The sequence below is a fragment of the Halomonas korlensis genome (genome assembly GCF_900116705.1).
In the GTDB taxonomy this organism is placed as follows: Bacteria; Pseudomonadota; Gammaproteobacteria; order Pseudomonadales; family Halomonadaceae; genus Halomonas; species Halomonas korlensis.
The window spans coordinates 114,070-170,366 of record NZ_FPBP01000005.1 but is presented as its reverse complement, the minus strand read 5'-3'; the positions used below and the strand labels follow the sequence as shown (position 1 = coordinate 170,366).

Here is a 56,297-nt window from a genome sequence, read left to right as displayed (position 1 = left end):
TGACGCGACAGCGCGTTGACGCCGTCGCCTGTTGGCGACATTTGCCGCGTTGCCATGGCTGACTCACACTCACGCTGTGGGGAGAGACCCGGGAGGCCGCCAATTGCTTGACCATCATCACTTGCTCGACGAACTGGAACGTCGCGTCGAGGCTGCACGGCTAGCCGTCAGCGAGCGACGCCAGGAATGTGCCAGGCTGCGCGCACGGCTCTACGAGCTGGAAGCCACGCGTCTGGAACTGCTCGAGGAAAACCGTGAGCTCGACGAGCAGAACAGCGAACTGGAAGCCCACAATCGCCATCTGCTCGAGAAGCTGGCGGCGGGCGAATCCCACGGCGGCTTTCCCCCTCCCACCCGGCGCGCCCAGGGGCTCGCTGCCCTGATCGGCCATCGTCCGCGACAGAACGTCTCGGCGCCCACGCCCCAGAACGCTCCCACATCTTCCTCGGCACAAGGCGAGCAGACCCCTGGCGTCTCGCCGGCAGCGCCACGGCGTGCGCCTGCGGTAGACGAAAAGCCAAAGCCAAAGGCAGAGGAACCAAGGGCAGAGGAACCAAAGGCAGAGAAAAAAGTAGAGCAAAAGACCACTGTCGAAGCGGTGGTTGTCGATGAAGCTCCCCCCTCACCTCAGGCGCTGCTGGCCCAGTGGTATCAGCGCTATCCCGCCGCCTTCTTCAAGGGCCATACTCGGCCGCTCAAGGTAGGCATTCATCACGACCTCACCGCGCGTGAGCCCTGGCCGGAGAAGCTGGTGCGCCGTGCCCTGGCGGGCTACGTCAACCTGCCGCGCTATCTCAAGGCGGTGCGCGAGGGCGGCGAGCGCATCGATCTTGACGGCCAACCCGCCGGCACCGTCGACGCCCAGGCCGCCGACCACGCCAGGCAAAAGCTCGAGCGCCTGCAGGCTGGTCGTGCCGAACATTCGCGCCAAGACCGGTTTCGCGGTGACCCCGCCCGGCAAGGCAAGGCGGGAAAGGGCGCCGGGAACGACAGGCGGCCACCGCGCGAGGCTCAGCAGCACCGTGAGCCAGCCCGCGACAAGCCCGCGGCCAAGCAAGCGCCTGAGCCTCACGCCACCCTGGAAGACAAGCTCAGCGCCCTGTTGGCCAAGCACAATCGCCAGGGCTGACGCTTTTCTTCCATCGTTTGGCTGATCTCTTTAAGACGCACCCACCAAGACGAATCCGTGCAGGCTTGCCACGACCCTAACCACGCGGCATGATATTCGCGCTCATTGCTGCCCGGCGCTGTTTCGCCAGGATGCATCGGTCGCCGCTCGCGGCCCAAGGGGGAGCCAGGAAGACGAGGCCTACCACCCAGGCAAGAGAAAGTTCCCTGAGGAAGGTGCGGGCTGAATGAAAACAGTGTTTTTTCTTCTTGCGCTGACTCGTATCCGCGGTTAAAGTTCCTCTTGCGAGCATTGGACTATAACAAGGCTTAACCGAGGTCCGGCTCGCGCGCTGCCACCTCCCGCGAGGGAGCCGACAGGGCACGAACCGGCAACAACATCGGCAAGCCAACCTGTACGGATGCCTCAGGCTCCGGCAGACAACGATCGAAACAGCAAGTTAGTCAAAGGACTCATCGAAATGAAAAAGACACTCTTAGCGACTGCTATCGCCGGTACCATGGCCGCCACTGGCGCCCAGGCCGCCACCGTTTATGACCAGGACGGCACCACGCTTGACGTCTATGGCCGTATCGCCATGGGTATTGCCGGTGGTGGCTCCGAGTTTAACGATGCCGGCCAGGAAATCGATAACGGCCCCGAGTTCGTCGACGTCTACTCGCGTCTGGGCCTGAACATGAGCCAGGAAATCACCTCCGACCTGTCCGCCTTCGGTCGCCTCGAGTGGCGCTTCCGCGGCGACGAGGCCGGCAACAATGGCGCTAACGACTTCGATGCTTTCAGCGAGACTCGCCAGTCGTATCTCGGCCTGCAGAGCAACAACTGGGGTACCGTCCAGGCCGGTAACTTCGACTCCTTCTACCTGCAGTCCGTGACCGCGCCGTTCGACGTCTATATCGACCGTGGCCTGGAATTCGGTACTCACAGGACTCAATCACGCGGCGACTCCATCGGCTATTTCACGCCTGACATGCAAGGCTTCCAAGTCTTCCTGCAGGCCAAGCACTACAGCAATCGCGGCGACATTGAAGGTGTTGATCAGCGGGACGACGAAGTCGTCGCCCAGGGCGGCGCGAAGTACGAAGTGGGCGGGCTGCGTCTGGCCGCTGGCTTCGTCGATGACAAGGCTATCCTGGATGAGGATGGCGACAGAATCACTAACCCCAATGCGAATGGCAACGACGAGATGCGCTACGGCACCACTGCCGCCTACGCATTCACCGATGACTTCTCCGCCCGCCTGGGTTATGAAGCCCGCGACGATAATGGCGAGTACGGTGGCGGCTTCGAAAAAGTTGGCCTGGGCATGTCCTACGCTATCAACCAGTGGGCCTTCAACGCCGATATTTACCATATCGACGAGGATGACGCTGAGGATGAGCGTTTGTCCTGGGCTGCCGGCGGCTACTATAACGTCTCCAGCAACTTCAACCTCTTCGCCGAGGTGCAGCAGGCTGACCAGCCGGATGCTCAGATTGGTAGCGGTGGTGTCGAGGTTGATGACGGCGACGATGTCTACTACGTGACCGGTGCTCGCTACTTCTTCTAAGCCTCACGCTTGAAGCAGTAACGCACTCGCCACAACGAAGCCGGCCCCCAGGGGCCGGCTTTTTTTTGCTGCCTGCTTCCAGGTGCGCGACTGGAGATCGTCTATTCGAGCCATAAGTCGCCTAGACCAGGTGTATTAATTTAGGCATTCTGAAAGGCTTATATTAATAAACCATACGACGGTCAGCTTTTGCATTTTCCACGTGTGAAACGTTCGCTGCGGTTGCTGACGTCCCTGCAGAGCCGCTTGATGCTCGGCCTGGCGATCACCTGGGTGGTGGTGGCGTTGCTGTTGCTCGGTGCGGCGGGATGGATCGGTCGTTCGTTGATCAGTGAGGTCAATTTCACGCATCTGAGCTATGAATCGCGGGTCATCGCCGAAGAGCTCAGTACTCAGGTGGATCAGCGCTTGGGAGCGCTACAGCGGCTCGAGGCCATGCTCGGCGAGCAAGGCCATGCGCGCCTGCGTGAAGAGCTCAGGCATAACACGGCGTTGCTCGAATGGTTCGATGGCCTGGTGGTGGCGGATGCCCAGGGCGTGGTTCAGGCCGATTGGCCCGAAATGGACGGGCGGGTGGGGCTTGAAACCAAGGACACCGAGTACTTCCGCTTCTTGCGGGCGGTACAAAGGCCCTATGTCAGCGAGCCCTTTACCGGGCGCGCCAGTGACAAGCCCCTGGTGTTGTTTACCGTGCCGCGTTGGCGTGACGGTGAGTTCAATGGCTTTGTCGGTGGTTTCGTCGATATCCGCTCGGGTGAGTTGTTCGCACGCTTGCAGCGCTTGCGGCTGGGAGACGGTGGGTACGCCGCAGTGGCCACGGCGTCGGGCACGATCCTCTATCATCCCCAGGCTGACCAGATATTGCAGCCGGTGCCCTCGCTCGAGGCCCATCCTCTCCTGCATCGTGCGCTCGATGGCTGGGAGGGGAAAACCGTCACACCGATGATCGGTGGCGGAGAAGCCTATCAATCCTTCAATCAGATCTGGCCGGCCGACTGGATCGTCGGCGTCGCCCTGCCCGAGAAACAGGTGCTCGAGCCAATGGCCCTGTTGATCCAGTGGCTGTGGTGGGGCGGGGCGGCATTTGCGTTACTGACGCTACCCGTCATGTGGGGACTGGTGCGGCGAACGCTGTCGCCGCTGCACCGCCTGGCAAGACAGATCCATGAGGTAGGCGAGGGGCGGCGCAGCCGTATCGCGTTGGCCACGCACATGCATGAACTCATCAACCTGGCCGACACCTTCAATCGGGTCGAGGCGGAGCGCAGCGAAGCGCATTTGCGGCTATCCGACAGGCAGGCGTTTCTCGATGCCGTGCTGGCCTCCTCGCCGCTGGGAATGTTCGTCACCGATATGGCGGGCCGCTTCAGTTACATGAACCCGGCCCTGAAGGAGCTGACCGGCCATGATTTCACCACGCGTGGCGAGGTCGTCTGGCTGGCGCATATCCATACGGGCGACCGGGATTCGGCGATGGATCTCTGGCGACATAGCCTTGCCAGCGGCGATCCCTTCCTCCAGCAGTTCCGCTTCTTGCACGCCAACGGTGACACCTTGTGGCTGGAGGTTCACGCCAGCCTGGTGTCGATCCAGGGCCGCAATATCGGCTTCGTGGGTACGGTGAAGGACATTACCGAGCGCTATCATGAGGATGCCTTGCGCCGCTGGGAGGCCGAGCACGACCCGCTGACCGGACTGCTGAACCGTCGTGGTTTCGAGCGTCGCCTCGAGGAGGCCCTGGCGGAATGGCACAAGACGGGCACGCCATCAGCGCTGATACTGTTCGACCTCGATCATTTCAAACCCGTGAACGATGAGGGTGGCCATGCGCTGGGGGATGAAATGCTGCGCCGCATCGCCCAGGTGTTGGCGTGGGAGGTGCGACGCAGCGATTACGTGGCGCGTCAGGGCGGCGATGAGTTTGCGGTGCTGCTACCGAGCTGCACCCTCGAGCAAGCGAAACGCGTCGCCGATACCGTGCGCTGCTCGGTGCGTGAAGTCTACGTGGTCCACCAGGGCCAGGAATTTCGTGTTTCGTTGAGCATTGGTGTCACCGCCTTTCGTGGCAGCGACCACGATACCGCGGCCGTGATAGCGCGAGCCGATGCCGCCAGTTACCACGCCAAGGAGGCCGGCCGGGATCGGGTCATGGTCGCCACCGACTGAGACGCGTCGTGTCATCGCGTGCTTGGTCGGTGATGATCGTTCCAGCCGGCAACGACGAAATGCGGGTTCAGATAGTCACTGGGGTTTGCATAGCTCAGCGGCTGGCCCTCCAGCGTTTCCACCCGACCGCCGGCTTGTTCGACCACGGCCTGAGCGGCCCCGGTATCCCACAGGCAAGTGGGGCCGAGGCGGGGGTAGACATCCGCCGCGCCTTCGGCGACAAGGCAGAGCTTGAGTGAGCTGCCCATCGGCACCATGTCGTGCGAGCCCAATGTCTTCAGCCAGTCGGACAAGTCAGGGCTGGGATGGGAGCGGCTGCCTACCACGCGGTAGGACGCACCGGCTCGCGGCTTGCCACCCACGTGGATGGGTTGACGCTCGCCGCTGCCTTCCACCTTGAAGGCGCCTACTCCCTCGGCGGCCAGATAGGCCACATCCAGTGCCGGGGCGACGACCACGCCGAGCACCGGCCTGCCGTTCTCGATCAGCGCGATGTTCACCGTGAACTCGCCGTTACGCTTGATGAACTCCTTGGTGCCGTCCAGCGGGTCGACCAGCCAGTAACGGCCGTCGGCGTCTACCCCGGCAAAGCCCTCGGTGTTCTCCTCGGAGAGCACGGGGATGTTGCCCGGCAGGGCTTCGAGCCCGCTGACGATGACGTCGTGGGCGGCCTTGTCCGCTTCGGTCAGCGGGCTCTTGTCTGCCTTCTCCTCCACCGTGAAATCGCGAGCATAAACGGCCATGATGGCCTCGCCCGCGTCTCGGGCGATTCGCTCGATATCGCTCAACAGCTGTGCAAGTGACGATGTTGCAAGGGACATAACTACCTCGAAAGCCATAACTATCTCGAAAGGAAAGGGCCGGCTCAATGATGAGAAGACAGGACGCCGCCGGATGGCAGCGTCCGTGTCAGTGGTCAGGTCGGGCGTCAGGCAATCACGTGCCGCTCACGCAGCAACCCGATGATCGCGTCGGCCGCCTCGTCGCTGCTCATCTCGGTGGTCCTGAGGTGCAGGTCGGGTGACTCGGGTGCCTCGTAGGCGGAGTCGATGCCGGTGAAGTTCTTCAGCTCGCCGCGGCGGGCCTTGCGATAGAGCCCCTTGGGATCACGCTCTTCTGCCACGTCCAGCGGGGTATCGACGAAGATCTCGATGAACTCGCCATCCTCCATCAGATCGCGGGCCAGCTGGCGTTCGCTACGGAAGGGTGAGATGAAGGCGGTGAGCACGATCAGGCCGGCGTCCACCATTATCTTGGCCATTTCGCCGACGCGGCGGATATTCTCGACGCGGTCGGCGTCGGTGAAGCCCAGGTCACGGTTGAGGCCGTGGCGTACGTTGTCACCGTCCAGCAGGTAGGTGTGCTGGCCGGCCGCATGCAGCTTCTTTTCCACCAGATTGGCGATGGTGGACTTGCCGGCACCAGAGAGGCCGGTGAACCACAGCACCGCAGGTTGCTGCCCCTTGGAGAGCGCACGCGCCTGCTTGTCGATATCCACGTGCTGCATATGGATGTTCTGGCTGCGGCGCAGGGCGAAGTGCAGCATCCCGGCTCCAACGGTGTTGTTGGTCATCCGGTCGATCAGAATGAAGCCACCGGTGTCCTGGCACTCCTGGTAGGGGTCGAAGGCTACAGCCCGGTCCAGGCTCAGGGTGCATATCCCGATGGCGTTGAGATCCAATTGCTTGGCCGCCGTATGTTCCAGGGTGTTGACGTTGACCTGGTACTTGACGTCGGTGACGGTGGCCGAGACGGTCTGGGTGCCCAGCTTCATCAGGTAAGGGCGACCCGGCAGCAGCGGCTGCTCGTGCATCCATACCAGGGAAGTCTCGAACTGGTCGGCGGTCTGGGACGGCCGCTCAACGCCGGAGATCACGTCACCGCGAGAAATATCGATCTCGTCGTCCAGCAGTAAGGTAATGGACTGGCCCGCCACGGCCATTTCAAGATCACCGTCGTAGGTGTAGATCCGCGCGACCCTGCTGGACTTGCCGGAAGGCTGCACGCGAATCGCATCTCCCGGCTTCACCGTGCCGCTGGACACCATGCCGGTGAAGCCTCGGAAATCCAGGTTGGGGCGGTTGACCCACTGCACCGGCATACGGAACGGGTTGCGTTGCAGGCGTTCGTCGTCGACTTCCACCGTTTCCAGGTAGGCCATCAGGGTAGGGCCGTGATACCAGGGCATATGGTGGCCATGCTCGATGACATTATCGCCCTTGAGCGCCGACATCGGGATGAAGGTGATCTCCTCCAGCCCGAGCTGCTTGGCAAATACCTTGTACTCCTCGACGATCTCCTCGAAGCGCTGTTTCGAGTAGTCGACCAGGTCCATCTTGTTGATCGCCACGACCAGGTGGCGCATGCCGATCAGCGACATCAGGAAGCTGTGGCGGCGGGTCTGGGTGAGGATGCCATAGCGGGCATCGACCATCAGGATCGCCGCATCCGTGGTGGAAGCGCCGGTCACCATGTTGCGGGTGTATTGTTCGTGCCCCGGGGTATCGGCAACGATGAACTTGCGCTTGTTGGTAGAGAAGAAGCGGTAGGCCACATCGATGGTGATGCCCTGCTCACGCTCGGCGGCCAGGCCATCGACGAGCAGCGCGAAGTCCATCTCGTTGCCCTGGGTGCCGTACTTCTTCGAGTCGGCCTCGATGGCGGCCAGCTGATCCTCGAACAGCAGCTTGGATTCAAATAACAGCCGGCCGATCAGCGTGCTCTTGCCGTCGTCGACGCTGCCGCAGGTGATGAAGCGCAGCAGGCCCTTGTGCTCGTGGGACTTGAGATACTGCTCAATGTCCTCGGCGATCATGTCAGATGAATGAGACATCAGAAGTATCCTTCCTGCTTTTTCTTTTCCATGGAGGCGGCGCTGTCGTGGTCGATGACGCGGCCCTGGCGTTCGGAGGTCTTGGTCAGCAGCATTTCCTGAATGATCGCAGGAAGCGTGTCGGCCTCGGATTCAATCGCACCGGTGAGCGGGTAGCAGCCCAGGGTGCGAAAGCGCACCTTGCGCATCATCGGCACCTCGCCGGGCTCCAGCGGCATGCGCTCGTCGTCGACCATGATCAGTGCGCCATCACGCTCCACCACCGGGCGCTCGGCGGCGTAGTACAGCGGCACGATGGGAATGCTCTGCAGGTAGATGTATTGCCAGATATCCAGCTCGGTCCAGTTGGAAAGCGGAAAGACGCGGATCGACTCGCCCTTGTGCTTGCGCGTGTTGTAGAGCTTCCACAACTCAGGGCGCTGGTTCTTGGGGTCCCAGCGGTGCTGGGCAGACCGGAAGGAGAACACGCGCTCCTTGGCGCGGGATTTCTCCTCGTCGCGTCGCGCCCCGCCGAAGGCGGCATCGAAGCCATACTTGTCCAGCGCCTGCTTGAGGCCTTCGGTCTTCATGACATCGGTGTGGATCGCCGAGCCGTGGGTAAAAGGATTGATGTCCTTCTCGATACCCTCCGGATTGATATGCACCAGCAGGTCCATGCCGACGTCCTTGGCCATCTGGTCGCGGAACTCGTACATGGCGCGAAACTTCCAGCGCGTGTCGACGTGGAGCAGCGGGAAGGGCGGCGGGGAAGGTGCGAAGGCCTTGCGCGCCAGATGCAGCATTACGGCGCTGTCCTTGCCCACGGAATACAGCATCACCGGATTCTCGGTCTCGGCGACCACCTCGCGCATGATCTGAATGCTTTCGGCCTCGAGCCGTTGCAGATGGGTCAATGATGTCATCGATGGGTTTCCATTTTTGATAGGTTAGCTCGGTGGGTCGCTGATGCTTGTTTTGACCCGCAGCTTGAGCCCTCAACTCGAAGCCCGAATCGCGCAGCTCATAGCGCATCGGCTGGCACGCTGAGCAGATGAAAGTGGGGATGCTCGCTCAGCCATGCCTGCACCTCGCTGCTGGCCCGAAAGAACGCCCCGTGAAAGACCAGGGCGACGGGACCCGCAGTCGCGAGTCGCTCGAATAGCGTCAGGTAATAACCCGCGTTGGGTGGCTCCGTGAAACAACGGGTCAACAACGCGCCGCGTTTCCCATGCAAATAGAGTTGATAGCGGCATGGGGCATCATCGTGGGCCTGAGGCGCTACTCGAACGCCGCCTTGCCAGTGGGTCCCGTTGGCCTGCTTGATCTGTTCGAGCACCGGCAAGACTTGCTGCCGATACCAGCGGCCCGCCGCGGAGCGCTTGCGTTCCAGGCCTTCCAGCCTCACGGGCGCTGGTTTGAGACCCTGGGCCGCCAGCCAGTGCTCGATGGCCCGTGTCGAGACCTTTTGCCCTGTCGCTACCGCAAGCCTTTCGACAAGCTCGCGGCTGCTCCAGCCCGGCTGTGGAGAGGGCGGCCAATCGGCCAGGCACTGCCGGAGCACGCGCTGTTCGGCCTCGCCCAGCCTCGGCGTCTGGCCGGTCCGACGACCCCGCTGACGGACATCAACCGATTCCCAGCCGCCTTCGCGAAATGCCTTCCAGGCCGCCGATACGGTAGGCGCCGACAACCCGGTGCGTTGACTGGTCTCGGCGACCGTATGGCCGTCCAGGCGCAAGCGAACCGCTTCATGGCGGCGCTTGTTGAGATTGTCAGGCATTAAATGTTTAGTCGGCAATTTTTCTGCAACCTGCTGACTTGGCGTAATTTATAGTTGAAAGGTAAAACATTTTATGTGGTAGATCGACTTCAGCATAAAAGGTTGCGTAGAATCTCACAACCCTGATTCGACCCTGCAAGGATAATCCACCATGATGACCTGGGCGGTGCTGCTTTCCATCGTCGGCCTGCTGGCCCTGCTGATCAGCGGGCGCGTGCGCCCGGCCATCGCCTTCGTCAGCCTGGCCGGGGCCTACCTGCTGTTCGGCCTGGTGGATACCGCGACGCTACTGCGCCAGTACACCAATCCGGCGCTGGCCACCCTTATCCTGTTGCTGCTGGTCTCGCTGGCGCTGGAACGTACCCCCTTGTTGGACTGGCTTTCCCAGCGCCTGCTGCGAGGCCGGCCAAGCAGTGCCACCGCCCGCCTCATGGGTACCAGTGCCGTGTTGTCGGCCTTTCTCAACAATACCGCGGTGGTCGCCGCCTTCCTGGGCGCCATATCTCGGCAGACACGTATTGCCCCCTCGCGGCTGCTGATCCCGCTGTCCTACGCCTCCATCCTCGGCGGCGTGACGACCTTGGTGGGAACCTCCACCAATCTGGTAGTGAATTCCTTCGCCCTGAGCAGCGCCGGCTTTGAACTGGGTATGTTCCAGTTCAGTCTGGTCGGGATACCGGTGGCCCTGCTGACCTTCGGCGTATTGCTCTGGCGGGCCCAGTCGCTGCCGCACCATATGCCCGAGGCAACTGCCGACAAGCTTTCCTATTTCCTGGCCGCCGACCTGCAGCCGGGTTCCGAGCTGATCGGCCGCAGCATCGAGGCCAACGGCCTGCGTAGCCTGGAGGGGCTTTACCTGCTGGAAATCGAGCGGGGAGGCCGGCTGATCAGCCCCGTGGGGCCGGAGGAGATTCTGCACGAAGGGGACACACTGGTGTTCACCGGCGAGGTGCGCAAGGTCCAGGCGCTGCAGCGTTTTCCGGGGCTCAAGCTGTTCGGCCACCAGGCCGACGCCCTACTGGCCACCAATCTGGTGGAAGTGGTGATCTCCCACGAATCTGAACTGGCCGGGCAGACCTTGCAGGAGGTGGATTTTCGCAGCATGTTCAATGCCGGCGTAGTAGGCATCCGTCGCGGTGGCAAGCGCCTGGAAGGCCAGCTTGGGCAGATTCCCCTGCGTACGGGAGACTGCCTGCTGATGGCCGTGGGCAGCGATTTTCGCCAGCACCGCAACCTCGATCGCAACTTCCACCTGCTCAGTGGCAGCCTCACACGCCCCCAGCTCAGCCGTAGAGAGAGTTGGCTGACATTGGCCGGCTTTGTCAGCGTGATCGGCCTGGCCGCCGCCGAGTGGTTGCCGTTGTTTCATGGCCTGCTGCTGTTGATGGGCGGGCTGTTGCTCGGTCGTGTGCTCAGCCCGGCCGAGCTGCGCCGCCGTTTCCCCTTCGAGCTATGGGTCATCATTGGCTCGGCATTGGCACTGGCCCAGGGGCTTGAGAACTCAGGCGCCGCCGATCTGCTCGCCCAGGGCATGCAGCATCTGTTCAGCGGCCATGGCGTCTATGCCGCCTTCATCGGCTGCTATCTTCTCACGCTGCTGCTCACCGAAACGGTAACCAACAACGCCGCCGCGGCGCTGGCCTTCCCCGTGGCCTGGACCACCGCGCAGGCCTTTGGCGTCGACCCCATGCCCTTCATCATGGCCGTGGCCTACGGCGCCAGCGCCTGCTTTCTCATTCCCTACGGCTACCAGACCCACCTGATGGTCTATTCTCCTGGTCGCTACAGCATGGGCGACTTCCTCAGGGTCGGCCTGCCGGTCAGCCTCACCTACTCCGCCGCCGTACTGTTGATCACGCCCCTCGTGTTTCCTTTCTGATGCCTATCCCCTCTGGGGAGGCTCACGAACAGGCCTGAATACGGTGTGGAAAACGGGGTTGATTAATTTCGTCACGATGAAACTGAATAGCCTCGCGTTAAATTAGCCAATATTCCTGGAAGCTTGAGTCGATTTGAGGTCATCGTTTCATAAAAATTACTAAATAAAGCTATTCTTATGGTGGATTTCGCTCAGCCCCTTGCTTATGACTTCCGTTGGGCTAACCTCAATAGTCAGCGTGATAAGTTGATAACGTTCGGGAGGAAGTATGCGTGAGCCACGCTGCGTTTCTGTCGTCTTCGCCGTATCGCTGTTTACGTTGGCAGGGTGTACCGGGATGGATGAGGTGCGCTCAAATGTCGATGTGCCTGGTGAGCAAGCGAGTATAAAAGCTCAGGCCCTGGAAGCAGGCGCAAGTGTCATGCAGACGGATGCCCCGCCATCGCAGCTGCAAGTATATCTCGTTGGTTTTCATCCGCTAAAAAAGCAACCTTTACATCAGTTTGAGGCCCACCATTTTTGCGATCAAATCAATGACGATTTTTTGCAATGTGCCCTCTACGATGCGAACTCTGATGATGCAAAGCTAAACGGCATTGAATATATCATCTCAGAGGAGCTCTTCGAGCGTCTGCCGGAAGAAGAGAAACAATATTGGCATCCTCATAACGGAGAAATTCTCTCCGGTCAGTTGGTGGCTCCCAACCTGCCTGCGGCCGCCGAACATGAACTCATGAAAACCAAGATCAATAGTTATGGCAAGACATGGCATACCTGGGATACCACGCAAGGTGAGGGCAATGAAGTTTCTCTTCCGCTTGGAGAGCCTTCTCTGGCCTGGTCGTTTAATCGTGACGGTGAGGCAAATCCCGGTTTAATAGAAGAGCGCGACCAGCGTATGGAAATCGATACGACCGAGCGGCGCCGAGCGCGCCAGGATCTTGTGCCACTGGCCAATCCCCAGTCTGGCGTCGATGCCTTGCAGGGCGAGTTTCCAGGGCCCACGCAGCCAATCCCAGGGGTCGAGGCCAAGCCGTCCGAGTAGAAGCAAAACGGTTCGAATAAAAGGAAGTTAGTCTTGAAAGCTCAGGAGAGTCTTATGTTTCCCTCTACCGTGACGCGTGTAGAACGAAATACATCCGAGCGGGTGAATAATGCGATTCAGGCCAGAATGAAGCGAAGCATCGCATATTATGCGGAAAATCCAGACGAGATAGCAGAGCGCCTCGATGAACTGGATCATGAATGGGATATCGAGCGCACACTCGAGGCGAATGCCGCCACTATCAGCCTCGCCGGGATTGGCCTGGGTGCCCTGGTTGATAAGCGTTGGCTCGTGCTGCCCTTTGCGGTGTCGGGGTTTCTGCTTCAGCATGCGCTTCAAAGGTGGTGCCCTCCAGTCGTTTTATTCCGCCATAGAGGTGTCCGTACAGCCTCAGAGATCAATCATGAGCGTTATGCGCTCAAGGCGTTGCGAGGAGATTTTGACAACATCGAAATGGCGGGCGAGATTGGCGCTAGGGAAAGGGTAGAAAACGTACTGTTGCACGTTAAGACATGATTAATTTTTGAGTTTTAAAGATTATATTTTATAAATTTAGCGCTTTGTCTCAAGAGCAACGATCCCAGGGAGGGAGACCCATGGCCGATTATAGAGATACTGGGTCAAGCCAGGATGTCGCAGACATCCTGACGACCGATCATCAGGAGATGATGGAACTGGTTGGCCAGATCGAGCGTGAATCGGATCCAGGCCAGCGCAGGGACTTGGCTGATACCCTGATCGCGGAGGTGATGCGTCATGCCGTCGCCGAGGAGATGTTCGTTTACCCTGCGATAGAAAAACATGTGCCCAACGGAGCCAGTGAGGTCGAACACGACAAGCAGGAGCACGACGAGATCGTGGCGGTGATGAAGCAGCTGGAAAACACCAATGCCGCTGTTCCGTTGTTTATGGAGCGTATCGGGCGGTTGGGGGCGCTGTTGCGCCACCATGCAAACGACGAGGAATCCGAGCAGTTTCCGAAACTGCGCACCCACATTTCTGGCGATGAGCTCGTCAATATGGGTGAAAAGGTGCAGAAGGCCAAGAAACTGGCACCGACCCGTCCTCACCCCAGCGCGCCACACTCTGAACTGTTCCACAAGAGCATCGGGCCGGGTGTGGGAATGGTCGACCGACTCCGGGATAAGCTCACGGGGCGACAAACCGGCTAAGCGGGCAAGGAAGGCAGCGAAGGAAACCAACGGTGCTGGGTAGCGTTCGTGCCAAACCGACCAGCGGTAACGCGCAAGCCGACCTGAAAGCACACCATTTAACATGGAAGAATGGTGCTGAATCGCTGCATGAGCGAAGTGTAACGCAACAGGGAGTGCTAGAGATGATGTCTCGAGAGTTTCTCAAACGGATAGGAGTCGTTGGCGTAATACTCGGCCTGGCGGCTTCCCCCTTGGCGTTTGCCGATGATAGTGCCAAAAAGGAAGGCAAGGAGGGTAACTACAGCAAAGCCGATAAAACTACCATGGAAGACAGTAACGCTACCGGCGGTGCCGGTGAAGAAGCCCAGCAGGGTGATAGCGACTGGAAAGAGCAACAGGGCCAAGAGGGTAGCGCGCCAGAAGGCGAAAATGACAACGGTGCGGCTGTGACCAGCGACCCGAACGTAGCAGGAGGTGCCGGCATCGAAGGGAAACAGGGGACCCAGTCGGGAGATGAGCCCGAACCAGAGGAGGAAGCCGGAACCCAGACGCAATAGCAATGGGCTGTCTCTTTGATGAAGGCCGTGTCGTTCGTGACACATCACGGGCACCTTAGGGTGCCCGTACTAATGCTCTTTTGATCTGCCGCTTGGCCATGCCCTTGCTACGCTTGCGTCTGCGTTCACGTCTCGTTTGAACTGGCTGGAAAGGAGCAGTCACACTACGGTGTTGGGACAGCATGACCCATTCTGGACTTTCGGATTAAAACGCTGAAGAAGTGTTTCAGCGCCTCTGCCTATGTCCCCCAGGCTACCAGCATGACCGCCGCTCCATAAGCGGCGACACCCGCCGCCACCGGCCAGCCCAGGGTGCGCGTGCGCCGCCAGACGACCAGGGTGGCCAGCAAGCCGACGAGCGTGGCAATCCAGGAGATGGCGTCGGTCCTTGTAGGCACCAGCGATACCCCGAACACGGCAGTGATCATCAGCGGGCCGAGCAGACCCAGCCACTGGGGCATGGCCTCAAGGTCGTCGTCGCCGAGCCGCTTGAGATGGCGTTGCATCCATAGCAGAGGCAACAGGCGCATCAGCAAGGTACCCAGCGCCGAGGCGATCACGGCCAGCCAGAGAGCGCTACTCATGGCGCTCTCCTGGTGCGGTGGGGTCGAACTTCACGACCTGAAAGCACAGCGCGCCGCAGGCGGCGGCGAGAGGAATTGCCAGATTGGTCAGGCCCAGGACCGTCAACAGCAAGGCGATGAGGGTGGTCAGGCCCAGGGCCAAGCTCCAGCGACGGGAAGTGAAGCGGGGTGCTATCAGTACCAGGAAGAGCGCGGGCAGGGCAAAGGGCAGTATCTCGCCCATCAGGGCCCAGCGAGTGATCAGCTCGCCGCCGGCCACCGCGCCGAACGCCGTGCCGGCGATCCAGCTCGCCCAGGCCAGCAGGGCTACCCCGACGAACCAGCCAAGGCGCTGGGAGGCCGGCAGCTGGGGAAGTCGGGCATGAGCCAGGGCAAAAACCTGATCGGTGAGGCCGTGCATCAACCAGGGCCAGCCGCGGCTCGGGGGTAGCCAGGGGGCCAGGTTGGGCGCGTAGACCACATGGCGCAGATTGATCAGCAGCGTCATGACCACTACCAGCCATAGCGGGGCGCCGGCGGCGACCATGCCGACGAACAGGAACTGTGAGGCGCCCGCATAGATCAGCGTCGAGATCAGCACGGCTTCCCAGGCGGAGAAGCCGGCCTGGGTGGCAACCAGACCGAAGGAGATGGCCACCGGCACATAGCCACCGAGCAGCGGGAGGGCCTCGTGCGCGCCGGTCAGCCAGGGGCGGGTCGGCGAGGCGGCGGTTTGCAGGCTCATGGGATGGGCTCCTGGTAGACGACGCTGAGCAGCAGCGTGGCCCAGGTGTCCCCGGTGCGATAGAGATGGGGACGATCGGCAGCGAAAGTAAGAGAGTCGCCGGCTGTGAGGCGTCGGGTAACGCCTTCCGGTCCTGCCTCCAAGGTGCCGCTGATCAGGATGAGCGATTCTCGGGCGCCGGGAGTGTGGGGCTCGGCGAGGCGCGTGGTATGAGGCGCACAGCGCATCCAGTAGGCGTCGACCTGGGGACGATCCTTGCCCTGGTCGAGCAGGCGCACCTCCACGCCGTCCTCGCCCAGGGGCCCTGCGATGGGGGCGACCAGTGTGCCAAAGGGCACCTTCAGCTGCACCGCCAGGCGCCAGATGGTATCCAGGGTGGGGTTGCCGTTGCCCTGCTCGAGGCGCGACAGGTTCGACTTGGCAATGCCGGCGGCGGCGGCCAGCTGTGACAGCGACCAACCTTGCGCCTGACGCAGGCCCTGCAAGTGCTGGCCCAGGGTGCTGAGTGAGAGCTTATCCATATTGGTGCTTCCGGATCGTTCCTTTTATAGAACGTTCTATAAAAGGAACGGTCATCTGTCAACCGCTTCAGCGGTCAGACAAGAGCTGAATGACATGACCGCCTCCAGAAAGCCGCTCATGGTATCGCGCTCCTTCGGGCGCATGACCGCCAACCCCGGCCAGCCGGTCACGCCGGCAGTTGCCACTGACTATGGATATGCATCCCGTCGAGCCGCTGGCGTGATGAGACGCGATGGCCGGCGGATCGACAGAGGCTGAGCGAGACGTTACCTAACCAGTGGAAATTAGGCTTTGGCGGCGATCTACCGCTGACGCCGGGCGCGCTGCACCATGCGGTAGCGCGAGCGGATCTCGTCGCGCTCCATGTAGCAACCCTGTAGCCAGCGATGGCCGCTTGAGCCCTCGAAGGCGTCGCGGGCGTGGAGCAGGCGACGGTTATCGAAGATCACCAGGTCGCCGGGCCGATAGGTGAAGCGAATGGCGAACTCGGGCTCGCGCAGCATCCGTTGCAGGGTCATCAGCGCATCAAAGGCCGGCTCGACCTCCTCAAAGTCGGCCTGCAGCGGGCCACGCAGGAAATCGGCGATACGCACCTCGAGCAGTTCGCCGCGCTCGTCGAGGCGGATCATCGGCGCGTACCAGACGTAGTCGGTGGCCTTGGCAGTATTGGCGTAGCACCAGCGCACCCGGGGCAGGGTGGCGAAGGCCTCGGGGTTACGCGTGCGCAGCGCCTCGGCCACGGCGAAACCGTCGAGCATCACCGCTTCGCCGCCTTCCACGCTGTTCTCCAGGCAATGCAGCATCTGCAGGCCCGGCTGATATTCGCGGGTCGGCAGGTCAACGTGGGGCGGCAAGGCGATGGAAGTATAGGCGTTGGAGTCCGGATCGGGCTTGGCCTTGACGTCGAACAGCTGGCCGAAGTTGGTAGGGCGCACCGGCCCGATGCGCCGGGCGATGGCCTCCAGCGAGTCGGGCTCGGTAGGCAGGCCGCGTAGGCGCACCAGTCCCTTGCCCAGTACGCTTTCCAGCGCTGGGGCGAGGATCGCCTCCTCGGCCTCGCTGGCCGGCTCGGTGTCGAGCAGACCGCTGGCGTCGAGGCTGTCCGGGCCTTGCCCGGAGCCGCCCTGCCAGGCGGCCACCGGCACCGGCGGCGCCTCGGGATCCTCGGCATTGTCGTAGTCGTGGGCGCGCAGCCAGCCGGGGTGGAAGCGCAGGCGTCGGTCCTCCGGCACGAAGTCCACGCATAATGCGCCGCTATCATCGATCTCGGCGTCGCCGATCTCCGGCCAGCCGGGCAGGGTGGAGAGATCCAGGATGCGCTCGCGGGTCGCCGGGTTGACGGTGGTCGCGTCGGCGGCGTTCTCGCGCAGCCAGATGCCGTGGTAGCGGCTCTCGCGTCCGTCACTCCAGCGCACGGTTACCAGGCGCGGCGTGAAGGATACTGTCTCGAGGTCGGCCTCGATGGGCCAGGCGTCGTAGTCAGGCGTCAGGGGCAGGTCAACGTTCATGAGAGTCTCCTTGTTGTTCTGGCAATGGCTTGGCGGCGGCTTGGTGTCGCGCCTCGAGGGTTTCCCGGAACAGCGAGAGCAGCACGCCAGCGGTCATCACCAGGATGACCACGCTCAGCGGCAGGGCGGCGACGATCAGCGCCGTCTGCAGCGCCGTGAGCCCGCCGGCCACCAGCAGCACCGCGGCCACCAGACCGATCACCACGCCCCAGAAGACTCGGAAGCGCTTGGGTGGCTCGTTGTCGCCCAGCGACAGGATGGTGGTCAGCACAAGCGTGCCTGAGTCCGAGGAAGTGACGAACCAGCTCATCAGCAGGAAGACCATCATCGCCGAGAGCACCCAGCCGAAGGTGCCGGTGCCGACGATGCCGTCGGCGGTGGCGAACAGCGCCGCTGGCAGTTTCCATGCGTTGACCAACTCGATGATGCCGGCGCTACCTGGCCCGCCCGCGGCGTTGAGCTCCTGATACATGGCATTGCCGCCGAAGATGATCAACCACATGAAGATGATCAGCGTCGGTACCAGCAGCACACCGAGCACGAACTCGCGCAGGGTACGACCCTTGGAAATACGCGCGATAAAGAGCCCGACGAAGGGCGCCCAGGCCAGCCACCAGCCCCAGTAGAAGATTGTCCAGCCTTTTTGCCACTCCACGCTGCCCGGCTCATCGGCGAACCATAGCCCCATGGGGATGAAGTTGATGGTGTAGTCGAGCAGGGTCTCGCCGAAGGCGGTGATCAGCCACAGGGTGGGGCCGCCGATCAGGAAGACACCGACCACGAGTAACGAGACCCAGATGTTGAGCTCGGAGATCACCTTGATGCCGCGACGTACCCCAGTGACCGCCGAGATGATCGACACCGTCGAGATCAGGGCGATCAGCACCAGTTGGGTATTCAGGCCGGAGCCGATACCTACCAGGCGCTCCAGTCCCACGGCCATCTGGCTGACGCCGAGGCCCAGGGAGGTGGCCACGCCGAACACGCAGCCCAGCACCCCGAGGATATCGAAGAGATGGCCCAGCGGGCCGAAGATGCGTTCGCCGATGAAGGGATACAGGGCCGACCTGAGTGCCAGCGGTAGCCCCTTGCGGTAAGCGAAGTAGGCCAACGACATGCCGACGATGACGTAGATTGCCCAGCCGTGCAGCCCCCAGTGGAAGACCGTGACGCGTAGCGCATCGATGGCGCGCTCGTAGCCGATGGCGGCGGCCCCGGCCATGTCGGCATGAGGATTGTTGGGATAGCCGAAGGCGCCGGTGTCGTCGAGGTAGAAAATCGGCTCGGCGACGCCGAAGAACAGGATGCCGATACCAATGCCGGCGGAGAACAGCATCGAGAACCAGGCGAAGTTGCTGAACTCGGGGCGGCTGTCGTCGGCCCCCAGGCGTATGCTGCCGTAGCGGCTGAGCACGATGAAGGTACAGACCGCGAGCAGCAGCATCACCGTTATCAGGTAGTAGCCGCTGAAGGCGCCTTCGATCCAGGCACGGGCAGCGCCGAATACGCTGCCAGCGGCATCGGGGTCAAGCCCGGTGAAGAGCACGAAGGCCAGTACCAAGGCGGCGGAGGTGAGGGTCATGCCCTTGTGCATGCCCTGGAAGACGCCTCCCTGGGAGAGTTCGGTCACCATATAGTCGGTGCCGAGCCCGGCCTGTGGCGATGCATCGCTCTGTTGAAACGGGGGACGAGTGGGGGGAGTTGGCGTAGCGATAAGCGATATCCTCTTGGGCCGGGCCTCGGGCCGGCGATCCCGTTGGGCTGCCCCTATGGTGGGCAGCTGACTCTCTTGTTGCTCTTGAGTTGGCGATTTACTCAGCGGCGTATGCCAATGGTGCGCCCGGCGAGTGCCGGCCAGGCGTCCGGCGCGGCCTGGGGCAACGTGGCGATGACGGCCTCCACCTCGGCGGGGAAGGGCGCCGGACGGCCACTCTCCTGGCCCATGCCCATCAGCATCTGCTCGCTGGTGGCGAGCAGGTTGCCCGCCTCGTCAAGCAGCGTAAAGAAGACATGCAGGCGCTTGGCATCGCGGTCCAGCAGGGTCGGGGAAACCCTGAGCGGCTGGCCCTCGTGGGCCTCGCGGCGGTAGCAGAGGTGGGTCTCGAGGGTGTAGAGCGTATAGCCGTGGCGGGCGCGGCCGGCAGTGTCCAGGCCGATATGCACCATCAGCGCCTCCACGCCCAGCGAGAACACCCGGGCATACTCGGCGTCGTTCATGTGGCCGTTGTAGTCGACCCACTCGGGGGCGACGTGACTCTCCAGGATCACCATCAGATGCGTCCCTCCAGGCCCTCGGCCTCGGGCCAGTACTTCTGTACTAGGTCGAGCAGCTCGACTAGAAAGTCGTCGCGGCGGCGGTCGAGTTCGGCCACCGGGCGGCCGGCGGCCTGGTGCTCGCAGCCCTCGACGACCCTGTCGATCAGGGTGTCGGTAAGCTCGGGGGCCTCGAGCTTGGTCCAGGGTAGCTTCAGCGCCGGGCCGAACTGCTCGAGCATGTGGCGCATGCCCTGCTCGCCGCCGGCCAGGTGGAAGGTGAGGAAGGTGCCCATCAGCGACCAGCGCAGGCCGCAGCCGTAGACCACCGCGGCATCGATCTCCTCGGTGGTGGCTACGCCGTCGTTGACCAGGTGCAGCGCCTCGCGCCACAGCGCCTCCATCAGGCGATCGGCGATATGCCCCTCGATCTCGCGGCGCACCACCAGCGGGCGCATCGCCAGCGCCTGGTAGAGCGCCTGGGCGCGCTCGATCTGGTGAGGTTCGGTGGCCTCGCCGCCGACCAGTTCGACCAGCGGCAGCAGGTAGACCGGGTTGAAGGGGTGGGCGACGATCACCCGGCCAGGAACCCAGATGCAGTCGCGCTGCAGGTCACTGGGCTTGAAGCCCGAGGTGGATGAGCCGACGATCGTGCTGGGGGCGGCCGCGGCGTCGATGGCGGCGAGGATCTCGCGCTTGAGCTCAAGGCGCTCCGGCACGTTCTCCTGGATCAGATCGGCGCCCGCCACGGCCTCCTCGAGACGGTCCACGAAGGTCAGCCGCTCGGGGCTCGCGCCCTCCGCCAGGCCCAGCTTCTCGAGCGAGGCCCAGGCGTTGTCGATGAATGCACGGGTGCGGGCCGGGGCCTCGGGGGCGGGGTCGAAGGCCACCACGTCCCAGCCCCGGGCCAGCGCGCGGGCGATCCAGCCATTGCCGATCACCCCGGTGCCGATCACGGACAGCTGCTGGCTCATGCCTCACCTCCCATGACCTTGGCGGTGTTCGGGTCGCGCAGCGCCAGGTGGGCGCGGGTCTCCGCCGGCGTCATCACCCGAGCGCCGAGGTTCTCGATCAGGCCGGTGGCGTGCTCCACGAGCTGGGCGTTGGTAGCGAGCACGCCCTTCTTTAGATAAAGGTTGTCCTCCAGGCCGACCCTGGCGTGGCCGCCGAGCAGCACCGCCTGGGCGACCATGGGCATCTGCTGGCGGCCGATGCCGAAGGCCGCCCACTGGGCGTTTTCCGGCAGCTTGTGGCGCATGGCCAGCATGGTTTCCGTGTCGGCCTCGGCGCCCCACGGGATGCCCAGACAGAGCTGATAAAGCGGGTCGCCATCGATCAAGCCCTCCTGTTGCAGCTGGCGGGCGAACCAGACGTGGCCCAGGTCGAAGCACTCCAGCTCCGGCTTAACGCCGGCGGCACGGACCAGGCGGGCGTGCTCGCGCAGCCAGTCGGCCGGGTTCACGTAGACCATGTCGCCGAAGTTGAGGCTGCCACAGTCCAGGGTGCACAGCTCCGGCAAGAGTTCGCCCACCGGCGCGTGGCGCTCGCTCGGGGTCTGGATGTCGGTGCCCGGGCCGCCGCGGGTGGGGTCCTCGGCGTCGGGGATCCAGTCGCCGCCACCGCCGGCGGTAATGTTCATGACGATGTCGGTATCCGCCTCCCGCACCCGCTCCATCACCTCGCGGAAGTGGTTGAGGGAGTGGCTGACGGCGCCTGTCTCGGGGTCGCGCACGTGGATATGCGCCACGCTGGCGCCCGCCTTGGCGGCCGCGATGCAGTCACCGGCGATCTGTTGCGGGGTCACGGGGACATGAGGGTTCTTGGCGGTGGTGTCGCCGGCGCCGGTGACGGCGCAGGTCAGGATGACATGGCGGTTCATGTTCGGGCTCCTGTGGCTCAACGAGGATGTGGCTACAGTGTGGAGACATTCCGGCCTGGATATTCGATATAACACGACGAAAAATCCACATTTTGCGACATTCGTGGCGATGTAGGTCGCAGTTGCACCACACATTGCTCTTATCCAGACGTCGGACGGAGGCAAGGACTGGCTTCAACTCATAAAGCTCGACGCCGTCGCGCAGAAGCGCAGACCGGCACTTCACATAGGCGCTGTGCACAGTGTGCAGCGAGAAGCACGATCGCCACAGCGGCTAAGCCGAGCGAAATAAATTTCATAGATGTAATGTTTTCGATAAATTTTCTGTGACAGGTAGTAGTGACAGGGCGTCACTGGCTTCGTCTAACGAAAGGAATCCACCATGACCCACGCGACCATTCTTCAGCAGGGCACCATCCACTGCTTTCCCGCCGGGCTTCGCGATGAGCGGGGCAAGCTGGTCAATGCTGAGGTGTCCGCCGTGCTCTATGACGGCAAGCGGCTCATCCTGGCCAGCGACAAGCCGATTCCCGGCGATCAGCGCTCGGCGGTCTTTGCCTTGCCGATGACCTCGCAAGGTCCCGACGACAGCCAGCTCGAGTACTTCACGACACCGCTGATCAAACAGGCCGTCAAGTACGAGGACTTCGCCCTCACCACGGATGCACGCCATATTCTGGCGACCACGGGCTTCGATCGGATCGACGATGTCAGCCATGACCTCAATGCCTACAACCACCTGCTGATCTGGCCATTGGGGGAATCCGACAAGGTTCAGGTCGTCGACCCCGATCCCAGGGACGGTGTGGAAGGCTCTCTGGAGCTGCGCCACAAGCTCGATCACGCCATCGGCTTGCCGTACTACAAGATCGAAGGTCTGGCGGCGATTCCTGGCGAGCGCGGCGATGGCCTGCTGCTGTTTGGTATCCGGGAACAAGGCCAGTCCCACGATGACTTCTCCTATGTCAGCCGGCTGGTGGGGGCGCATTACGAGATCAGTGATCAAGGCAACCTGGTCCTGGTCGACGAGCTGCGCGATATCTACGCCTTCGACCCGGGCGATCACGACAGCGTGCGCTTCGAATGTGGTCTCTCGAGCCTGGAATACGACCCCTATCACGCACGACTCTATCTGCTGACCAGCTTCGAAACGGTGCAGGAGGGCGCCCCCCGTATCGGCGGTTACCTCTGGGTGATCCGCCTCGAGGATCTGCACGCCGGGAAGCGCCCCACGCTGGTCACCTCACCCGAGGGCGCCGCGCTGGAATTCGAACACAAGGCCGAGGGCCTCGCGGTGCTCGACCATGAGCGGCTTTTCGTCGCCTATGACAACGACCGCCATTTGGGGCTGGGCAGCGTTGACGAACGCGACGAACGACACGCCTGTGAGGCGCCCTATAGTTTGCTTCACGTTTCCTGAGGCCGGCTGGCAGGCTATATCATGTCGTGAGCTTGGCGAAAGGCACGCTGTGTCCCTGAGTCAGCGTTTCGCGCAAACATCGACGTTGCAGTCGTCCTTCCTGACTGCTCCGACAATGACTATGACGAAGACACGGCATCTGACGGGCCGGCTATCGCGTCATGGTTAACCATAGAGGAAACGCCGTGATCTTACCGATTCTCGCCATCATCCTGGGTTTTGTCTTGCTCCTGTGGAGCGCCGACCGCTTCGTCGACGGCGCCGCGGGGGTGGCCGTCCACCTCGGACTGCCATCGCTGGTAATTGGCATGGTGATCGTCGGCTTCGGCACCTCGGCCCCGGAAATCGTCGTATCCATCATGGCGGCCCTGGATGGCAACCCCGATCTGGCACTCGGCAACGCCTTGGGGTCCAACATCTACAACGTTGGCCTGATTCTGGGGGTGACTGCGCTTATCGTGCCGATCGCGGTGCGTTCGACGATCGTCCGCCGTGAACTTCCGCTGCTCTTCCTGTTTGGCCTGGTCGCCGGCGCGCTGTTCTGGAACGGCGTACTTAGCCGCTTCGAGTCGCTGCTGCTGCTGTCGGGCTTCTTCGGCCTGATGGGGTGGACGATCTGGACGGCGCTGCGTGGCAAGGATGATCCGCTGGCCACGGAAACCGAACAGGAGCTCGCCTCGCATGCCATGACGCTGCGCCGGGCCATCCTCTGGCTCGCCGTTGGCCTGGTGCTGCTGCTGGTGAGCTCACGGATGCTGGTCTGGGGCGCTGTCTCGGTGGCGAGTGCCCTGGGCGTGAGCGATCTTATCATTGGCCTGACCATCGTGGCCCTCGGCACCTCGCTGCCCGAGCTGGCGTCATCGATTGCCGCGGTACGCAAGGGGGAACACGACATCGCCATCGGCAACGTCGTGGGTTCCTGCATGTTCAACCTGCTGGCGGTGGTGGGCATTGCCGGCGTCATTGCGCCGATGGAGGCGCTTTCAGCGGATATCATGCTGCGTGACTGGCCGGTGATGATGGCCATGATCGTGGCACTGTCTGTCATGGGCTACGGATTCCGCGGCGGCGAGGGGCGTATCAATCGTGTCGAAGCCAGCCTGCTGCTGGTCGCGTTGGTGGCCTACAACGGTTGGCTGCTTAACGCCGTGCTGACGGCCTGATCGAACCGGTCCAGGAGCCAAGGATAGTTGGCAGGGGTTGGTGCGTGAACATGTTCGGCTGTGCATCCGAACGGCATGAAGCGATGCTTGACCTCGACAGGCACGTTAGCGCCGCTGGCTATCAGTAGCGGCCGGCTGCCTTATCTTGTGCTGATACGTCCGTCTTTGGATTTCTGACTGCTAATCTGAATAGTCGGCGTGTCGAGATCGATCAGGAACACATCTTTGTGCTGCGTTCTCTGCTGACTTGGACGGGGATGCCTATGTATGTGCCGGGAAGATCTTAGAGCGCTTGTAGGGTGTTTCCCACGGAGCGTGTTTGTGTTGATTTTGTCTTGAAGTATCCTGCGTGGTTCAGAAGCGCTACTTAATCGGGTGAAAAACCTGTAAATACTCGGTTCGGATCAGTGGGAGCTGATAATAAAATCAGTGATGAGTGCCGAAATAAGGCGTGAAATCTTGAAACATGGAAGAAATATATTATCCAGCTTGACTTGACGCTCATCTGCAAGTAAATCAGGGAAGCACGGCTTCTGAGCCTGGATAGGAAACGCTCGTTACTGCTTTGCCTTCTCCACCGGCTTTGGTCTTGGACACGTAGTCCGTAGTCCATCAATATGCTCATGAAGTCCTGGTGGTATTTTCTGCCACATCGGGTCGAGAACGAAATCAATTCCTTCCCTTCGAGCGATCTTCGCTGCCGGAACAAAGTCAGCATCCCCGGCGATAAGCACTACCTGATCGACTTGCTTTTTTAGGGTCAGCGATGTCACATCCACACCAATTCGCATATCGACGCCCTTCTGCCGAGTGTCGACTTGGACATCGCTCTCTTGCAGGTCATCTAAAGCCATTTTTCCCTTGAGAAGTTGACGAATGACCTGAGGTTTGATGGTCCACTGAGCATCATCCGACAGATGCCCAAGACGAAGGGCAAGTTTTCTTTTGCTGAGGAGCACGGAATGCAGCTCTTCACGAAAGCGGGCCTCTGTTGTCTGAGAGAAATCGATCGCCTTCTTGGTGATGGGGTTATGCATCTTCTTGGCGAGGGGAGGGCAATCGTAGAAGAAAATTCTGTAAAGCTCGCGACGGTGGATGCCCTGGCGTGATCGTTTACCGTTGCCATCATTCAGGTGCATGACCGCCCAACGGTGAAGGCATTCCGCGGCCCGTTGCCCATCGTAGGCGTTGTCAGGCTCGATCCGGCGGAAGCGCTTGATGAAGTAGCCGCCATCTACGAGTATCGCTGTCGGCACGTGCATATCTCCATAAACGAAAACGCCCCAGGGCTCGGCTCATCCCGGGATGTGGGGGATGGCTTACTGCCAGGGGCGTGGATGCCCGAATCATAGGATCGGGGGCGAATGGTGTCAAGATCGCTTTAGCCGCTAACCCTAGCAGTAGCGACTCCATAATGACTCTGGCGGCCACCACGCATTATTGGGCAATGCGGGGCCTGACCGAAAGTCAGTAGGAAACTTAGCGCTGCCTACCGTAGCGATCTCTGTCGAAGTGGCTGTGGAGAGCTGATGACCCACACGTGAGCCAGCAGCGCAAGAGGGCTACTCGAGATCTTCAACGATATCGAGGTCACCTTGGCCGGCTTCCTCCTGGTCAACTTTCTTCTGGAGGAATGGCCGGCGTTCCTGCCACTCGCGGAGTGTTCGACCTGCTTCGCTTACCTTGCGGCGTTCGAGTTCGTAGAACTCTCGGTTCTTGCTGCTCATAGGCATCACCTAATCGCTGTGCAGCAAGCACGCAGTAGGAGGTGAGGAAGTGCTGTGCCGGCTTCCGCAGGTAGCTTCGGGATATGACTGTCGCACCCGAGCGACTGTTTACAGCTTTGGCCTTCGGCACTACAGTGATCCTCGTAGGTAGATATCCAGTCTGAACCAAAAGGCAGGTGCATTGGCGCGGCAACGCCGCATCGACCATGGTTCGGGTTACCTCTCCCACCGGCTCGCTGCTGGTGGAGTTTGAAGGGCTTCTCAGTTCACACGTGACCTGAGGAGCCTTTCTGCTTTCAACGTGAGCCCGCATGGTCTTGTCTGGTTGTCCAGTCAGTGCGGATCGCGCCTGCATACCATATATAGTCCCCTTGCCCGCTTCAAGCACAAGATGCGCGAAAAAAATCCTTCAACGCGACAAGACCGGCCGGCCTGAATCCAGCGGAGAACAACGTTGAATGACAGGTCTACAGAAAGGTTCAGGCGTCAGGGTAAGGGCCATGGCTTCACTACTCGTCAGCAATGATTATTGTTTCGGTGAAGACTTCTTGGTTGGTTTTTACCTGCGCCTGAAGGATGTGTGCATCACCCCTGATCGACCCACCCGATATGCATCACTTGCAATGAGGATGGCAGGGCGGCCGTGCTGCGGGGGGTGCTCCTGGGAAGCTTGTCGAAGTTGACCTGTTCAGCAGTGCTGGGCGTTGTTTATGACCCAAGGCCGGGCATGGGTAGTGCTACTAAAACTAGGGGGCGAGCTAGGGGGCGAAAGAGCGAGTCAGGGTCAAAAGAGGATATTAAATCAACGCAAAGCCTTGATTTAACTGGTGCCCCCTTCAGGATTCGAACCTGAGACCTTCCCCTTAGGAGGGGGACGCTCTATCCAGCTGAGCTAAGGGGGCATAATGCGGCGCATTATAGGGAAAGTCGTCTTCGAGATAAACTGCCCAGGCAAGGACATCCGGTTATCCCCCGCTCTTCGGGGCCTGCTAGGCTGAAGCCGGTAATGAGCACAAGAGGGCCGGCATGGAGCTTCGCGACTACCAGGCACACGATGGGCTGGGGCTGGCGGCGTTGATTCGCCGTGGCGAGGTGAGTCGCGAAGAGGTATTCACCGCCGCCTGCGGGGCCATCGAGGCGCTGAACCCGACCCTTGGCGCGGTGGTGCGTACGCGTTTCGAGCAGGCCGAGCGGGAAGGGCGCGAGGTCGATGCGGCGGCGCCGTTCGCCGGAGTGCCGACCCTGACCAAGGATCTGCTGATGGGCATTGCCGGTGAGCCCCTGGCCTTCGGCAGTGCCGCCCTTCGCGACTGGTGCGCTCCCGAGGACTCGACCCTGGTGACACGGTTGCGGCAGGCCGGTCTCTGCATCCTCGGTCAGACCGCCACACCGGAGCTCGGCCTGATGGGCATCACCGAGCCGCAAGCCTTTCCCCATCCCGTGAATCCCTGGCAACCCGAACGTTCCCCGGGTGGCTCCAGCGGTGGCGCGGCGGCGGCCGTGGCAGCGGGCCTGGTGCCGTTTGCCATGGCCGGTGATGGGGGTGGCTCGATCCGCATTCCGGCCAGCCACTGCGGCCTGTTCGGGCTCAAACCATCCCGGGGGCGGGTGCCGCTCGGGCCGACGTTCGGCGAAGTATGGCAGGGCGCGGTGGTGGAGCATGCCGTGACCCGCAGCGTGCGCGACAGCGCGGCCTTGCTGGAGGCGGTCAATGGCATGGACGCGGCAAGCCCCTGGCCCCTGCCGCGAGAGCGAGGATACGTCGATGCCATCGAGCGTCCGCCACAAAGGCTGAAGATTGCGGTATCTCTGGGCGAACCCCTCGGTGCGGCGCTGGGCACGCGGCTCGACCCGCAGGTTCGCCTGGCGGTCGAGCAGGCGGCGTCCAGGCTCGAGCGCCTGGGTCATGACGTGGAATGGGCGGAGCCGCAGGTAAATGGGGCAGCGCTGGCCGACAGTTATCTGATGCTCTACCTTGGCCATCTTGCGGCCGACCTGGCCTGGATCAGCGAGCAGACCGGGGTGCCGGTGGGTCGGCTCGATGTCGAGCCGAGCACCCGCGCCATCGGGCGACTGGGCCGTCACCTGCCAGCCATGGATTATGAGCTGGCCAAGCGCCACTGGCACCGCGTCGCCTGCGACATGGCCCGTTTCCATCGGCGTTTCGACTGCTTGCTGCTGCCGGTGGCGGCCACGCCGCCCCCGCTGCGGGGTAGCCTCTATCCCAGCACGACCCAGCAGCGCCTGATGTCGTTGCTGGCGATCCCCGGGGCCTCGCAACTGGCGCTGAAGGCGGGACTGCTCAGGCGGCTGGCGGCGGAGGGTCTTCGCATGACGCCTTTCACTCAACTGGCGAACCTGACCGGCCAGCCCGCGATGTCGCTGCCGCTTCATGTCACGCCGGACGGCTTGCCGGTGGGGGTGCAGATCATCGGCCCGATGGGCGATGAGAAACGCCTGCTGGCGCTGGCGGCGCAACTGGAGGCCGACAGCGACTGGACAGCCTGGCTGCCACGCGCATTGGCGAGAAGCGATAAGCCCAGTGACGATGAGTCAAGCGACAAAGCCGGGTAGAATGCGCGCCAAACCCGCTTTCGGTGGCCGGCATGTTCGCAAAGGATTCTTCCCTCTCGCCAGCAGGCGATCGACACTTCGACGGCATGGTCGACAAGTTTGCCGATAGCCTTTACGGCAGTAGTCGCGGCGAGTTGCGACTGGCGCTGCTCGACCGCCTGCTGCCGGAAATGCTTACGCTCGAACGGCAGTCGGTGCTTGATGTTGGGGGCGGCCTGGGGCAACTGGCGGCGTGGTTCCATGATCGTGGGCATGCGGTAACCCTGGCGGAGCCTTCGGGCGAGATGCTCGCCAGAGCCGGCGAGCAGTTGGGGGAGCGCTCGGTCTCTCTGTTGCAGGCGCCGCTCCAGGCGCTACCGCAGGAGACGCCCGGCCCCTGGCCGCTGATCGCTTGTCACGCGGTGCTGGAATGGTTGGCGGACCCACGCGCCGCGCTCGTTACGCTGGCTAGCCTGCTGGCGCCGGGGGGGCAGCTTTCCTTGATGATCTTCAATCGCGATGCCCTGCGGTTGTCCAACGTGGTCAAGGGCAACCTCGAGAAGGCCCTGGCCGACCGGCTGGAGGGCACCGGTCAGCGCAAGCGTCTGACGCCGATTTCTCCGCTGACGCATGCGCAGGTCGCGTCATGGAGTGCCGAATGCGCTCTGGAAATCCGCGAAGTGGCGGGGATACGGGTCTTCTCCGACTACCTGCGCCGGCCGCCCGAAAGCGACGCTGACCGCGAACGGTTGCTGGAACTGGAGCAGCGTTACTGTCGGGCCGACCCGCATTGGCGGCTGGGGCGCTACCTGCTCTATACCCTCGTACGAACCGACGGCAGTGATACTGCCGTGGAGTCAACTTCATGATTGCGCAAACACCGGTCTGTCAGTTGCTCGAGCGCCAAGAAGCGGATTACCGCTATTGGTGGTGGGTAGGGCCGCCGCAGGATAGCTGGCTGGAAGCGACACAAGGCACGGCGATCAGCGCCGACGTCGCCCTGCTGGCCCATTGGCAGTCCCGCGGACTCTCGGCCCGTCCGCCCTTTGCCGAGGCGGCCTTTGCCGAGCCGCTCGAGGCCGGCGCCCCCGCCGGTGCGGTGCTGTTCTGGCCCAAGAGCCACGCGCTGGGCGAATGGTGGCTGCTGTGGCTATGTGCCATCCTGCCGCCGGGCACGCCGCTACAGCTGGTCGGGGAGAATCAGGGCGGCATCAAGCGGGTGCTCAAGGTGCTCGCCGCCCTTGGGCTGGGATGTCGCAAGCGCGATAGCGCCAGGCGCTGCGCCCTCTACGCGTCACACACGGCGCGGGTCGGGCTTGACCCCGACGCCGCCTGGACGCGCTTCGAGGCCGAAGGCCTTGAGTTGGCCAGCCATCCGGGCGTTTTTGGCCACGGCAAGTTCGACGATGGCACACGTTTATTGATCGAACAGTTGCCGGCGCTGCTGCCTGACGATGGCAGCGCCAACCGACGGCAGGGCGCATTCGAGGCACTGGACATGGGCTGCGGCGATGGCATTCTCGCCGCCTGGCTGGCGCGACGCGGGGCGACGGTTACGGCCGTGGATGTCAGCGCGTTTGCCGTCGAGGCAGCGCGGCGCACGCTTGCGGCCAATGGCCTTGAAGGAAAGGTGGTGGCCAGTGATGTCTATTCGGCGCTGGAAGGGCGGTGCTTCGACGCGATCATCAGCAATCCTCCCTTTCACCAGCAGCGCGACATCGACTATGGGCCGGCGGCACGGCTGATCGGCGAGGCGCCCGAGCATCTGCGGTCGGGCGGTCAGCTGGTCGTGGTGGCCAACGCCTTTCTTCCCTACCCGGCCCTGCTCGAGCGCGCCTTTGGCGGTTTCGAGATCCTCGCCGACGATCGGCGTTTTCGCGTCTATCGGGCGGTCAAGGACGGACGGGCGGTGAAGGACTGAGTCAGGCCGTTGGATCGCGATAGGCGATGGCAGTGATCACGTAAGTGGTCTCGCCGCCGGGAGCCGCGACGGTCGCCTCGTCGTCCAAGGGCTTTCCGAGCAGGGCCTTCGCCAGCGGGGTGTCGACACTGACCCAGTGCTTGGTGGTGTCGGTCTCGTCGTGGCCGACGATGCGGATAAAAAGCGCCTCGCCGTGCTCGTCTTCCAGGGTGACGTAGGCACCGAAATACACCCGCCCGGTATCCGCGGGTAGCCGGTCGACCACCTGCAGCTCGTCGAGGCGCCGGGTCAGGTAGCCGATGCGCGCGATGACCCGGCCCAGCTCCTTCTTGTTGTAGGTGTAGTCGGCATTCTCGCTGCGATCGCCCTGGGCGGCGGCTTCGCCGACCTTGGCGGAGATCGCCGGTCGCTTGACGCGCGCCAGATGGTCGAGAATGCCGCGCAGCCGTTCGGCGCCTTCCGCGGTGATCAGGTTGCTCTTGGGTTCCTGGCGCGGGTCCTTGGCCGGATCGCGCCAGCGGGTCATGTGGCGGCCTTTCATGTGATAGCGCGTTCCGTTGTATTCGAGAGGGAATTCAAGAGAGCAAGATACGTCATCGGCGCGGTGGCCGCCAAGCCGGGCGAAGGCGAGGAAGTTCGGCCCCGGCGGTTGGCATTGCCGGCCCCGGTCATGATAATGGACGCTCTTACGTGACCCGGAGACCGGCATGAGCGATTCGCGTCAGCCCTCCCATGAGCAGGACGCCTCGACATCGCCGACCCTGACGATGGCCGATGTGGAAATGATCGAGCGGCGCTGCCTGTATCAAGGTTTTTTCCGACTGGAAAAAATGCGTCTGCGCCATCGGCTCTTCGAGGGTGGCTGGAGCGGCGAGGTGGTGCGCGAAGTGCATTGCCGCCATGACGCCGTCGGCGTGTTGCTCTACGATGTGGAGCGCGACGCCCTGGTATTGATCGAGCAATTCCGCGCCGGCGCCATCGACGACACGGTCTCGCCCTGGAAGCTCGAAATCGTGGCGGGGCTGGTCGAGGCGGGCGAGAGTGCCGCCGAGGTGGCGCGTCGCGAGGCTTTCGAAGAAGCGGGATGCGAGGTGGGCGAGCTTATCGAGCTGCACAGCTACTATCCTAGCCCGGGAGCCTGCGACGAGCGGGTCACGCTGTTCTGCGGTCTGATCGACAACAACGGCCTGGGGGGCGTGCATGGCCTCGACGAGGAACACGAGGACATTCGCGTGCACGTGACGCCCTTCGCTCGCGCCAGGGAACTGGTGGCGGCCGGCCGACTCGACAATGCCATGTGTCTGATCGCCTGGTATTGGCTGGTCGGCGAGCGGGCATCACTCAGAGCGAGGAGGTAGCGTGTCGAGAAACGCCTATGTGACGGATCTGAAATCCCTGCAAGGGGAGTGCACCGCCAACTATATCCGCCTGGTTAAGCTACTTGGCGATATCGAAGCGGGCGAGCGACGTGAAGTGGAATTGGTCAATGGTGGTCGGCGCCTGGGCGCCCTGTGCCTCGAATTGCGCGAGCGCGCACCCTATACCAGCATCATTCACGTCTCGCAGCAGGGCGTACTCGATGAGTTGATCGAGACCCCGCGCATGCGCGTGCATCTCTATCATGACGTGCGCATGGCCGAGGTCACCGACTTCCAACGTCAGCGCCACTTCCACGGCCGCTACCGCTATCCCAACACCCGCATGCACCAGCCCGACGAGAAGCTTCAGCTCAATCGCTTTCTGGGCGAATGGCTCGAGCATGGCCTGGCGCATGGGCATTCGCTCGACTTGCCCCAGTTGCCCTGATGAGGATACTGCGCTGATGCGTCTGGTGCAGATCAGCGACTGCCACCTGAAGGCCGACGCCTCTGACCAGGCTCACGTCTCGGGCCCCCTGCGCCGGCTCGAAACGGTCATCGAGGCCGTCAATCGCGAATGCCCCGCCCAGGTGCTGGTCACCGGCGATATCAGTGAGGACGAGACCGCTGCGTCCTACCGACTGGCGGTCGCTACCCTGAACCGGCTCGAAGCGCCCTGGGTCTGGCTCGCTGGCAATCACGACCAGCCAACCTTGATGGCCGAGCAGCGCGAGTTGCCCGGTGAGCTGAACCTCGATGACTGGCGTGTCTTGATGCCGGCGACGCACGTTACTGGCCAGCCCTATGGCGCCCTGGGTGCGGAGGGCCTCGCCTGGCTGGAGACGCGATTGGCCGATGACCCGCGGCCGACCTTGATCGCGATGCATCATCCTCCGGTACGCGTCGGTTCGGCCTGGCTCGACGCCATCGGTCTGCGCGACAGCGAGGCGTTCTGGCGTGTCTTGGAAACTCACGACCGGGTACGCGCCATCTTCTTTGGCCACGTTCATCAGGCGTACATGGGCTACAGGCGGTTGGCGGGGGGCGATGTCGCGGTATACGGGTGTCCTTCCACGCATCGGCAGTTCCTGGCCGATGCTGCAACCTTTGCCATCGACGAGGCATTGGCGCCTGGCTACCGCGTCATCGATCTCCACGGCAAGACGCTGGACACCCGGGTCGAGCGCGTTGATTCATGGCGCTGACGCTCAGCCCCTGCCCAACTCTTTAGATATAAAAAGATAGTTATTAATTCTTTTGGGTTATTATTGATCCGACGTTATCCTGTGCGCATGCTTTCACGCCCCACGTCATGCGAGGTAGTCGGGCCATGACCAGTCTTCACACGCCGACCCGCGAGTCGGCCACGCAGGCCGCCCAGCAAGTCCGGCAGCCAGCCACCACACAAGCCACTGCGCAAGCCCTCCCGGGCTCGCCGGTATCCCCGCGGCGGATGACGCACCTCGAGCAGCTCGAGGCCGAGTCGATCCATATCATCCGCGAGGTCGCCGCCGAGTTCGCCAATCCGGTGATGATGTATTCCATCGGCAAGGATTCCTCGGTGATGCTGCATCTGGCGCGCAAGGCCTTCTATCCCGGGCCGCCGCCGTTTCCGCTGCTGCATGTCGATACCACCTGGAAGTTTCGCGAGATGATCGCCTTTCGCGATGCCATGGCGCGCGAGTCCGGCATGGAACTGCTGGTGCATACCAACGAGGAGGGCCGTGCCGCGGGCATCAATCCCTTCGATCATGGCAGCAGCGGTTACACCGACGTGATGAAGACCCAGGCGCTCAAGCAGGCGCTGGACAAGTACGGCTTCGATGCCGCCTTCGGCGGGGCGCGGCGCGACGAGGAGGCTAGCCGCGCCAAGGAACGGGTGTTCTCGTTTCGTGACAAGCACCATCGCTGGGATCCCAAGCGCCAGCGACCCGAGCTGTGGAGCCTTTACAACGCACGCGTCAACAAGGGCGAGTCGATCCGTGCCTTCCCGCTTTCCAACTGGACCGAGCTGGATATCTGGCAGTACATCTATCTCGAGCAGATCCCCATCGTCCCGCTCTACTACAGCGCCCCGCGCCCGGTGGTCGAGCGCGACGGCATGCTGATCATGGTCGACGACGAGCGGATACCGCTTGCGCCCGGCGAGGTGCCCCAAGAAAAATCGGTGCGCTTCCGTACCCTGGGCTGCTACCCGCTGACCGGAGCGGTGGAGTCACAAGCCGCCACGCTGCCCGATATCATTCAGGAGATGCTGCTGACCCGCACTTCCGAGCGCAGCGGCCGGGCCATCGACCACGACCAGGCCGGCTCGATGGAGAAGAAGAAGCGCGAGGGCTATTTCTGATGTCACATCAATCGAATCTGATCGCCGATAACATCGAGCAGTACCTGCATGAACACGAGAACAAGGACCTGCTGCGCTTCATTACCTGCGGCAGCGTCGACGACGGCAAGTCGACGCTGATCGGGCGCCTGCTGCACGACTCGAAGATGATCTTCGACGATCAGCTCGCGGCGATCACCCAGGCCTCGAAGACCAGCGGTACCACCGGCGAGGAGGTCGACCTGGCACTGCTGGTCGACGGCCTGCAGTCGGAGCGCGAGCAGGGCATCACCATCGACGTGGCGTATCGCTTCTTTTCCACCGACAAGCGCAAGTTCATCATCGCCGACACCCCGGGGCATGAGCAGTACACCCGCAACATGGCCACCGGTGCCTCCACGGCGAGCCTCGCCATCATCCTGATCGACGCCCGCTATGGCGTGCAGACCCAGACCCGCCGGCACAGCTTTATCGCCGACCTGCTGGGCATCCAGCACCTGGTGATCGCGGTGAACAAGATGGATCTGGTCGACTATGACCAGGCGCGCTTCGACGAGATCGTCGCCGATTACCGGCGCTTCGCCGAGCAGCTCTCGGCGCGTGACCTGCGCTTCGTGCCGATGTCGGCGCTGAAAGGCGATAACGTGGTCAACCCAAGCGACGCCATGCGCTGGTACCGTGTCGAGGGCCAGCCGGGCCCGCCGCTGCTCGCGCTGCTGGAAAGCGTTGAGATCAGCCGTGACCGCAACCTGACCGACCTGCGCCTGCCGGTGCAGTACGTCAATCGCCCCAACCTGGATTTCCGTGGCTATGCAGGTACGCTGGCGGCAGGCGTGCTGCGCCCCACTCAGGCGATCAAGGTGCTGCCTTCCGGCAAGACTTCAACAGTGGAGCGCATCGTCACCTGGGACGGCGATCTCGACGCCGCCTGGCCAGGACAGGCCGTTACCGTGACCCTCGCCGATGAAGTGGATATCTCGCGGGGCGACTGGCTGGTCGCCGAAGATGCCGAGGTCTCGCTTGCGAGTGCTTTCGATGCCGATATCGTATGGATGCACGAAGAGGCGCTGAGCCCCGGTCGCCAGGTCGATATCCGCCTCGCCGGACGTTCGGTGGCCGGTCAGGTCAGCGCAATCCATTATCAGATCGATGTCAACTCTCTGGAGCGCCACGAGGTCGAGCGTCTCGAACTCAATGCCATTGCACGTTGCCGGGTGGCATTGACCGCGGAGGTGCCGCTGGATAACTATGCCCTTAGCCCCGGTACCGGGAGTTTCATCGTCATCGACCGCTTGACCAACGTCACGGTGGGGGCGGGAATGATCCGTGCTGTGGCCGAGGAAGAGACCGCCCCGGCGGGCGAGGTCGACTGGTCCGGCTTCGAAGTGGAATTGAACGCCCTGGTGCGCAAGTATTTCCCGCACTGGGAAGCCAAGGATGTTCGCGAGTTGCTCGGTCGAGGCCCCTGACCCTCCCGCGCAGCGCGTGAAAGACAATCGGAATGTCTCAAGGAGCGGCTGCGCATCATGAAACGCCTTAGCGCGCCCATTCGTCACGGCCTGGACTTCGTCAAGCGGTTGGCGCGTACCTTCGCCAAGCCCATGAAACGCGATTACGGGCATGGCGGCATGATGGTCCATCCGTATCGGGGCTACGGTTCCCCAAAGCAAGTCTTTCTGATGGGGCGTGTGTTTCGTCAGGCGCGGCTTGGCCGGATGATCCCTCGCCGTGGCATGCTGCGCGACACCGCTGATGTCGTGCGTCGTATCGCTCGCCGCGGACACGCCGATGCCAGTGTGCTGGTACGACTCGGCGACAACAGCATCACCGTGATGACGGATCGTGACGGTTATTTCGATGTTCACCTGCCCCTTACCAATGGCCTGCCCACGGAAACCTCATGGCATTGGGCCGAGCTCTACGTCACGGCGGAAAACGAGACTCCCGTGCGCACCACGGTCGAGGTGTTCGTGCCGATGCCGGCGACGGACATGCTGGTGATCAGCGATATCGACGATACGGTCATGTTCACGGGGGTCGCCGACAAGCTGCGCATGCTGTACCGGCTGTTCGTCGAGAAGCCCCATCGGCGAACTGCCTTCCCCGGTGCAGCGTCGCTTTACCAGGCGCTGCATCGTGGCGCGGACGAGCAGGCGCAGCGGCCGATCATCTATGTGTCGCGTGGCCCCTGGGCGATATACGAAGTCCTGGAAACCTTCTTCCAGCTCAATCGCATTCCCGTCGGCCCGATCCTGTTCCTGCGCGAGTGGGGCATCTCCCTGCGCCACCCCTGGCCGCGTCGCGCCGAGGATCACAAGCGCGACCTGATCGCCCGCATGCTGGCATTGTTCGAGGATGTGCCTTGTATCCTGATCGGCGACAGCGGCCAGCACGACCCCGAAGTCTATACCCGGATCGTCGAAGCGAATCCTGACCGCATCGAGGCGATCTACATCCGCCGCGTGGACAGCAAGCCGGACCGTGAACGCGCCATCCAGCAGCTTCGTGAACAGATTCGCCATACACGGTGCGAGTTGGTGCTGGCTCCCGACAGCACCCTGATGGCCGAACATGCGCATGCCAAGGGCTATATTTCCTCCTATGGTGTAGACGCCGTGCGCCGCGACATTGCCGATAGCGAGAACAATCCGGCTTGAGTCGCCTCTTACGAGACAATTCCCCACCGATACCCGGCCTCGGGCCGCCTGGCGCAGGTGCTCGTCATGATGGTGTTAGTGATCGTCCTGCTGTTGGCCATCTTTCTGTTGCCCAATCTCTGGGCGAAGTGGGTGCTCGACCGCCATGCTGGACCGCGAAACGACTACCCTGGCAGCGGCGGCGAACTGGCCGAGCACCTGCTGGCGCGAATGGGTATCAACGAGGTGAAGGTGGAGCTTACCGAACGGGGCGATCACTACGATCCCCAGGCGCGGCGTGTACGTCTTTCCCGTCAGCATTTCGAGGGTCGCTCGCTGACGGCCGTGACGGTGGCGGCGCATGAGGTAGGGCACGCTATCCAGCATCATTGCGGCTACACCCCGTTGCTGGCGCGAACCCGGCTGGTGCGGGTGGCCCAGCAGGCCGAGAAGCTCGGCAGCCTATTGATGATGGCCGCTCCCGTGCTGCTTCTGCTGACGCGTACGCCGGGCGGCATGCTCATCGTGCTGCTGGCCGCGGTGGCAAGCTTCGGTACCGCGGCGCTGGTACACCTGGTCACGCTGCCGGTGGAGTTCGACGCCAGCTTCCAGCGGGCGCTGCCACTCCTGAAGGGGTACATTCCGCCCTATGATATGCCCGGTGCCCGACATGTGCTGACCGCCTGCGCCTTTACGTATGTGGCAGCTTCGCTGGCGAGCCTGCTGAACCTGGGCAGGTGGCTCGCCATTCTCAGGCGCTAATCATGTCAGGTATTTAACCCTGTCAATCATAGGGTTTGTTGGCGATCACTACCGCGCGCCGTGGCGCCGGATGACCCTCGCGGGTCTTCGCTGGGTCCTCTGGGTCGAGGAAGTCGGCGAGTGACTGAAAGGTCATCCACTCGGTCGCGCGCTGCTCCTCGAGGGGGGTATCGGCTTCATCGACGACGCGCACGTTGAAGAAGCCACAGCGCTCGAGCCATTGGCAAAGGGCGGCGGAGGAGGGCAGGAAGTAGACGTTGGGCATGGCGGCGTAACGCTCGCCGGGTAACAGCACGGTGGTAGCGTCGCCCTCCACTACCAGGGTCTCCAGCACCAGCTCGCCGCCGGGGCGCAGGGCGTCCTTGAGCTGCTGCAGGTGCTCGAGCGGCGAGGGGCGATGGTAGAGCACGCCCATGGAAAACACCGTGTCGAAGAAGGCGAGCCTTTCGGGTACGTCCTCGATGCCCACCGGCAGGAAGTGGGTGCGGTGGCCATCGGCGTCGCCGACGAAGTGGCGCACCGCCTGGAACTGCCAGAAGAAGCGCGGCGATGGATCGATCACCAGCACGAAGGCGGCGCCGGCGCCCGTCATGCGCCAGGCGTGATAACCATTGCCGCCCCCCACGTCGAGAATCCGCCGCCCCTTGAGAGGGGCCAGATGCGGCGACACGCGCTGCCATTTCCAGTCCGAGCGCCATTCGCTATCGATGTGAATGTCGGCCAACCGGAAAGGGCCCTTGCGCCAAGGCGCGAGCTTCTTCAGCAGGTTCTCGGTCTGGCGGTACCGACTGTCGTCGATCTCGATTTCCACCGTCACGGTATCGGCGTCCAGGCACACCCGGCGCTCGGCGGGCAGCGACGGCAGCTTGGCCACCGACTTCTCCCAGGCGGGCAGGTCGCCGTAGCGTCGGCGATCCAGGCCGCGGGCGAGTTGCTCGGGCAGACGGGCTAGCCAGGTGTCCAGGCCCTGGTCGATGACGGCGTGGTAAAGATCTCGGTGGGGTGCGGTCATGGGTCTCCGGGCAGGCGTCACTAGAAGGTGGACCAGCCGCTGGCCTCCATCAGGCGATAGCGCCAGTAGCGCCATGCCGTGGCGTCGTTGTAAACGCTGAAGGGGCGGCTGTGGATTTCGCCGTGGCGATTATGCCAGTAGCGGGCGAAGCATTCCCGTGCCTGGTGGATCACCGGGTGGTCGGTGGCGGCCTCGAGCTGGATGTTGGCCTCGAAGTTGTAATCGTCAAGGCTGCGCCGGCTGAGATTGGCCGAGCCGATCAGTAGGGTGGCGGGGCGTGCGCCGCTATGGCGCAGCAACCACTTGCCGTGAGCATGGGCCCGGGCGTCACCGCACCAGCGGATGGCCAGCCCCGCGCGGGCCAGCTCCCGGGCCGTCTGGCGGTTGGGGATGCCAGGGCTTTTGCGTCCGAAGTGGCTGTCATTGGGGTCGAGCAGCAGGTGTAGCGTCACGCCGCGTCGGTGGGCATCGAGCAGTGTTCGGATCACCCCTCGGTGGGCCAGGTAATAGGCGCACAGCTCGAGCGTCTCGCCGGGACGGGTGTCGTCGAGGATGGCCAGCAAGGCGTCGCGGATGGCGCCCTCGGTGAGCAACCGCAGGCGGGGCAGGGCGGTGGCGGCAGCGTCGTGAGGCGGCGCCGGGCAGCGCGGCAGCGGGGTGAGGCCGGAATGGCGTGCCAGGGACATCTCGCTGTGCAGCAGGTCCAGGGCGGCCGGGCCGGCCAGGCGCAGGGCGGCGTTGCGGTAGTCGCGGCTGTCGCTGTCGGCGTTGGCCGAGCTCACCACCGCTCGCCAGCCGTCGCCATGGTCCACCACCAGGGTCTTGCGGTGGTTGGCGTTGAGGTTGAGTAGCGCCAGATAGCTGCGCAAAGTGACACGACCCGGGCCCAGGGGGTCGGGCAGCCAGCCGCCTCGGGTGGTGTTGCCCAGCGGGCGGAACAGGCCGCGCCATAGGGCCGTCCAGGCGGGGTTGGGGTCGTGCCCAAGCGACAGGTCGCTGCTGATGACCCGCACCCCGGCCCGGCGCAGCGCCTCGAGCTGGGGGGCGGGGCGCCCGCCATAGCAGTGGTTGATGGGGTCGACCAGCACCAGCACCTCAAGCTCCGGCACTTGAGCCTTGCGGCGGATCAGGGCTCGGCACAGCAAGCGGCCGAGCGGGCCGTCGTCGAGCAGGAAGAGGTCGATCACCACCAGACGGCGAGCCTGGGCGATCAGCCGCCGCCACTCGGCGAAGATCGCCCGGCGATGGCACCACCGGCCGCGGGCGTCGAGGAAGGTCTCGTCGAGCAGCAGCCCGACGCCTGCGGCCGGGCGCCAGGGGGCGGCCACGTGCAGTCCCGGGGGCAACGGTTTGCGACCGTGCCACCAGGCGGTGGTCAGCCAGGCGGTGGCGGCCGCCAGCAACAGGCCGATGAGCCATGCACGCATATACCCTCCCGGCCTCGCCGGTGTGGCTCACTCCTTGAAGGCAACCAGCGAGGCGAAATTCAGGTACTGGAACCAGGTCAGCGAGCGCGCGAAGCCGGCCTGGGCGAGGCGGTCGCGATGGGCCGTCAGCGTATCGGGCAGCAGCACATTCTCGAGTGCGGTGCGCTTCTGGCTGATCTCCATCTCACTGTAGCCATTGGCACGCTTGAAGTCGTGATAGCGCTCGACTCGCCAGGCGTTGTCGGCCTCGTCGGCATCGACGATCTTCTCCGAGAGCACCAGCACGCCGCCGGGCTCCAGGGCCTCGTAGAGCCTTTCGAGCACGGCCAGGCGATCATCGGGGGCGAGAAACTGCAGCGTGAAGTTGAGCATGACCATTCCCGAAGGCTGGAAGTCGAAGGCGCGGATATCCCCCTCGACGACCGCAAGCTGATGGTCCGGGCACTCCGCGGTCAGCGTCTCGCGCGCCTGGCTCACCATGGCCGGCGATAGGTCCACCCCGGTGTAGCGGAAGGCGTCCGGCGGCAGCGTCCCGGCCAGCGCCAGGCCGCCGGCCGCCAGCGAGCAGCCGAGATCATAGACATGGGCGCCGTGGCGCAGGTGACGCCGAGCGATCAGGCCCAACATGCCCAGAATCTGTCCGTAGCCCGGCACCGAGCGGCGGATCATGTCGGGGAAGCAGGCCACGACCCGCTCGTCGAAGGAAAAGCTCGCCACCCGGTCCAGGGGTGTCGAAAAGATCGCGTCACGGTAAGATGCGTCACTCATGGGATTGGCCGGAAACGTGCGGAAAGGGGCGTATTCTACGCCTCGCCAGTCCCGGCTGCACGACAGGACGTCCAGGAGGCAGGCATGACACGACTTTCCATCGACCAGCAAGACGCGTGGCGCGCCTTGTCAGCGCATGCTCAGCAGATGCGTGGCTCGCACCTGCGCGAGCTGTTCACGGCCCGGCCCGGCCGGCATGCGGCCTTTACTCACCGCGCCGCCGGGTTGACGCTGGATCTCTCCAAGCAGCGCTGGAGCGACGAGACCCTGGAGCTGCTGCTTGACCTGGCCCGGGAGGCCCAACTGCCGGAAGCGATCCGCGCGCTGCTTGATGGCGAGCGCGTCAATCGCAGTGAGGATCGCCCCGCGCTTCACACTGCCCTGCGACTGCCGCCGGACGCCTCGTTGCGCGTGGAAGGAAATGATCTGGTGCCCTCGGTACATGCCTGCCTGGATCGTATGGCTTCGATGGTCGAAAGCTTCCATGCCGGGCAGTGGCGCGGCGCTACCGGGCGAGCGATTGGCCACGTGGTTAACCTCGGCGTCGGCGGCTCGGATCTCGGACCGCTGATGGTGACCCACGCCCTGTCGGATTATCGGCTCCAGGGGGTCCATGAGGTCGAGGTTCATTTCGCCTCGACCATGGACGGCTCCCAGCTCGCCGATTACCTGGCCAGGCTCAACCCCGAGACCACGCTCTTCGTGCTGTCTTCCAAGTCCTTCACGACCATCGATACGCTCTCCAACGCGCGCACCGCGCGGGACTGGCTGATGGCGCGCCTGGGCAATGAGGAGGGCGTCGATGACGCCTTGGTGATGCGCCAGCACTTCATCGGCGTCTCGGCGAGCCCCGAGAAGATGTGCGAGTGGGGCATTGCCGAGGCCCACCAGCTGGAGTTCTGGGAATGGGTAGGCGGCCGTTATTCGCTGTGGGGTTGCATTGGCCTGCCCATCGCACTGGTGGTGGGTATGGCGCGCTTCCGCGAGCTGCTTGCGGGTGCCCACGCCATGGATCGCCATTTCCGCGAGGCACCGCTTGCCGACAACCTGCCGGTCTTGCTGGCGCTGGCGGGTATCTGGAACGTCAACTTCCTGGATATCCGCGCCCATTCTATCCTGCCCTACGATGGCCGGCTCGAGTATTTCGCCGCCTATCTCGAGCAGCTGGAAATGGAGTCCAACGGCAAGTCGGTGACGCACGACGGCGACAAGGTGAACTATTCCACCTGCCCGGTGCTCTGGGGCCAGCTCGGACCCAATGCCCAGCACGCCTTCTACCAGCTGCTGCATCAGGGCACCCAGGCCGTCGAGTGCGACTTCATCGCGCCCCTGGTGCGCTACGACGACGTCACCGACGAGGCGACGCGACACCACCTGATGGGCCAGCATCGCCTGACGCTGGCCAACTGCTTCGCGCAGTCGCGGGTGCTGATGCTGGGCGACGACGCCATCGCCGACGACGGTCCAAGGCCCGGCCACAAGCGCTACCGTGGCAATCAGCCCTCTAGTACGCTATTGCTCGATCGCCTCACGCCAGCGACCCTGGGCGCGCTGATCGCGCTCTACGAGCATAAGGTGTTCGTCCAGGCGACCATCTGGGATATCAATCCCTTCGACCAGTGGGGAGTGGAACTCGGTAAGCAGATCGCCGGAGAAACCCAGCACATCCTCGAGCACCATGAGGGGCTTGAGGCCATGGACGAGTCCACGCGCGCCCTGATCGAGGCGGTCTGGGCGGCGGAACAGGGATCGCGATGAGGCTGGCTGTTTGTACAGGGGTTGCGGTATGCTGAGTCCTTCGCTGACGGCGCCATCCGCCAGCGGCGTTCTCTATCTGCATGGTTTCAACAGTGGCAGCGCCTCGCCCAAGGCGGGGCTGGTGCGCGCGGCCTGCGCTGCGCTGGGGGTCGTCTGCGAGTCGCCGCAGTTGCCGCATCGTCCGGTGGCGGCGCTGGCCCTGGCCGAGGCTCGACTTGCCGGCCTGGGCCCGACGCCGCTGGTCGTCGGCAGTTCGATGGGCGGTTTTCTGGCCACGTGCCTGGCCGAGCGACACGCGTTGCGGGCGGCATTGATCAACCCGGCGGTGGCGCCGGCGCAACTGGTGACGGACTGGGTGGGGACGGCGTTTGCCAATCCCTATACCGACGAATCGTTCAGCGTGACCGACACCCATATCGACGAACTCGCTGCGCTGACCCCCGAGAGGGTCACACCATCGCACTATCTGGTGCTGCTCGGCACCGCCGACGAGACGCTCGATCCCGGCGTGGCGTTTCGTTGCTACCGGGGGTCGCGCACCATCCTGCATCCTGGCGGGAACCACGGTTTCGACGCCCTGGCGGGGTATCTCCCGGCGATTTTCGCTCATGGTGGCCATAGCCTGGCCCCCGGAGACATCACTCAACTGGACATCGACGACGCATGACACAATACAGTGCCAGCTCCATAGAAGTCCTCTCTGGCCTCGAGCCGGTGCGCAAGCGCCCCGGCATGTATACCGACACCTCGCGGCCCAACCATATGGTCCAGGAGGTCGTCGACAACAGCGTCGACGAGGCGCTGGCCGGCCATGCGGGCGAGATCAGCGTGCGGCTGTTCGAGGACGGCGGCATCGAAGTGACCGATGACGGCCGGGGGATGCCCATCGACATGCACCCGGAGCACGGCCTGTCGGGAGTCGAGCTGATCATGACGCGGCTGCATGCCGGCGGGAAGTTCTCGCAATCGAGCTACCGCTTCTCCGGTGGCCTGCACGGCGTCGGCATCTCGGTGGTCAACGCCTTGTCGCGGCGTCTCGAGGTGGAGGTGCTGCGCGACGGCAACCGCTACGCCATGGCCTTCGAACACGGCGAGAAGGCCACCGACCTCGACATCATCGGCAGCGCGCCCAAGCGCGCCACCGGCACGGTGCTGCGCTTCTGGCCCGAGGCGAGCTATTTCGACAGCCCCAAGCTGTCGCTGTCGCGGCTGAAACACCTGCTGCGGGCCAAGGCGGTGCTGTGCCCGGGGCTCAAGGTCACTCTGGTGGAGTCCGATGGCGCCGAGAGCGTCTGGCAATATGCGGATGGGCTGCGCGATTACCTGGCCCAGGCGACCGATGGCTATGAGGTGCTGCCGGACTCGCCCTTCATCGGCCACTTCGCCGATGACGAACACGGCGTGGATTGGGCGATCCAGTGGCTGCCCGAAGGCGGCGAGGCGCTGCTCGAGAGCTACGTCAACCTGATTCCGACGCCCCAGGGCGGCACCCACGTCAACGGCCTGCGCTCCGGCATGCTCGATGCGCTGCGCGAGTTCTGCGAATACCGAAGCCTGCTGCCGCGAGGCGTGAAGCTGACCGCCGAGGATCTGTGGGAAAAGGTCGCCTACGTGCTCTCGGTGAAGATGCTCGACCCCCAGTTCGCCGGCCAGACCAAGGAGCGGCTGTCGTCGCGCACCGTGGCGGGGTTCGTCTCCGGGGTGGTCAAGGACGCCTTCTCGCTGTGGCTCAATCATCATGTCGATCAGGCCGAGGCGCTCGCCGAGTTGGTGATCAACGCCGCCCAGCGTCGCCAGAAGAGCGCCAAGAAGGTCGCCCGCAAGAAGATCACCAGCGGCCCGGCGCTACCCGGCAAGCTGGCCGACTGCTCGGGCCAGGACCCGGCCGCCAGCGAGCTGTTCCTGGTGGAAGGCGACTCGGCCGGCGGCAGCGCCAAGCAGGCGCGCAATCGCGAGACCCAGGCGATCCTGCCGCTGCGCGGCAAGATCCTCAATACCTGGGAGGTGGAGTCCCACGACATCTACGGCTCCCAGGAGGTCCACGACATCGCCGTGGCCGTGGGGATGGACCCGGGCAGCGACGATCTCACCAAGCTGCGCTACCACAAGATATGTATCCTGGCCGACGCCGATTCCGACGGTCTGCACATCGCCACCTTGCTGTGCGCGCTTTTCGTGCGCCATTTCCCGACCCTGGTCGATTCTGGCCATGTGCACGTGGCGATGCCGCCGCTGTATCGCATTGATCTGGGCAAGGAGGTGCACTACGCCCTGGACGAGAGCGAGAAGACGGCGATCCTGCGCAAGCTCGAGGGCAAGCGCGGCACGGTAAACGTCCAGCGCTTCAAGGGCCTGGGCGAGATGAGCCCGCTACAGCTGCGCGAGACCACCATGGCGGTGGAGACCCGCCGCCTGGTGCAGCTCACTCGCGAAGCCGGCGACGGCACCATGGAGATGATGGACATGCTGCTGGCCAAGAAGCGCTCCGCCGATCGCAAGAGCTGGCTCGAAGACTATGGCAACCTCGCCGACATCGACGTATGAAAGGGCTCACTGAATGACCATGGATATCCAGGTGGCGGAAGGCGATGTCGAGCGCCTTTCGTTGCGCGAGTATTCCGAGAAGGCGTACCTCGACTATTCGATGTACGTGATTCTCGACCGGGCGCTGCCGCACATCGGCGACGGCATGAAGCCGGTGCAGCGGCGCATCGTCTACGCCATGCGCGAGCTGGCGCTGTCCGCCAATGCCAAGTACAAGAAGTCGGCGCGTACCGTCGGCGACGTGCTGGGCAAGTTCCATCCCCACGGCGACAGCGCCTGCTACGAGGCCATGGTGCTGATGGCCCAGCCGTTCAGCTATCGCTACCCGCTGGTCGACGGCCAGGGCAACTGGGGCAGTCCCGACGATCCCAAGTCGTTTGCCGCCATGCGCTACACCGAGGCGCGGTTGTCGAAGTTCGCCGAGGTGCTGCTCGCCGAGCTCGGCCAGGGCACGGTGGACTGGACGCCCAACTTCGACGGCACCATGAACGAGCCGGTGGTGCTGCCGTCGCGGCTGCCCCACGTGCTGCTCAATGGCGGCACCGGTATTGCGGTGGGCATGGCCACGGATATCCCGCCGCATAACGTCAGCGAGGTGGTCGAGGCTACCTGCTACCTGCTGCGTCATCCCGAGGCGACCACGGCGGAGCTGATCGAGCACGTGCCGGCGCCGGACTTTCCGACCGAGGCGGAGATCATCACGCCGCGCAGCGACCTGCGCAAACTCTACGAGAGTGGCCGGGGCTCGGTGAAGCTGCGTGCCCGCTACGTGATGGAGGAGGGCAGCATCGTGGTCACCGCACTGCCCTACCAGGTCAGCGGCTCCAAGGTGCTCGAGCAGATCGCCGCGCAGATGCAGGCCAAGAAACTGCCGATGGTGGCCGACCTGCGCGACGAGTCGACCCACGAGGAGCCGACTCGCCTGTTGATCGAGCCACGCTCCAACCGCGTCGATGTCGAGGCCTTGATGGCGCACCTGTTCGCCACCACCGACCTCGAGAAGAACATCCGCGTCAACATGAACGTCATCGGTCTCGATGGCCGCCCGCGGGTGATGCCGCTGCCGGACATGCTTGGCGAGTGGCTGAAATTCCGGCGCACCACGGTACGCCGACGCCTCGAGCACCGCCTGGGCAAGGTCGAGGACCGCCTGCATATTCTCGAGGGGCTGCTGGCCGCCTATCTCAATCTCGACGAAGTCATCCGCATCATCCGCGAGGAGGACGAACCCAAGGCGGCGCTGATCGCGGCCTTTGACCTCAGCGACCGCCAGGCCGAGGCGATCCTCGAACTGCGCCTTCGCCATCTCGCCAAGCTCGAGGAAATGAAGATTCGCGGCGAGCAGGACGCGCTGGAAGCCGAGCGGAAATCCCTCCAGGCGCTGCTGGGCAGCGAAGCCAAGCTCACCAATCTCATCGAAAAGGAGCTGCGTGCGGCCGGCAAGGAGCACGGCGACGCCCGCCGCTCGCCGCTGGTCGAGCGCGAGGAGGCGCGTGCGCTCTCCGAGGTCGAGTTGGTCGGCGCCGACCCGGTCACGGTCGTGATCTCCGAGAAAGGCTGGATTCGCAGCGCCAAGGGGCACGAGATCGACCCCGCCGGGCTCTCCTACAAGGCGGGTGACCGCTTCGCGCTGGTGGCGCGGGGCAAGACCAACCAGCCGCTGGTGCTGCTCGACGATACCGGGCGGGCCTATACGCTGACCGCGCACAACCTGCCCAGCGCTCGCGGCCAGGGGGAGCCGGTGACCAGTCGCGTCAACGTGGTGGCCGGCGCGCATATGGCCGGCGTGATGCTGGCGCCGCCCGCCAGTCGTTTCCTGCTCGCCTCCGACGGCGGCTATGGTTTCGCCGTCAGGCTCGAGGAACTGGTCGGCAAGAACAAGTCGGGCAAGGCGGCGCTGAGCGTGCCCAAGGGCTGCAATGTATTGCCACCACGTGCCATTCCCGATAGCGAACAGGCCTGGGTGGCGGCGATTTCCAATGAAGGGCGCCTGCTGGTGTTCGCCATCGAGCAGTTGCCGGAGATGACCAAGGGCAAGGGCATCAAGATGATCGACATCCCCGGCGCTCGCGCGGCCCACCGCGAGGAGTTCGTGCGTGACCTGGTGGTCCTGCCGGCGGGTGCGTCGCTGGTGGTCCACGCCGGCAAGCGCAAGCTGACCTTGAAAGACAGCGACCTGGACTATTATCGCGGTGAACGCGGGCGGCGGGGCAGCAAGCTGCCACGCGGGCTGCAGAAAGTCGACAAGCTCGAGGTGCTGGCATGACCCGACGATTGCTGATTCGCGCCACCGGCACGGCGCGCCCCGGCCAGCTGGCGGAGCTGGGCAGGGCGCTGGCCAGGAGTGGCGCCAGGCTGCTGGATATCAACCAGAGCGTGACTTTTGGAGTGATGTCACTGGAGGCACTGGTCGGGCTCGATCAGGATATCGATCTGGAGCGGGCCCTGGCCACGGCCGGGGACAGCCTGGGGCTGGATGTCCAGGCGATTCAGGTCAGCGCCGAGGACTATCAGCGCTGGAGCGTGCAGGCGAGCCAGCCGCGCTTGATCCTGACGCTGCTGGCGCCGCACCTGCCGGCGGGCATTCTCGCCGAGGTGGGGGCGCTGACCGCCGAGTACGGGCTGACCGTGGAGCTGATCCATCGTCTCTCGGGTCGCGAGCCGCTCGACGGCGGCGTGCCGCGCGATCATCGGATCCAGGGCTCCTGCGTCGAATGCTGGCTGCGTGGCGAGGAGATCGACCTTGACGCCCTGCGCGAGAAGGCGCTTGCCCTGGGCGCCATGCACGGCGTGGATATCGCCATTCAGGAAGATTCCATCTGGCGGCGTCATCGTCGCCTGGTCTGCTTCGACATGGATTCCACGCTGATCCAGGCCGAGGTGATCGACGAGCTGGCGCGCTGTCACGGCGTGGGCGACGAGGTCGCCGCGATTACCGAGCGAGCCATGCGCGGCGAGCTGGATTTTCAGCAGAGCTTTCGTGAGCGCATGCGCATGCTCAAGGGGCTCGATGAAGCGGTGCTGGCCGAGATCGCCGAGAGTCTGCCGCTGATGGACGGTGTGGAGCGGCTGATGACGCACTTGAAACGACTGGGCTACCGCACGGCGATTCTCTCGGGAGGCTTCACCTACTTTGCCCGCCACCTCCAGCAGCGGCTCGGTTTCGACGAGATCCACGCCAACGAGTTGGTGATCGAGAACGGCAAGGTGACCGGCGAGGTCCACGAGCCGATTATCGACGCCGACCGCAAGGTTGCGCTGCTGCGCGAAATCGCCGCGCGCGAGGGACTCGCCATGGAACAGACCATTGCCGTGGGTGATGGCGCCAATGATCTCAAGATGCTGGCCGCCGCGGGGCTGGGCATCGCCTTTCGCGCCAAGCCGCTGGTGCGCCGCCAGGCTCGCCACTCGATCTCCACCCTGGGGCTCGACGCGGTGCTCTATCTGATCGGATATCGCCAGGGCGACCTGGAGGAGCAGAGAGAGTGAGCACTTCCTTCGAGACCTGGCGCGATCGCTTCGAGCGGCTGCGTTCCAACAAGGCCTTCGAGCTGACGGTGATCACCATTATCGTCGTTTCGGCACTGCTTATCGGTGCCAAGACCTACGAGGAGACCAACCGTTTCCAGCAGTGGCTGCTGGTCATGGACGTGGCGATCACAGTGTTTTTCCTGGTGGAAATTCTCATCCGCATGGCGGCTGAGAAGCGCCTGCGCGATTTCTTTCGCCGCGGGTGGAACGTCTTCGACTTCTTGATCGTGACCGCCAGTTTGATTCCCCTGGACGACTCGGAGATGGTGCTGCTGGCGCGGCTGCTGCGGGTATTCCGGGTGCTGCGCCTGGTATCGATGATCCCTGAACTACGGATGCTGATCGCCGCACTGCTCAAGTCGATCCCGCGCATGGGGTATGTGGCGCTGCTGATGTTCATCATCTTCTACATCTATGGTGCCGTCGGCAGCTTCCTGTTCGCCAGCGTGGACGAAAAGCTCTGGGGCAATATCTCGCTGGCCATGCTGACGCTGTTCCAGGTGGCCACCTTCGAGAGTTGGGCCACGGCGGTGCTCTACCCGACCATGGAGACCTATCCCTACGCCTGGATCTACTTTCTCACCTTCATCTTTCTCACCGCTTTCGTCTTTCTCAACATGATGATCGGCATCGTGCTCGATGTGATGCAGAAGGAGAACATGCTGATGGAGCTCGAGAGCGGGGAGGGTGAGGCCGCCGAAATGCAGGGGCTTCGCCAGGATGTCCGTGAGTTGCAGGGCCAGCTCAACCGCATGGAAGCGCTGCTGGAAGGCCACGACAGTCACCGGCACCATCAAAACGCAGAGTGAACCAGACAAGACTGATCGCTGATTCGTTCTATCATGACGAGTGGCGATCAAGCACTTGAGGAGATCCGCCATGACCCCTACCTCTATTCCGGCGACCTTGCCCTTCCTGCCGCCGTACCTGCTCGAGCGCATCGCCAGCTCGGCGAGTCCGCGGCTGCGCGAGTGTGCCAGCCAGACCCTGGTGGTCGACCGCCATTTTCGTGCTCGCTCAGGCGCCTTGGCCCTGCCGCCGGGCAGCTCTGTACGTGGAGAGCCGGCCCGTTATGTCTATACCGCCGATCAACTACAGACGCTGCCCGGGCGACTGGTGCGTCGCGAAGGCGAGGGCGACAGCGGTGATCCTTCTATCGATGAGGCTTATCATGGCCTGGGGGCGACCTATCGTCTGTTCTGGGAAGCCTTCGGTCGCCATTCCATCGATGACCGGGGCATGGCGATGCTGGCCACGGTGCACTACGGCAAGGACTACGAGAATGCCTTCTGGGATGGCAGCCAGATGGTCTTCGGCGAGGGCGATGGAGAGCTGTTCAACCGTTTCACAAGCGCGCTGGATATCGTCGCCCACGAGCTGAGTCACGGGGTCATCCAGCATGAGGCCGCGCTGATCTATGCCGATCAGGCCGGAGCGCTCAACGAGTCGCTCGCCGATGTCTTCGGCAGCCTCGCCAAGCAGCATGAGCAAGGACAGCGTGTCGACCAGGCCGATTGGTTGATCGGCGAGGGTCTCTTCACCGAGCGTGTCGAGGGACGGGCGCTGCGCTCGATGGCGGAGCCCGGCACCGCCTATGATGACCCCCTGCTGGGCCATGATCCCCAGCCGGGCCATATGCGCGATTTCGTCGTCACTCAGGCCGATAACGGCGGCGTGCATATCAATTCGGGCATTCCCAACCGGGCCTTTCATCTCGCTGCGATGGCCCTGGGCGGCCATGCCTGGGACACCGTGGGACCCGTCTGGTACGACACCCTGATCAACCGCGGGCTGGCAAGAGATAGCGACTTTGCGGCCTTCGCCGCGTTGACGTTGACCACCGGCGCTGCGCGTTTCGGGACGACGAGCCGGGAAGTCGCGGCGGTGCACGAGGCCTGGCGCGCCGTGGGCGTGCTGCCATGAGCGCGTCCGACACGCTGCCGACCCTGACGGCGTCCAGCGTGCTGCGCCTCAGTCGCGAGGGCGGTGTCGCGCACTTCCCGGGGTTGGCGCGCCCACGACGCATCGAGTGCCGCCAGTGCAGCGCGGCCCAGCGGAGTGAACTGCAACAGTTGCTCGAGGCAGTAACCCGCGCCTGTATGTCCGAGGTGTCGCCTTCGGGCGTCGATCGACGCCTGATGTTACTGAGCGTCGAGGAGGCCGATGGCAAGGTCATATGGACGCGGCAGATCGCCGAAGACGCGGCGCCCGAGGCGCTGCTTCGCTGGTGGCGTGAGGCCGGCGCCGAGCAGGATTGAATGACCATCTTTTGCCCTTGGCTTGACAAGCGGGTCACAGACTGATTTTCTGGTAACCATGATTATGACCTTTCGCCACCTCAGCTTGGACCTACGACTACTAACCGACCACTAAACGTGTCGGGCGATGCCTTGCGCATCGCGTCTTTCAGGTCAGTTGAGGTAACGAAATGTCTTCCATCCCCCGTTTTTTCCGCACTCGCTGCTGTTCTCGCCCAACCGTTTCTTGTCCGACAGTCATTGGCCGCGTGAACGGTTTTGCCGTGCCCCCGGCGCCCCGGTATGCTCAATGCATCCGGGGCGTTGTCGTGTGTGAATGCCGCCCGACGTCAAACAACCGAGTCGCCAGCCCAGGGAGAATGCCATCATGATGCTCGACAACCCCGCTTCGAAATATCAACCCTTCGTTGCCGTCGATCTGCCGGATCGCCAATGGCCGTCTCGACGCATCGAGTCGCCACCGCAGTGGTGCAGCGTCGACCTGCGTGATGGCAACCAGGCCCTGATCGACCCGATGGACCTGGAGCGCAAGCAGCGCCTCTTCGACCTGTTGGTCAAGGTGGGCTTCAAGCAGATCGAGGTGGGCTTTCCCTCGGCGTCGCAGACCGACTTCGATTTCGTGCGGTCCTTGATCGAGGAAGACAAGATTCCCGACGACGTGAGCATCCAGGTGCTCACCCAGGCTCGCCCGCCACTGATCGACCGTACCTTCGAGGCGCTGGAGGGAGCCAAGAACGCCATTGTTCACGTCTACAATGCCACCGACCCGATGTTTCGCCGTGTGGTGTTCGGGGTCGACAAGGCCGAGTGCGTGCAGATCGCCGTGGAAGCCACCACCCGGATCCGCCAGCGCATGGAAGCGGCGCCGGCGACCCAGTGGACCTTCCAGTACTCACCTGAACTCTTCACCACCACCGAAATGGACTTCGCCGTGGAGATCGTCGAGGCAGTAATGGGGGCCTTCGAACCGACTCCCGAGCAGCGGATGATCGTCAACCTGCCGGCCACCGTGGAAGTCGCCCCGCCCAACAACTACGCCGACCAGATCGAGTGGTTCTGTCGCGAGGTCAAGAACCGAGACGCGCTGATCGTCAGCGTTCACCCTCATAACGATCGTGGTACCGGCGTGGCCGCCGCCGAGCTGACGCTGATGGCGGGTGCGGATCGCGTGGAGGGTACCTTGTTCGGCAATGGCGAGCGTACCGGCAACGTCGATATCGTGACCCTGGCCATGAACATGTACACCCAGGGCGTTCACCCGCAGCTCGACTTCTCAAATATCACGCCGTTGATGCGCGAGGTCGAATACTGCAATCAGCTGCCGGTGCACCCGCGCCATCCCTATGTCGGCGATTTGGTCTTCACGGCCTTCTCGGGCTCTCATCAGGACGCGATCAAGAAGGGCATGGCCGATCGTCGCGCCCACCCCGAGGCACGCTGGGAAGTGCCTTACCTGCCCATCGACCCCATGGATGTCGGCCGCAGCTACGAGGCGGTGATCCGGGTCAACAGCCAGTCGGGCAAGGGGGGTATCTCCTACCTGCTGGAGCAGGAGCACGGCATCGAGTTGCCGCGCCGGCTGTCCATCGAGTTCAGCCAGGTCGTGCAGGAAGTCGCCGATCGCACCGGGCGCGAGATCACCTCGACGATGATCTACCAGGCTTTTGCTGATGAATATCTGGCGCGGAACTCGCCCTTCGCACTGTTTGGGCATCGCCTGTCATCCGAGCCCGACAGCCCCCGCGTGAGCGTGGAGGCCACCATCGAGGAGCGTGGCGAGCGTCGGGTCATCCAGGGCGAGGGCAATGGCCCGCTGGCGGCCTTCATCAAGGCGCTGGCCGCGGCCGGTCACGACGTGGAGATCATCGACTACCACGAGCATTCCCGCGGCCAGGGGGCCGATGCCGAGGCCATCGCCTATGTGGAAGTGCGCATCGACGGCAAGGCGGTGTTCGGTGTGGGCACCGACGAGAGCATCACCAGCGCCTCGATGAAAGGCGTGATGAGCGCCATCAACCGTTATCTCTTGACCCAGGCCGCGGCGCCCAATGTGACAGCCGAGAGCCTGGCCGTGACTAAATAGCCGAAATGCGGCTGACCCAGAAACAGCTCGGCGCTTAAAGCGGCGTCTTGCTGGCTTCGCCGGGGATCTCGCGCACCAGCCTCGGCATTAGAAACCCCGGCAACACCCGGCGCAGGCCCGCGACCAGTTCGCGGGCCTGGTCGTCGTCGACATCGAAATGCGCCGCGCCGGCCACCGGGTCGAGCACATGCAGGTAGTAGGGCAGGATGTCCGCCGCGAAAAGCCGCTCGGAAAGGGCTGCCAGGGTCTCGATGTCGTCATTGATGCCGCGCAGCAACACGCTCTGGTTGAGCAGGGTGACTCCGGCGTCGCGCAGCTTTTTACAGGCCGCGACGACGGCGGCGTCGATCTCGTTGGCATGGTTGATATGCAGCACCATCACCTTCTGCAACCGCGTGGCGGCGAGCCAGCCGAGCAGGGCCGCGTCGATGCGGTCCGGGATTACCACCGGCAGGCGGGTATGCACGCGCAGCCGTGTCAGGTGCGGGATGGCGTCGAGCCGCTCGACCAGCCAGGCGAGCTGACGGTCGTTTGAGGCGAGAGGGTCGCCGCCGGAGAGGATCGCCTCGTGGATGGTGGCATCGGCGCGCAGGTAATCGAGCGTTTTTTTCCACTGGACGCGGGACGGCGCGTTCTGCTCGTAGGGGAAGTGGCGTCGAAAGCAGTAGCGACAGTTCACCGCGCACGCAGGGCTGGCAATTAACAGCACCCGGCCGGCGTATTTCTGGATCAACCCGGGGGCCGGGGTATGGTCGGCCTCCTCGAGCGGGTCGTTGACGAAGCCGGGTGTCGTCTCGGCTTCGGCGCTCACTGGCAGTACCTGAAGCAGCAGCGGGTCGCGGCTGTCGCCGGGTCGCATACGGGCGAGATAGGCTTCGGGTACGCGGACCTCGAACAAGGCGTGGCCGCGCTCGGCGCCGGGCAGCCAGGCATCGTCCAGGCCCAGCCGGCGGCAGAGTTCATGCGGATCGCGAATCGCGCGGGCCAGCTGGGTCTGCCAGGGCGACTGTACGTCCAGCGGTTGCGCCTCCCGGTCGGGGCGCTGCAAAAGAGCAGGGCTTCGGGTTATCATGCGCCACACCAATCAATGCGGGCGAAGGGTCGACCTCGCCGAATGTCGTTTGCTTGCACGTCGCCGCTGATTGCCGGAGGCGTGCTCGAATATGAGTGAGAAATCATGGCGAACTATTCTACCAATGAATTCAAGGGCGGTCTGAAGGTTATGCTGGATGGCGATCCTTGCACGATCGTCGAGAACGAGCTCGTCAAGCCCGGCAAGGGCCAGGCCTTCAGCCGCGTGAAGCTTCGCAATCTGATGACCGGCCGCGTCGGCGAGCGCACCTTCAAGTCGGGTGACTCCCTGGAAGGCGCCGACGTGCTCGAGCTGGAGATGGAGTACCTCTACAACGACGGCGACATGTGGTACTTCATGAAGACGGATGGTTCGTTCGAACAGTATGCGGTGGAAAAGCGCGCGTTGGGCGATACCGAGAAGTGGCTCAAGGAACAGGTGCCCTACACCGTGACGCTTTGGAACGACAACGCCATTGCCATTTCTCCGCCCAACTTCATCGAGCTGGAAGTCACCGAGACCGACCCGGGCGTAAAAGGCGATACCGCTCAAGGCGGCTCCAAGCCGGCGACGCTGTCCTCGGGAGCGGTGGTTCGTGTGCCGCTGTTCATCAATGAGGGCGAGGTGTTGAAGATCGATACCAGGTCCGGCGATTACGTCAGCCGCGCTTGACAGAGGCCCTTCCTGCGCTTGCTTGGAGAGGGCGTTAGCTTCGCTGAATACTGTTTCAAGGCCACGCTTCGGGCGTGGTCTTGGTGCTTCTGGAGGCTTATCAATGGAAGTTGACTGGCGGCCCAGCGCGAGTATCGAGACCCTTCGCGAGCGCGCGCGCCTGCTGGCCGAGGTCCGGGCCTTCTTCGCCGAGCGCAAGGTGCTGGAAGTGGAAACGCCGGTGCTCGGCCATGGCGGCAGCACCGACGTGCATCTCGCCTCGCTGTGCCTCGAGGCGACGACCCCCGCCGGCGGCGAGCGGCTCTGGTTGCAGACCTCGCCGGAATTTCACATGAAGCGTCTGTTGGCCGCCGGCAGCGGGCCGATCTTCCAGCTGGCGCGCAGTTTTCGCGACGCCGAGGTGGGAAGTCGCCACAATCTCGAGTTCACCATGCTCGAGTGGTATCGGCCGGGGCTCGCGTTGGACGAACTAGTCGAGGAAACCACCGGGCTGATCCGCCGGGTACTTCAACACGACCCCGGGCCGGTATGTCGGCGGCGCTATCGCGAGCTGTTCCGCCACGCACTGGGCATCGACCCCTTCACCGAGCCGTTGCCGGCACTGCGTCGGCTGGCCGGTGAGGAAGGTGGGCTGTCGATGGCCGACAGCGACCGCGACGGCTGTCTGGACCTGCTGATGGGGCTGGTCATCGAACCTCAGTTGGGGCATGAGGGCATCGAGGTGGTAGTGGATTATCCAGCGAGCCAGGCGGCACTGGCGCGGCGTCACCGCGACCCGGAAGATGGGGAATGGGTCGCGTCGCGTTTCGAGGTCTATCTGGCGGGGCTCGAGCTCGCCAACGGCTATGACGAGCTCACCGAGGCCGCCGAGCAGCGCGCGCGTTTCGAGCAGGACAACACGATGCGACGTCGGCAGGGGCTGCCCGAGGTCGACATCGATACACGGCTGCTGGCGGCACTCGCGCATGGCATGCCGGCCGGCAGCGGGGTGGCGCTGGGAATCGACCGGTTGATACAGCTCGCGCTGGACAAGGCGAGCGTGGCGGAGGTCATGGCCTTTGCGACTCCTCGCTGCTGAATGGGAAGCTGCCCAGCGATGCGCACACTCTTACCTTGGTCTTGGGTGCCAGGCGATCATCGAAGTCGACCTTGCCGGCGAAGGCCATCACCACGGTGGAGCCGAGCTTGAAGCGGCCCATTTCCTCGCCTCTTTCCAGGCGCACCGGTCTGTCGAAGCGGACGCGCTGTACTTGACCCGAGAGCGGCGTGACTTGCCCGGACCACACGGTCTCGATGGCGGCGACGATCATCGCACCGACCAGCACCACCACCATGGGGCCGTACTCGGTATCGAAGTGGCAGACCAGCCGCTCGTTGCGCGCGAACAGGTTGGGGACATGGTCGGTGGTCGCCGAGTTGACCGAGAACAGCCGTCCGGGGACATAGACCATTTCGGTGAGCGTCCCGCCGAGCGGCATGTGGACACGGTGATAATCGCTTGGCGAGAGGTAGACGTTGGCATAGCTGCCGCCACGGTAGCGTCTCGCTGTTTCCTCATCGCCGCCGAGCAGGTCGGCTACAGAGAAGCGCCGGCCCTTCGCCTGCAGCAGGCAATCGGCTTCGATGGCGCCGAACTGTGACAGGGTGCCGTCGGCGGGGGAAAGCAGTCCCTCACCGAGCGGGCGGGCCTCCGGCTTGAGTTCGCGGGTGAAGAAGTCGTTGAAGGTGGCGTAGGCCGTGTGATCCGGCTCGGCGGCCTCGCGCATGT

Annotated in this window: 51 protein-coding genes and 1 tRNA gene (1 of these 52 running past the window's edge); 31 read left to right on the top strand and 21 right to left on the bottom strand. The window is 63.5% G+C overall.

Translation table 11 applies throughout. The features are described from left to right. The first annotated feature begins 103 nt into the window (after positions 1–103). The 3 genes from BM341_RS09025 to BM341_RS09015 all read left to right on the top strand — a co-directional run bounded on the left by BM341_RS09025 (position 104) and on the right by BM341_RS09015 (position 4,844). On the top strand, positions 104–1,129 hold the full coding sequence (locus tag BM341_RS09025; RefSeq protein ID WP_245784226.1) for a ProQ/FINO family protein: 1,026 nt from the start codon (positions 104–106) through the stop codon (positions 1,127–1,129). Positions 1,130–1,589: 460 nt separating this feature from the next. Further along, positions 1,590–2,678, top strand: coding sequence for a porin (locus BM341_RS09020; RefSeq protein ID WP_089795094.1), 1,089 nt, complete (start codon positions 1,590–1,592; stop codon positions 2,676–2,678). Between the two features lie 189 nt (positions 2,679–2,867). Then, positions 2,868–4,844: a diguanylate cyclase gene (locus tag BM341_RS09015; RefSeq protein WP_342713881.1), complete on the top strand. Its 1,977-nt coding sequence runs from the start codon at positions 2,868–2,870 to the stop codon at positions 4,842–4,844. 11 nt (positions 4,845–4,855) lie between these two features. Here BM341_RS09015 and cysQ read toward each other — a convergent pair whose 3' ends face one another. The 4 genes from cysQ to BM341_RS08995 form a co-directional block, all read right to left on the bottom strand. Beyond that, positions 4,856–5,665 carry a 3'(2'),5'-bisphosphate nucleotidase CysQ gene (gene cysQ, locus BM341_RS09010; protein WP_089795231.1) on the bottom strand — a complete coding sequence of 270 codons (810 nt, stop codon included), beginning with the start codon at positions 5,663–5,665 and terminating at the stop codon, positions 4,856–4,858. A 107-nt stretch (positions 5,666–5,772) separates the two neighbouring features. Further along, complete coding sequence (gene cysN / locus BM341_RS09005; protein WP_089795090.1) at positions 5,773–7,677, bottom strand: sulfate adenylyltransferase subunit CysN; 1,905 nt, start codon at positions 7,675–7,677, stop codon at positions 5,773–5,775. Then, a complete protein-coding gene (cysD, locus tag BM341_RS09000; RefSeq protein ID WP_089795088.1) occupies positions 7,677–8,579 on the bottom strand; it encodes a sulfate adenylyltransferase subunit CysD in 903 nt (300 codons plus the stop codon). Before cysD (BM341_RS09000) ends, cysN (BM341_RS09005) begins: the two co-directional genes overlap by 1 nt. Positions 8,580–8,677: 98 nt before the next feature. Continuing rightward, positions 8,678–9,433, bottom strand: coding sequence for a helix-turn-helix domain-containing protein (locus tag BM341_RS08995; RefSeq protein WP_089795086.1), 756 nt, complete (start codon positions 9,431–9,433; stop codon positions 8,678–8,680). Positions 9,434–9,584: 151 nt separating this feature from the next. Here BM341_RS08995 and BM341_RS08990 point away from each other — a divergent pair, with 151 nt between their 5' ends. The 5 genes from BM341_RS08990 to BM341_RS18975 all read left to right on the top strand — a co-directional run bounded on the left by BM341_RS08990 (position 9,585) and on the right by BM341_RS18975 (position 14,068). Beyond that, positions 9,585–11,312 (top strand): SLC13 family permease, encoded by a 1,728-nt coding sequence (locus BM341_RS08990; protein ID WP_089795084.1) that lies wholly within the window; start codon positions 9,585–9,587, stop codon positions 11,310–11,312. A 268-nt stretch (positions 11,313–11,580) separates the two neighbouring features. Then, a complete protein-coding gene (locus BM341_RS08985) occupies positions 11,581–12,357 on the top strand; it encodes an OBAP family protein (RefSeq protein ID WP_245784225.1) in 777 nt (258 codons plus the stop codon). 54 nt (positions 12,358–12,411) lie between these two features. Then, a complete protein-coding gene (locus BM341_RS08980) occupies positions 12,412–12,873 on the top strand; it encodes a hypothetical protein (protein ID WP_089795079.1) in 462 nt (153 codons plus the stop codon). Positions 12,874–12,953: 80 nt separating this feature from the next. Beyond that, positions 12,954–13,529 (top strand): hemerythrin domain-containing protein, encoded by a 576-nt coding sequence (locus BM341_RS08975; RefSeq protein ID WP_089795077.1) that lies wholly within the window; start codon positions 12,954–12,956, stop codon positions 13,527–13,529. Between the two features lie 32 nt (positions 13,530–13,561). After that, positions 13,562–14,068 carry a hypothetical protein gene (locus BM341_RS18975; protein WP_139232990.1) on the top strand — a complete coding sequence of 169 codons (507 nt, stop codon included), beginning with the start codon at positions 13,562–13,564 and terminating at the stop codon, positions 14,066–14,068. 239 nt (positions 14,069–14,307) lie between these two features. On the opposite strand, the gene BM341_RS08965 is transcribed toward BM341_RS18975, so the two are convergent. From BM341_RS08965 to BM341_RS08930, 8 genes are all read right to left on the bottom strand, one after another. Then, positions 14,308–14,652, bottom strand: coding sequence for an AzlD domain-containing protein (locus BM341_RS08965; RefSeq protein ID WP_089795073.1), 345 nt, complete (start codon positions 14,650–14,652; stop codon positions 14,308–14,310). After that, positions 14,645–15,376, bottom strand: coding sequence for an AzlC family ABC transporter permease (locus BM341_RS08960; RefSeq protein WP_089795071.1), 732 nt, complete (start codon positions 15,374–15,376; stop codon positions 14,645–14,647). Before BM341_RS08960 ends, BM341_RS08965 begins: the two co-directional genes overlap by 8 nt. Next, complete coding sequence (locus BM341_RS08955) at positions 15,373–15,897, bottom strand: helix-turn-helix domain-containing protein (RefSeq protein ID WP_089795069.1); 525 nt, start codon at positions 15,895–15,897, stop codon at positions 15,373–15,375. The genes BM341_RS08960 and BM341_RS08955 overlap by 4 nt, the downstream gene beginning before the upstream one ends. Positions 15,898–16,200: 303 nt before the next feature. Beyond that, complete coding sequence (locus BM341_RS08950) at positions 16,201–17,406, bottom strand: TauD/TfdA family dioxygenase (RefSeq protein ID WP_089795067.1); 1,206 nt, start codon at positions 17,404–17,406, stop codon at positions 16,201–16,203. Next, positions 17,396–19,039 (bottom strand): BCCT family transporter, encoded by a 1,644-nt coding sequence (locus BM341_RS08945; RefSeq protein WP_089795065.1) that lies wholly within the window; start codon positions 19,037–19,039, stop codon positions 17,396–17,398. The genes BM341_RS08950 and BM341_RS08945 overlap by 11 nt, the downstream gene beginning before the upstream one ends. A gap of 182 nt (positions 19,040–19,221) precedes the next feature. Further along, positions 19,222–19,677, bottom strand: a complete 456-nt coding sequence (locus tag BM341_RS08940) for a thioesterase family protein (protein ID WP_089795063.1) — start codon at positions 19,675–19,677, stop codon at positions 19,222–19,224. Then, positions 19,677–20,633, bottom strand: coding sequence for an L-carnitine dehydrogenase (locus BM341_RS08935; RefSeq protein ID WP_089795061.1), 957 nt, complete (start codon positions 20,631–20,633; stop codon positions 19,677–19,679). Before BM341_RS08935 ends, BM341_RS08940 begins: the two co-directional genes overlap by 1 nt. Further along, on the bottom strand, positions 20,630–21,538 hold the full coding sequence (locus tag BM341_RS08930) for a beta-keto acid cleavage family enzyme (RefSeq protein ID WP_089795059.1): 909 nt from the start codon (positions 21,536–21,538) through the stop codon (positions 20,630–20,632). Before BM341_RS08930 ends, BM341_RS08935 begins: the two co-directional genes overlap by 4 nt. Before the next feature lie 382 nt (positions 21,539–21,920). Here BM341_RS08930 and BM341_RS08925 point away from each other — a divergent pair, with 382 nt between their 5' ends. Together BM341_RS08925 and BM341_RS08920 are read left to right on the top strand one after the other, a co-directional pair. Next, positions 21,921–22,958: a hypothetical protein gene (locus tag BM341_RS08925; RefSeq protein WP_089795057.1), complete on the top strand. Its 1,038-nt coding sequence runs from the start codon at positions 21,921–21,923 to the stop codon at positions 22,956–22,958. A gap of 185 nt (positions 22,959–23,143) precedes the next feature. Further along, a complete protein-coding gene (locus BM341_RS08920) occupies positions 23,144–24,121 on the top strand; it encodes a calcium/sodium antiporter (protein ID WP_089795055.1) in 978 nt (325 codons plus the stop codon). A 557-nt stretch (positions 24,122–24,678) separates the two neighbouring features. Here BM341_RS08920 and BM341_RS08915 read toward each other — a convergent pair. The 3 genes from BM341_RS08915 to BM341_RS08910 form a co-directional block, all read right to left on the bottom strand. After that, complete coding sequence (locus BM341_RS08915) at positions 24,679–25,377, bottom strand: NYN domain-containing protein (protein WP_089795229.1); 699 nt, start codon at positions 25,375–25,377, stop codon at positions 24,679–24,681. Positions 25,378–25,683: 306 nt separating this feature from the next. Further along, positions 25,684–25,848 (bottom strand): hypothetical protein, encoded by a 165-nt coding sequence (locus BM341_RS19240; RefSeq protein WP_175507835.1) that lies wholly within the window; start codon positions 25,846–25,848, stop codon positions 25,684–25,686. Between the two features lie 825 nt (positions 25,849–26,673). Beyond that, positions 26,674–26,750, bottom strand: a tRNA-Arg gene (locus tag BM341_RS08910). A gap of 124 nt (positions 26,751–26,874) precedes the next feature. Here BM341_RS08910 and BM341_RS08905 point away from each other — a divergent pair. From BM341_RS08905 to BM341_RS08895, 3 genes are read left to right on the top strand one after another with little or no spacing between them, the layout of a single operon-like run. Further along, on the top strand, positions 26,875–28,422 hold the full coding sequence (locus tag BM341_RS08905) for an amidase (RefSeq protein ID WP_089795053.1): 1,548 nt from the start codon (positions 26,875–26,877) through the stop codon (positions 28,420–28,422). Positions 28,423–28,454: 32 nt separating this feature from the next. After that, entirely contained in the window at positions 28,455–29,270 is an 816-nt protein-coding gene (locus BM341_RS08900; protein WP_089795051.1) for a methyltransferase domain-containing protein, read from the top strand. Further along, on the top strand, positions 29,267–30,322 hold the full coding sequence (locus tag BM341_RS08895) for a methyltransferase (protein WP_089795050.1): 1,056 nt from the start codon (positions 29,267–29,269) through the stop codon (positions 30,320–30,322). The genes BM341_RS08900 and BM341_RS08895 overlap by 4 nt, the downstream gene beginning before the upstream one ends. A 1-nt stretch (position 30,323) precedes the next feature. Here the strand turns inward: BM341_RS08895 and greB are convergent, their stop codons facing one another. Continuing rightward, positions 30,324–30,863 (bottom strand): transcription elongation factor GreB, encoded by a 540-nt coding sequence (gene greB, locus BM341_RS08890; protein ID WP_089795049.1) that lies wholly within the window; start codon positions 30,861–30,863, stop codon positions 30,324–30,326. 166 nt (positions 30,864–31,029) lie between these two features. Here greB and BM341_RS08885 point away from each other — a divergent pair, with 166 nt between their 5' ends. The 7 genes from BM341_RS08885 to BM341_RS08855 all read left to right on the top strand — a co-directional run bounded on the left by BM341_RS08885 (position 31,030) and on the right by BM341_RS08855 (position 37,404). Then, positions 31,030–31,680, top strand: coding sequence for an NUDIX domain-containing protein (locus tag BM341_RS08885; protein ID WP_089795048.1), 651 nt, complete (start codon positions 31,030–31,032; stop codon positions 31,678–31,680). A gap of 1 nt (position 31,681) precedes the next feature. Beyond that, entirely contained in the window at positions 31,682–32,128 is a 447-nt protein-coding gene (locus BM341_RS08880; RefSeq protein ID WP_089795045.1) for a DUF1249 domain-containing protein, read from the top strand. A gap of 16 nt (positions 32,129–32,144) precedes the next feature. After that, the gene (locus tag BM341_RS08875) at positions 32,145–32,885 is read left to right on the top strand and encodes a phosphodiesterase (protein ID WP_089795042.1); all 741 of its coding nucleotides are present in this window, start codon (positions 32,145–32,147) and stop codon (positions 32,883–32,885) included. Between the two features lie 125 nt (positions 32,886–33,010). Beyond that, complete coding sequence (cysD, locus tag BM341_RS08870) at positions 33,011–34,027, top strand: sulfate adenylyltransferase subunit CysD (protein WP_089795040.1); 1,017 nt, start codon at positions 33,011–33,013, stop codon at positions 34,025–34,027. Then, positions 34,027–35,475 (top strand): sulfate adenylyltransferase subunit CysN, encoded by a 1,449-nt coding sequence (gene cysN, locus BM341_RS08865; RefSeq protein WP_089795038.1) that lies wholly within the window; start codon positions 34,027–34,029, stop codon positions 35,473–35,475. Before cysD (BM341_RS08870) ends, cysN (BM341_RS08865) begins: the two co-directional genes overlap by 1 nt. 57 nt (positions 35,476–35,532) lie before the next feature. After that, entirely contained in the window at positions 35,533–36,663 is a 1,131-nt protein-coding gene (locus BM341_RS08860; protein WP_425431986.1) for an App1 family protein phosphatidate phosphatase, read from the top strand. A 66-nt stretch (positions 36,664–36,729) separates the two neighbouring features. Beyond that, the gene (locus BM341_RS08855; RefSeq protein WP_089795036.1) at positions 36,730–37,404 is read left to right on the top strand and encodes a zinc metallopeptidase; all 675 of its coding nucleotides are present in this window, start codon (positions 36,730–36,732) and stop codon (positions 37,402–37,404) included. 22 nt (positions 37,405–37,426) lie between these two features. Here the strand turns inward: BM341_RS08855 and cmoB are convergent, their stop codons facing one another. From cmoB to cmoA, 3 genes are read right to left on the bottom strand one after another with little or no spacing between them, the layout of a single operon-like run. Beyond that, positions 37,427–38,416 carry a tRNA 5-methoxyuridine(34)/uridine 5-oxyacetic acid(34) synthase CmoB gene (gene cmoB, locus BM341_RS08850; protein ID WP_089795034.1) on the bottom strand — a complete coding sequence of 330 codons (990 nt, stop codon included), beginning with the start codon at positions 38,414–38,416 and terminating at the stop codon, positions 37,427–37,429. A gap of 20 nt (positions 38,417–38,436) precedes the next feature. After that, entirely contained in the window at positions 38,437–39,843 is a 1,407-nt protein-coding gene (locus BM341_RS08845) for a phospholipase D-like domain-containing protein (protein WP_089795032.1), read from the bottom strand. A 27-nt stretch (positions 39,844–39,870) separates the two neighbouring features. Next, positions 39,871–40,611 (bottom strand): carboxy-S-adenosyl-L-methionine synthase CmoA, encoded by a 741-nt coding sequence (cmoA, locus tag BM341_RS08840; protein WP_089795030.1) that lies wholly within the window; start codon positions 40,609–40,611, stop codon positions 39,871–39,873. Between the two features lie 84 nt (positions 40,612–40,695). Between cmoA and pgi the strand changes: the two genes are divergently transcribed. From pgi to leuA, 9 genes are all read left to right on the top strand, one after another. Next, on the top strand, positions 40,696–42,369 hold the full coding sequence (pgi, locus tag BM341_RS08835; protein ID WP_089795028.1) for a glucose-6-phosphate isomerase: 1,674 nt from the start codon (positions 40,696–40,698) through the stop codon (positions 42,367–42,369). Positions 42,370–42,397: 28 nt separating this feature from the next. Next, positions 42,398–43,036, top strand: a complete 639-nt coding sequence (locus BM341_RS08830) for a YqiA/YcfP family alpha/beta fold hydrolase (RefSeq protein WP_089795026.1) — start codon at positions 42,398–42,400, stop codon at positions 43,034–43,036. Continuing rightward, positions 43,033–44,913 carry a DNA topoisomerase IV subunit B gene (gene parE, locus BM341_RS08825; RefSeq protein ID WP_089795024.1) on the top strand — a complete coding sequence of 627 codons (1,881 nt, stop codon included), beginning with the start codon at positions 43,033–43,035 and terminating at the stop codon, positions 44,911–44,913. Before BM341_RS08830 ends, parE begins: the two co-directional genes overlap by 4 nt. Positions 44,914–44,926: 13 nt before the next feature. After that, entirely contained in the window at positions 44,927–47,179 is a 2,253-nt protein-coding gene (parC, locus tag BM341_RS08820; RefSeq protein WP_089795022.1) for a DNA topoisomerase IV subunit A, read from the top strand. Beyond that, the gene (gene serB, locus BM341_RS08815) at positions 47,176–48,402 is read left to right on the top strand and encodes a phosphoserine phosphatase SerB (protein ID WP_089795020.1); all 1,227 of its coding nucleotides are present in this window, start codon (positions 47,176–47,178) and stop codon (positions 48,400–48,402) included. Before parC ends, serB begins: the two co-directional genes overlap by 4 nt. Further along, positions 48,399–49,253: an ion transporter gene (locus BM341_RS08810; protein ID WP_089795018.1), complete on the top strand. Its 855-nt coding sequence runs from the start codon at positions 48,399–48,401 to the stop codon at positions 49,251–49,253. The genes serB and BM341_RS08810 overlap by 4 nt, the downstream gene beginning before the upstream one ends. A 70-nt stretch (positions 49,254–49,323) precedes the next feature. After that, positions 49,324–50,367: a M4 family metallopeptidase gene (locus tag BM341_RS08805; protein ID WP_089795015.1), complete on the top strand. Its 1,044-nt coding sequence runs from the start codon at positions 49,324–49,326 to the stop codon at positions 50,365–50,367. Further along, positions 50,364–50,702 (top strand): protealysin inhibitor emfourin, encoded by a 339-nt coding sequence (locus BM341_RS08800; RefSeq protein WP_089795013.1) that lies wholly within the window; start codon positions 50,364–50,366, stop codon positions 50,700–50,702. The genes BM341_RS08805 and BM341_RS08800 overlap by 4 nt, the downstream gene beginning before the upstream one ends. Positions 50,703–51,069: 367 nt before the next feature. Beyond that, positions 51,070–52,785, top strand: a complete 1,716-nt coding sequence (leuA, locus tag BM341_RS08795; protein ID WP_089795011.1) for a 2-isopropylmalate synthase — start codon at positions 51,070–51,072, stop codon at positions 52,783–52,785. Between the two features lie 34 nt (positions 52,786–52,819). On the opposite strand, the gene epmB is transcribed toward leuA, so the two are convergent. After that, complete coding sequence (epmB, locus tag BM341_RS08790) at positions 52,820–53,857, bottom strand: EF-P beta-lysylation protein EpmB (RefSeq protein ID WP_089795009.1); 1,038 nt, start codon at positions 53,855–53,857, stop codon at positions 52,820–52,822. Between the two features lie 105 nt (positions 53,858–53,962). Here epmB and efp point away from each other — a divergent pair, with 105 nt between their 5' ends. Both efp and epmA read left to right on the top strand, forming a co-directional pair. Next, entirely contained in the window at positions 53,963–54,529 is a 567-nt protein-coding gene (efp, locus tag BM341_RS08785) for an elongation factor P (RefSeq protein ID WP_089795007.1), read from the top strand. A gap of 103 nt (positions 54,530–54,632) precedes the next feature. After that, the gene (gene epmA / locus BM341_RS08780; protein WP_089795005.1) at positions 54,633–55,607 is read left to right on the top strand and encodes an EF-P lysine aminoacylase EpmA; all 975 of its coding nucleotides are present in this window, start codon (positions 54,633–54,635) and stop codon (positions 55,605–55,607) included. Here epmA and asd read toward each other — a convergent pair. Beyond that, positions 55,579–56,297, bottom strand: the 3' portion of a protein-coding gene (gene asd, locus BM341_RS08775) for an archaetidylserine decarboxylase (RefSeq protein ID WP_089795003.1). It continues 145 nt past the right edge of the window; the window shows 719 of its 864 coding nt (coding positions 146–864); its start codon lies off the right edge, out of view; the stop codon is at positions 55,579–55,581. The two genes, epmA and asd, sit on opposite strands and share 29 nt — an antisense overlap.

What these genes read in the sequence shown, in the direction of transcription:
- BM341_RS08885 (WP_089795048.1), top strand. Translation starts at nt 31,030, where the DNA reads ATGAGCGATTCGCGTCAGCCCTCCCATGAGCAGGACGCCTCGACATCG.
- BM341_RS08830 (WP_089795026.1), top strand. Translation starts at nt 42,398, where the DNA reads ATGCTGAGTCCTTCGCTGACGGCGCCATCCGCCAGCGGCGTTCTCTAT.
- cysN (WP_089795038.1), top strand. Translation starts at nt 34,027, where the DNA reads ATGTCACATCAATCGAATCTGATCGCCGATAACATCGAGCAGTACCTG.
- BM341_RS08940 (WP_089795063.1), bottom strand. Translation starts at nt 19,677, where the DNA reads ATGGTGATCCTGGAGAGTCACGTCGCCCCCGAGTGGGTCGACTACAAC.
- BM341_RS08985 (WP_245784225.1), top strand. Translation starts at nt 11,581, where the DNA reads ATGCGTGAGCCACGCTGCGTTTCTGTCGTCTTCGCCGTATCGCTGTTT.
- greB (WP_089795049.1), bottom strand. Translation starts at nt 30,863, where the DNA reads ATGAAAGGCCGCCACATGACCCGCTGGCGCGATCCGGCCAAGGACCCG.
- cmoB (WP_089795034.1), bottom strand. Translation starts at nt 38,416, where the DNA reads ATGACCGCACCCCACCGAGATCTTTACCACGCCGTCATCGACCAGGGC.
- BM341_RS08875 (WP_089795042.1), top strand. Translation starts at nt 32,145, where the DNA reads ATGCGTCTGGTGCAGATCAGCGACTGCCACCTGAAGGCCGACGCCTCT.
- serB (WP_089795020.1), top strand. Translation starts at nt 47,176, where the DNA reads ATGACCCGACGATTGCTGATTCGCGCCACCGGCACGGCGCGCCCCGGC.
- BM341_RS08995 (WP_089795086.1), bottom strand. Translation starts at nt 9,433, where the DNA reads ATGCCTGACAATCTCAACAAGCGCCGCCATGAAGCGGTTCGCTTGCGC.
- BM341_RS08845 (WP_089795032.1), bottom strand. Translation starts at nt 39,843, where the DNA reads ATGCGTGCATGGCTCATCGGCCTGTTGCTGGCGGCCGCCACCGCCTGG.
- BM341_RS08805 (WP_089795015.1), top strand. Translation starts at nt 49,324, where the DNA reads ATGACCCCTACCTCTATTCCGGCGACCTTGCCCTTCCTGCCGCCGTAC.
- BM341_RS08930 (WP_089795059.1), bottom strand. Translation starts at nt 21,538, where the DNA reads ATGAACCGCCATGTCATCCTGACCTGCGCCGTCACCGGCGCCGGCGAC.
- cysD (WP_089795088.1), bottom strand. Translation starts at nt 8,579, where the DNA reads ATGACATCATTGACCCATCTGCAACGGCTCGAGGCCGAAAGCATTCAG.
- BM341_RS08800 (WP_089795013.1), top strand. Translation starts at nt 50,364, where the DNA reads ATGAGCGCGTCCGACACGCTGCCGACCCTGACGGCGTCCAGCGTGCTG.
- BM341_RS08980 (WP_089795079.1), top strand. Translation starts at nt 12,412, where the DNA reads ATGTTTCCCTCTACCGTGACGCGTGTAGAACGAAATACATCCGAGCGG.
- parE (WP_089795024.1), top strand. Translation starts at nt 43,033, where the DNA reads ATGACACAATACAGTGCCAGCTCCATAGAAGTCCTCTCTGGCCTCGAG.
- parC (WP_089795022.1), top strand. Translation starts at nt 44,927, where the DNA reads ATGACCATGGATATCCAGGTGGCGGAAGGCGATGTCGAGCGCCTTTCG.
- BM341_RS08990 (WP_089795084.1), top strand. Translation starts at nt 9,585, where the DNA reads ATGATGACCTGGGCGGTGCTGCTTTCCATCGTCGGCCTGCTGGCCCTG.
- BM341_RS08895 (WP_089795050.1), top strand. Translation starts at nt 29,267, where the DNA reads ATGATTGCGCAAACACCGGTCTGTCAGTTGCTCGAGCGCCAAGAAGCG.
- pgi (WP_089795028.1), top strand. Translation starts at nt 40,696, where the DNA reads ATGACACGACTTTCCATCGACCAGCAAGACGCGTGGCGCGCCTTGTCA.
- BM341_RS19240 (WP_175507835.1), bottom strand. Translation starts at nt 25,848, where the DNA reads ATGAGCAGCAAGAACCGAGAGTTCTACGAACTCGAACGCCGCAAGGTA.
- BM341_RS08960 (WP_089795071.1), bottom strand. Translation starts at nt 15,376, where the DNA reads ATGAGCCTGCAAACCGCCGCCTCGCCGACCCGCCCCTGGCTGACCGGC.
- BM341_RS08975 (WP_089795077.1), top strand. Translation starts at nt 12,954, where the DNA reads ATGGCCGATTATAGAGATACTGGGTCAAGCCAGGATGTCGCAGACATC.
- BM341_RS08950 (WP_089795067.1), bottom strand. Translation starts at nt 17,406, where the DNA reads ATGAACGTTGACCTGCCCCTGACGCCTGACTACGACGCCTGGCCCATC.
- BM341_RS09020 (WP_089795094.1), top strand. Translation starts at nt 1,590, where the DNA reads ATGAAAAAGACACTCTTAGCGACTGCTATCGCCGGTACCATGGCCGCC.
- epmA (WP_089795005.1), top strand. Translation starts at nt 54,633, where the DNA reads ATGGAAGTTGACTGGCGGCCCAGCGCGAGTATCGAGACCCTTCGCGAG.
- BM341_RS08925 (WP_089795057.1), top strand. Translation starts at nt 21,921, where the DNA reads ATGACCCACGCGACCATTCTTCAGCAGGGCACCATCCACTGCTTTCCC.
- BM341_RS08855 (WP_089795036.1), top strand. Translation starts at nt 36,730, where the DNA reads ATGATGGTGTTAGTGATCGTCCTGCTGTTGGCCATCTTTCTGTTGCCC.
- cysQ (WP_089795231.1), bottom strand. Translation starts at nt 5,665, where the DNA reads ATGTCCCTTGCAACATCGTCACTTGCACAGCTGTTGAGCGATATCGAG.
- cmoA (WP_089795030.1), bottom strand. Translation starts at nt 40,611, where the DNA reads ATGAGTGACGCATCTTACCGTGACGCGATCTTTTCGACACCCCTGGAC.
- cysN (WP_089795090.1), bottom strand. Translation starts at nt 7,677, where the DNA reads ATGTCTCATTCATCTGACATGATCGCCGAGGACATTGAGCAGTATCTC.
- BM341_RS08860 (WP_425431986.1), top strand. Translation starts at nt 35,533, where the DNA reads ATGAAACGCCTTAGCGCGCCCATTCGTCACGGCCTGGACTTCGTCAAG.
- BM341_RS08945 (WP_089795065.1), bottom strand. Translation starts at nt 19,039, where the DNA reads ATGGTGACCGAACTCTCCCAGGGAGGCGTCTTCCAGGGCATGCACAAG.
- BM341_RS08905 (WP_089795053.1), top strand. Translation starts at nt 26,875, where the DNA reads ATGGAGCTTCGCGACTACCAGGCACACGATGGGCTGGGGCTGGCGGCG.
- BM341_RS08935 (WP_089795061.1), bottom strand. Translation starts at nt 20,633, where the DNA reads ATGAGCCAGCAGCTGTCCGTGATCGGCACCGGGGTGATCGGCAATGGC.
- BM341_RS08965 (WP_089795073.1), bottom strand. Translation starts at nt 14,652, where the DNA reads ATGAGTAGCGCTCTCTGGCTGGCCGTGATCGCCTCGGCGCTGGGTACC.
- BM341_RS08900 (WP_089795051.1), top strand. Translation starts at nt 28,455, where the DNA reads ATGTTCGCAAAGGATTCTTCCCTCTCGCCAGCAGGCGATCGACACTTC.
- cysD (WP_089795040.1), top strand. Translation starts at nt 33,011, where the DNA reads ATGACCAGTCTTCACACGCCGACCCGCGAGTCGGCCACGCAGGCCGCC.
- BM341_RS08955 (WP_089795069.1), bottom strand. Translation starts at nt 15,897, where the DNA reads ATGGATAAGCTCTCACTCAGCACCCTGGGCCAGCACTTGCAGGGCCTG.
- leuA (WP_089795011.1), top strand. Translation starts at nt 51,070, where the DNA reads ATGATGCTCGACAACCCCGCTTCGAAATATCAACCCTTCGTTGCCGTC.
- epmB (WP_089795009.1), bottom strand. Translation starts at nt 53,857, where the DNA reads ATGATAACCCGAAGCCCTGCTCTTTTGCAGCGCCCCGACCGGGAGGCG.
- efp (WP_089795007.1), top strand. Translation starts at nt 53,963, where the DNA reads ATGGCGAACTATTCTACCAATGAATTCAAGGGCGGTCTGAAGGTTATG.